Origin of the sequence: Aurantimonas sp. (genome assembly GCF_964217435.1) — a bacterium.
Taxonomy (GTDB): Bacteria; Pseudomonadota; Alphaproteobacteria; order Rhizobiales; family Rhizobiaceae; genus Aurantimonas; species Aurantimonas coralicida.
On sequence record NZ_CAXPJM010000038.1, the window covers coordinates 1 to 56,081 of the forward strand.

Here is a 56,081-nt window from a genome sequence, read left to right on the forward strand (position 1 = left end):
CGACCATGTTCCTGAACTACGACCTCCTGGCCAAGCGATGGGTGCGCTACGGCAAGATCTACCCGTTCGGCGAGACGCTGGCCGGCGTGCTGATGATCGCCGGCACCCTCACCTGGCTGTCGGCGCCGATCGCGCTGATCATCGGGACGATCGGTGCCGTGTCGGTCTTCTATGCGGTCTATGTGCAGAAGCGCGAACTCAAATGCGCCTGTGTCGGCGGCGGCTCGAACGTGCCCCTGGGCTTCGTGTCGCTGACCGAGAACCTCGTGATGATCGGCATGGGCCTGTGGATGCCCCTGCGCATGATGCTGTGGGGCTGAGCTCCGGGGCACTGCAATCGGAGGGCGACGAGGTCGAAACCTCGCCGCCCGGGATCTGATCGTTCAGGCGGCGTCGCTCACCATTGTTCCTGCGCGGCGCGCAGCATCAGCGTGTCGTAGCTGTAGTCGGAGATCCGCCACCACTGGTAGGTCCGGTCGCGATATTCCATCTGGTGGTCGAGCAGCTTCCTGAAGGCCGGGCTCTTCTCGCCGAGCTCCGCATAGACCTCCCTCGCCGCCGCGTAGCTCTTCTGCAGGACATCCTGCGGGAAGGCGCGGAGCTGCGTGCCCTCGGACAACAGACGGGCAAGCGCGATCGGGTTCTGGACGTCGTATTTCGCCGTCATCTCGGTGCCGGCGGCCATGGCCGCGGTCCGCACGATCGACTGGTAGCTGGCCGGCAGCGCCTTCCACTTCTCCAGATTGATGAAGAAGCTGAGCGATGCGGCGCCCTCCCAGAAGCCAGGGAAGTAATAGAAGGGCGCGATCTTCGACAGGCCGAGATTCTGGTCGTCCTGCGGCCCGACGAATTCGGCGGCATCGATCGTGCCGCGCTCCAGCGAGGGATAGATGTCGCCTGCCGCGATCTGCGTCGGCACGAGGCCGAGCCGCTGCAGGACATTGCCGGCGAGGCCGCCGATCCGCATCTTCAGCCCCTTCAGATCCTCGGCGCTGTTGATCTCCTTGCGGAACCAGCCGCCCATCTGGGTGCCGGTGTTGCCGCCCGGGAAATGCACCAGATCGTAGGTGGCGCAGAACTCGTTGAAGAGGTCGTTGCCGCCGCCCTCGTAGAACCAGCCATTCTGCTGGCGGGCATTCGGGCCGAACGGAATGCAGGTGCCGAAGGCGAAGGCCGGGTCCTGGCCGATATAGAAATAGGAGCCGGTCTGGCCCATCTCGACGGTGCCGCGCTGCACGCCGTCGACGATGCTCAGCGGCGGAATGATCTCGCCGGCGGCAAAGACCTGGATCTGGAAGCGACCGTCCGTCGCCTCGGTCACCGCCTTGGCGAAGGAATCGGCCGCGCCGTAGATCGTGTTCAGCGATTTCGGATAGCTCGATTGCAGGCGCCAGATCACCTCCGGCTGCGACTGCGCCAGCGCCGGTGCGGCCAGCGTACTGCCGACGGCGCCCAGTCCGGCCGTCGCCATGAAGTTTCTGCGGTCCATCACTCTTCCCCCGTTTCGGTGGCCCGGATGGGTCCGGGCGCCTCCCCCGGCGCGTGCGCTTGGCGCCGCGCCGCATGTTCACATCGCCGTCGTCAGGCCCCCGTCCACCACGAGGACATGCCCCGTGACGTAGGATGCCGCGGGCGAGGCCAGGAACACCGCCGCGCCGGCGATCTCCCGCGGCTGCCCCCAGCGCCCGACCAGCGACCGGCCGGCAAAATGCTCCGCGGCCTTCGGATCGGCGATCAGATCGGCATTGGCTTCCGTCGCGAAACCGCCCGGCGCGATCGCGTTGCTGGTGATGCCGTGCCGGCCGTATTCGGCCGCCAGCGCCCGCACCAGGCCGGTGAGCCCGTGCTTGGACGCCGTGTAGACCGCGTCGTAGGCGCGGGCGACATGGCCGGCGATCGACGTCATCATGATCAGCCGGCCATGGCCCTGCGGCACCATGAGCGCCGCCGCCTCGCGGGCAAGAACGATGCCGGCGGTCAGATTGGTGTCGATGAGCGCGCGGATGTCGTCATCGGAAAACTGCGCCAGCGGCTTGCGGTCGCGGGCCCCGGCATTGTGCACGAGAATGTCGAGCCGGCCGGCCTCTTCGTGGATTTGGCGCAGCGCCGCGCGCGTTGCATCGGGATCGGTGAAATCGAAATCGGCAATAACCGGCTCATGCGCGGTGCCCCGGATGCTGCCGGCCGCCGCTTCCAGGCGCGACCGGTCGCGGCCGGCCAGAACGACCCGGGCCCCCGCCTCGGCCATGGCCCGCGCGACCTCCAGCCCGAGCCCGCGGCTTGCGCCGGTGACCAGCGCCACCTGCCCCTCGAGCGAAAACAGGCCCGGCACAGGGATTGATCCGGCTTGCAGCGTCACGCGATCCGCCACGGCCCGGCATGTCCGACTGTCGCCCCGTTCGTCATCGCCCCCCCCGAACCGCCGCCGCATGCGCCGCCGGTCATGGCGCGCGTCGTGCCCCGCAGCGCAGCGCATACGATACGATTCGTCCCGGACTGTCATGCGGTATTACGACAGCGCTTGGAGGCGGAAGACACGCGCGCCATCCGCAAATAACGGCAAGTTTCGCGGCCCGGCGAAGATCGCACTGGTTTGTGCGCCGCACTCTGTGATTACCTTCCCGAGGCGCCGGTTCATCGGTGCTTTGCCGCATCGGGAGAGTGCGGCTGATCACCGTCTGGGAGGACAACATGACGAGGCTTCTGAAAGCTGCCGTATCGGCAGCCACCATCATGCTTGCGACCGGCGCCCATGCCGAGACCGCCGACAAGCGCATTGCACTGTCCAACAATTACGCCGGCAATTCCTGGCGCCAGGCCATGCTGGAAAGCTGGAAGACCGTGACCGACAAGGCCGTGGCCGACGGCATCGTCGCCGAAGCCGACGCCTTCACCACCGCCGAGAACCAGGCCACCGAGCAGGCCGCGCAGATCCAGAACATGATCCTGCAGGGCTACGACGCGATCGTCATCAATGCGGCGTCGCCGACGGCGCTGAACGGCGCCATCAAGGAAGCCTGCGATGCGGGCATTACGGTCGTCTCCTTCGACGGCATCGTCGAGGAGCCCTGCGCCTGGCGGATCGCCGTCGATTTCAAGCAGATGGGCGCCGACCAGATCGACTATCTGAAGGGCCGCCTGCCCGACGGCGGCAATCTGCTCGAGATCCGCGGACTGGCCGGCGTCTTCGTCGACGACGCCATCTCGTCCGGCATCCATGCCGGCGTCGAGGCCAATCCGCAGTTCAAGATCGTCGGCTCGGTGCATGGCGACTGGGCCCAGGACGTGGCGCAGAAGGCCGTCGCCGGCGTGCTGCCGTCCCTGCCGGAAGTGGTCGGTGTCGCGACCCAGGGCGGTGACGGCTACGGCGCGGCCCAGGCCTTCGAGGCCGCGGGCCGGCCGACGCCGATCATCGTCATGGGCAACCGCCAGGACGAGCTGACCTGGTGGGCCGAGCAGCGCGACGCCAATGGCTACGAGACCATGTCGGTCTCGATCGCGCCGGGCGTGTCCACCCTCGCCTTCTGGGTCGCCCAGCAGATCCTCGACGGCAAGGAGGTGCCGAAGGATCTGACCGTGCCGTTCCTGCGGATCGACCAGGACGGGCTCGACGAGGCCCTGAAGACGACGCCCGAGGGCGGCGTCGCCAATGTCGAGTACACGCTGGAAGACGCCCAGGGCGTGATCGCCGGCACCAACTGAGTTCGGACCCGATGACGACAGGCAGTGACGCTCCGGGGGCAGCCGGCCCCCGGGGGAACATTCTGGTCGCGCTGGAGAACGCGCGCAAATCCTTCGGGCCAGTCCGGGCTCTCGATACGGTCGACCTGACGGTGACGGGCGGCGAATGCCTCGCCCTCGTCGGCCATAACGGCGCCGGCAAGTCGACCTTGGTCAATCTGATCAACGGCAATCTGGAGCCGAGCGAAGGCGCGGTCCGATACGGCCTGGCCGACGGCACCGACGGTTCGGGCCAGATCGCGCGGCGCCGGGCCGGCGTGCGCGCCGTGCATCAGGAACTGTCGCTTTGCCCCAATCTGACCGTCGCCGAGAATGTCCGCATCTCCCAGCGCGACCTCACCGGGCGCGGCTGGCGCGGCCGGGCGGCACGCCGCGTCATGGCGGCGCTCGACGAGATCTTTGCCGGCCACCACATTCAGCCCGAGGCGATCGTCGGCGACCTGACGCTGACCGAGCGCCAGATGGTCGAGGTGGCGATCGGCTTTGCCGACAGCGCCGAGCCGGCGCGGCTGGTCATTCTGGATGAACCGACCTCGTCGCTGGATGGCTCGATCGCCGGGCAGCTCCTCGCCCATGTCCGCCGCTTCTGCGCCGGGGGCGGCTCTGTCATCTTCATCTCCCACATGCTGGGCGAGGTCTTCGACGTGGCGACCCGGATCGCCGTGATGAAGGACGGCCGCGTCATCGCCGATCGCGAGGCCTCCCACTTCACCCGGCAATCGCTGGTGTCGGCGATGGGCCATGTCGCTTCGGAGAAGGCCGCGCAGCGTGTCCGGCCGCAGGGCGCGGACATCCTGTCGACAGCCGAAGGGCTGAAGGCGCGGCGCGGCGAGATCGTGGGCCTTGCCGGGCTGGCCGGCCACGGCCAGGCCGAAGCGCTGGCCGCCTTCTACCTGTCGCAGACCTCGAACTGGCGGGCCCTGGCCCCGCAGGCGGTCTTCGTCGCCGGTGACCGCGGCCGCGACGGCATCTTCCCGCTGTGGTCGATCCTGCGCAATGCCACGCTGGCCGCCCTGCCGCGACTGACGTGCCGGGGCATGGTCGACCGCGAGGGCGAACGGACCCTCGCCGAGGACTGGCGCGAGAAGATCGGCATTCGCACCGACGACATCGACAACCCGATCCTGTCCCTGTCCGGCGGCAACCAGCAGAAGGTGCTGTTCGCCCGGGCGCTGGCGACCGAGGCCCCGATCGTCGTCATGGACGACCCGATGCGCGGCGTCGACATCGGCACCAAGACCCAGGTCTACGAGATGATCCGCCACGAGGCCGACGCCGGCCGCACCTTCCTCTGGTATTCGACCGAGATCGACGAGACGTGCCTGTGCGACCGCGTCTTCGTCTATCGCAACGGTGCCATCGCCTCCGAGCTGACCGGCGCGGCGATCACCGAGGAGCAGATCCTGTCGAACAGCTTCGAGATGCAGGGTCAGGCTGCATGAAGCCGAATCTGCGCATTCTCCTGCCGGTGCTTTCGCTGGCGCTCCTGCTCGGCGCGGTCTTCGTCATCCAGCCCCGCACCATGAGCTATCTCGGGCTGAACCTGCTGTTCAACCTGGCGGTCCCCATCGCGCTCGCCACCGTCGCCCAGATGATCATCATCATGGTCAACGACATCGACCTGTCGGTCGGCACCTTCGTCAGCTTCGTGGCCTGCGTCACCGCCACATGGCTGAACGACGCGCCGCTGATCGGCGCCGCCATTCTGGCGGCCTCGGTTCTGGCCTATGCCGGGCTGGGCGCGCTCATCCAGGCGCGCGGCCTGCCGGCCATCGTCGTCACCCTCGGCATGTCCTTCGTCTGGGCCGGGCTGGCGCTGATGATCCTGCCCTCGCCGGGCGGTGCCTCGCCGGGCTGGCTGCGCTGGCTGATGACGGCCAAGCCGCCGGTCGCACCGATGGCGATCGTCGCCAGCGTGCTGATTGCCGGCCTCGCCCATCTCCTGATCATGCGCTCCTCCTTCGGCACCGTGCTGCGCGGCTTCGGCGGCAACGAACGGACGCTGGCCCGGGCTGGCTGGTCGCTGATCCGCCTGCGCGCCAGCGCCTATGCCCTGTCGGCGGTCTTCGGCATTCTGTCGGGCATGACCCTCGTCGGCCTGTCGACTGCCGCGGACGCCAATATCGCGCTGCGCTACACGCTGCTGTCGATCGCCGGCGTGATCCTGGGCGGCGGCGAGTTCACCGGCGGCCGCATCTCGCCGGTCGGCGCGGTGATCGGCGCCCTGACGCTGGCCCTCGCCGGCAGCTTCCTGTCCTTCATCCGCCTGTCGCCCGACTGGCAGATCGGCGCCCAGGGGTTCATCCTGATCATCGTGCTCGCGGCGCGGCTGCTCCTGTCGGTCCGGCGGCGCAACCGGGGCGTGGCGGCATGATCGCGACGCTCTTCTCGCGCGCCTGGATCTGGGCCTTCGTCGCGGCGGGCATCACCTTCGCCTTCACCGCAGCCATCGGGCAGACCGCCGGCGGCACCGGCCTTCTGGTTGCGGCACTCACCTTCTCGGCCTTTTCGGTCATTGTCGGTCTCGGCCAAATGTTCGTCATCACGCTGGGCCCGGGCAATGTCGACCTGTCGATCCCGGCGACCATGACCCTCGCCGGCACCGTGTCGCTGAAATATATGGGCGGCGCGGCCGGGGCCGATGTCGCGCTTGTCGGGCTCCTGGTGGCGCTGGGCATCGGCCTTGGTGCCGGCATCGCCAATTTCGCCCTGATCAAGCTTCTGCGAATCCCGCCGATCATCGCAACCCTCGCCTCGTCCTTCGTCTATCTGTCGCTGGCGATCTGGTCGAACCGCGGCATCCGCATCAAGCCGCCCGAGGCGCTGTCCGATTTCGCCATCGGGCGCAGCCTCGGCCTGCCCAACGTCGCCTGGCTGGCGCTCGTCATCGCGGTCCTCGCCTGGGTGGCGCTCAATCGCGCCGCCTATGGGCGCAATCTGTCCGCTAGCGGCCAGAACCCGCGCGCAGCGCGGCTCGCCGGCGTTCCGGTCGATGCGGTGCGGGCCATCACCTACGTCCTCTGCGCCGGGCTCGCCGGGCTCACCGGCTTCCTGCTCTCATGCTTTTCCGGCGGGGCCGCGCTCAACATGGGCACGGAATATCTCCTGACCTCGATCGCCGTCGTGGTCATCGGCGGCTCCTCCATCGGCGGGGGCCGCTCCAACGTCCCCGGCATCTGGGCCGGCGCGCTGTTCCTGTTCCTCATCGTCTCGATGCTGAATTCCTACGGCCTCGGCGCCGGCGTCCGCCTGTTGATGACCGGCCTCATCATCATCGCCATCGTCGCCGCCGGCAGCCGGCCGGTCAGGGGCTGAGGAGGGCAAAGCCCGGGAGTCCGGGATCGAGGCCGGCCGGAATAGCCCGGCGGGCGCGCACAGTCGGCGGGCTGACGGGCACGGCGCCATCTCTCCGTCGCCGCAGTTCCCGCTTCTTGTGATGGACACGATCCGCGGCGAGATGGGCTGCCCTGCTCCGATGGCGGCCCTTGCGGATGGCCTCGACCTAATCCGCAGAAGGCACCGCACCAGCGATCGCTTGCAGACGACACGCTCTGTATAATACGCCTGCATACAGACGAATACGAATGCAGGAAATCGCTAGGGGAGCGGGACGATGCCAGGGACGGAACGGATCATCCAGATGGAGGCGCTGACCGGCGTCGCGGCGGCCATTCTCGCGGCGAACGGCCTGCCGCCGGAGGATGCGCGCTATTGCGCCGAATGTCTGGTCGAGGCGGATCTGCGCGGTGTGTCCTCCCACGGCGTCGCCCGCCTGCCGGTCTACGCCCGCCGCCTGAAGGAGGGCGTCCTCAACCCCGCCCCGACGCTCACCGTGACCGAGCGCATGCCGATCGCCGCGCATGTCGATGGCGACAACGGCATCGGCTTCGTCGTCGCGCGCAGGGCGATGGACATCGCCATCGAGAAGGCCGCGATCTATGGCGTCGGCCTCGCCGCCGCCTCCCGCTCCAACCATTACGGCATGTCATCGCTCTACGTGAACCGAGCGCTCGAGGCCGGACTGGCCTCCTTCGTCTTCACCAATGCGGCGCCGACCATGCCGGTGTGGGGCGGGCGCGACCCGTTTCTCGGCACCAATCCGCTGGCCATGGGCGCGCCGGGCCCCACCCCCTTCGTCCTCGACATGGCAACCTCGGTGGCCGCCAAGGGCAAGGTGCGCCGCGCACTCGCGAAGGGCGAGAGTATCCCCGAGGGCTGGGCGCTGGATGGCGAGGGCCGGCCGACCACCGATCCGGCCGCCGCACTCGAGGGCGTGGTGCTGCCGCTGGGCGGTCCGAAGGGCTCGGGCGTCGCGGTGATGATCGATGTCCTGGCCGGCATCATGTCGGGTGCCGCCTCCGGCGACGGCGTTATCAACCAGAATGACGACTTCACCCGCGGTCAGGATGTCGGCCATTTCTTCCTGGCGATGCGGCCGGATCTGTTCATGCCGGCAGACGCCTATGCCGAGCGCGCACGCGATTACGCCGAGCGGCTGAAGGCCGGCCGGAAAGCCGCGGGCTTCGGGGAGATCCTGCTACCCGGCGAGCCGGAAGCTCGCCGCGCCGAACAGGTCCGCCGGACGGGCCTGCGCCTCTCCGCCGATGACATCGCGGCGATCGATGCGGCGGCCAGGGACGCCGGCGTTCCGGGCCTCGCCTGAGCACGCCGCACGCCCGGCCCCGCCCGTCGGCCGATGCCGGAATTCAGGCCCGGTCGACGAAGCGATCCGGGCCTTTCCGATCAGGCCTGTTCCGTCTCGGCCAGGGGTGCCAGGGCAAATTTGGCGGCGATGGCGTTGAGGTCGGCGACGACATTGTCTGGCAGGTCGATGCCCTCGGCGCTGTTGCTGCGTGCGCGCTCCATCTCGACTTCTCCGGGCATCTTGATCTCGGAGAAGCCTTCGGCGGTGGCGCTGTCCTTCAGTTCGAGGACGAGATCGCGCACCCGGGCCGCATAGCCGCTCGACGCATGAATGCGCGAGACGTCGATCAGCAGCATGAAATGGCCGATATCCTGCGGCGTCTCGAAATCGCTGTAGAGATTGCCGAGCGAGCCGGCGAAGCGGCCGCCCGACAGAACGCCGCACAGCACCTCCACCATGATCGCCAGAGCCGAACCCTTCGGGCCGGACAGCGGCAGGACAACGCCGCGTTCGGCCGCACGACCGTCGCAGGTCGGCTTGCCGTCGGCGTCGAGCGCCCAGCCTTCCGGGATCGCCTCGCCGCGCTTGGCCGCCTCGACCACCTTGCCGCGCGCGACCACCGAGGTCGCCATGTCCATCATGATCGGCGTGCCGCCATCCACCGGCGTGCCGAAGGTCACCGGATTGGTGCCGATCACCGCCTGCCGGCCCCCGAATACCGCCATGGAGGGCGGCGCGTTGGTCATCGCCAGCGCGATGCAGCCCGCAGCCACCGCCTTTTCGACATAGAAGGAACCGGAGCCGTTGTGGTTGCTGCGGGCGACGGCCGCCACGCAGACGCCCTGCTCCTTCGCCGTGGCGATGGCCGCCTCGACGGCCGCGTCGCTGACCACCGGCCCGGGCCCGTTGTCGCCATCGACCTGCAGGAAGGCCGGCGCCGGCCGCTCAAAGCGGATGTCGGGCCTGGCGTTGACGGCGCCGGCGGCAATCCGCTCGGCATAGATCGGAATGCGCGTCAGGCCGTGCGAGCCATGGCCGCGCAGATCGGCATGGATCAGGACGTCGGTGACCAGCGCCGCATGCTCCGGGCTCAGTCCACTCGCCTCGAAGAGCGCGTTGGAGAACGGCCGGAGCGTCGCAAGGGAAAAGCGGGTCATCGGGTCGGCCTTTCGTCGTCGGTGCCGTTCATCTGATCGTAGAGGAGCCCCAGGGCAGCGCTGTCGAGCTTGGCGAAGCCGCTGTTGCAGGCCGCGACCAGCAACTGATGGGCAAGGCCCGTCGCCGGCTGGGCGCGCTTGTAGTGAGCCCCGACGGCCGCTGCGATGCCGAGATCCTTGCGCATCAACTCGGCCCGGAAGCCGGGCTCCAGATTGCCCTCGATGTAGCGCAGGGCATGGGCCTCGAGGACGCCGCTGCGGGCCGCGCCCGAGGACAGCACCTCGCGCATCACCTTCGGATCGACACCCGCGGCGCGGGCGAGCGCCACCGCCTCGAAGGCGCCCATCATGTTGACCGCGACCATCAGCTGGTTGCAGGCCTTCACCGCCTGTCCGGCGCCGAGCGGGCCGACATGGTGGATGTTGGTGCCCATGGCGTCGAGAACCGGACGGGCGCGCGCGACATCGGCGTCGCTGCCGCCGCACATGATCGTCAGCTTGCCCTCTTCGGCGCCCTTGCGACCGCCGCTGACCGGCGCATCGACCAGGCCGGCGCCGACATTCGCCAGGACGGCCCCCATTTCCTCGGCCTCGAAGGGGGCAATGGTGGAGCAGTCGACGAGCAGCCCGCCCTCCCACGACGCCGAGGCGAGGCCGTTGTCGCCGGTCAGCGTCTGGCGCAAAGCCGCCGCATCCGGCACGCAGGTGACGATCAGTGTCGTGCGGCCTGCGATCACGGCGGGGCTGTCGACGATCTCGGCCCCGAGCGCCCGGAAGGCATCGGCCTTCTCGGCCGACGAGGTCGTCGCCACCAGCTTGAAGCCGGCCTTGAGGATGTTCTTCGCCATGCCGGCGCCCATCACGCCGAGCCCGATGAATCCGATGGTGTCCGTCATGGGGTCTGTGTCCTTTCGACTGGCTGCGCCCTGCCCTGCCGCCGGCTGCGGTGGGCGGCGAGGACGAACAGGGCAAGCGCCGCCACGCCGAGGGTCAGCGAGACGGGATTGGTCAGGAACGGCTCGAACGATCCCTGGGACCGGGTGAGCGCCTGTCGCAGGGCCTGTTCGAAGGGCGGCGTGATGATGAAGGTGATGAGCAGCGGTGCGACGGGTATGTCGGTCCGGTTGAAGATGAAGCCGAGCACGCCCGCGCCCAGCATCACGTAGATGTCCATGACATTGTTGCGGGTGACGTAGCTGCCGGCGACGCACACCAGCGCGACGCAGGGCATCAGGTAGATCTTCGGGATGCGCAGCGTCATCGCCAGCGGCCGTACGGCGAAATAGCCGATCGCGACCATCAGGAGCGTGGCGAACAGCAGCGCGAAATAGATCGTGTAGACGATGTCCGGCGAGGTGATGAAGATCAGCGGCCCCGGGGTCACCCCCTGCAGGACGAGCGCGCCGAGCAGGATCGCGGTGACCGCGTCGCCGGGCACGCCCAGCGCCAGGGTCGGGATGAAGGTCGCACCGACGACGGCATTGTTGGCGCTTTCCGAGACGGCGACACCGCGCGGGTCGCCCTTGCCGAAGGTGTCGTTCCTGTTGAGCGACCGCTTGGCGTCGGCATAGGACATGAACGACGCGATCGTCGCGCCGATGCCGGGCATGATGCCGATGGCCGAGCCGATCGCCGAGGCGCGGGTCATCGGCATGAGCATGCCCTTGATCTCGCTCCAGCGCAGGCGATTGGCCGCAAGGTCCTCGTCGCCGAGATCGAACTTGCGTTCGCCCTGGGAGAAGCGGCGTGTGGCTTCCTCGATGATTTCCGCGACGGCGAACAGGCCGACCAGCAGCGGCACATAGGTCAGCCCGTCCATCAGCGCCGTCGAGCCGAAGGTGAAGCGCGGGGTGCCGACCATGGGATCGGTGCCGACGGTAGCGAGCAGCATGCCGATCGCGCCGGACAACAGCCCCTTCATCAGCGAGTTGCCGGACAGGATGCCGATGATCAGGAAGGTGAAGAACAGCAGCGAGGCGATCTCGACCGGCCCGAAGCGCAGGGCGAAATTCGCCAGTTGCGGGGCCAGGAGGACGAGCAGGACGATGCTGAAGATCGAGCCGAAGGCCGAGGCGATCAGCGAGATCCGCAGCGCCTTGGTCGCCAGCCCCTGCTGGGCCATTGGATAGCCGTCGAAGATGGTCGCCGCGGACGCCGGGGTGCCCGGCGCATTGAGCAGGATCGCCGAGATCGAGCCGCCGAAGATGCCGGCGCCGTAAAGGCCGATCAGCGTCACCAGCGCCTGGTCCGTGGGCATGAAGATGGTCAGCGGCACGGCCAGCGCCACCGCGATATTCACCGAGAGGCCGGGAATGGCGCCGATGATCAGCCCCACCGCCACCGAGACGAACAGGGTGAGCAGGGTGACCGGCTCCATCAAGCCCCAGAAGGCCTGCAACAACGGGTCCATTGATACCCCTTCGGGTGGTTAGAACCACGCCCCGGACGGCAGCGGGATCAGGAAGAGCTTGCGCAGCACCTGGTCCACCAGCACCGGAACGGCGAGCGTCAGGATCAGGGCGATGAGCCAGCTGGCGGGGCGGTAGACGAGGAACACCGCGACCATGAACAGCACCGAGGCGGCGAGGAAGCCGATCGACGGCATGGCGAGGGCGTAGATCACCAGCATGACGGTGAAGACGAGGCCTGCGCCGAGCCCGCGGCCGAAGCGGCGGTCGCCGTCGACCGCGGCCGGGCCGCTGGTGGCGAAGACGCCGACGCTAAGAAGCAGCGTCACCGCCCCGGCGAAGTTCGGCAGGGCCGTCGGCCCCACCGAGTAGAAATCGCCGGTGCCCATCGCCGCCGCGCTGGCTCCCACTTCCGGGACGAGGATCGCCAGGAAATAGACCGAGGCCAGGCCGCAGACGATGGCGACAACCCGCGTGGCTGTCATTGCGCGGTCTTCGGGGTGTCGCCCATGGCGTTGGCGATGGAATCCGACATGTCGCGCATCGCCTTTTCGAAATCGGCGCCGCTGAGATAGCCCGGCGTGATGTTGCCGCGCTCGGCCAAGGTCCTGAAGGTGTCGGACTCGATGGCCTTGGTGAAGCGGTCCTGCAGATACTCGGCCACCTCGTCCGGAATGCCGGCCGGTGCAACGAGCCCCTTCATGTTCTCCAGGTCGACGTCGTAGCCAAGCTCGGTCAGCGACGGCACGTCGGGCAGCTGCTCGGCCCGGTCCGAGGTCGTGGCGATGGCGTTGACATTGCCGGCCTCGACCTGCGCCGCGGCATCGCCCGGCGTGATGATCGCCATGTCGACATGACCGCCGAGCAGGGCCGCAAGGGCCGGTGCGCCGCCCTGATAGGGCACGTGCTGGATCTGGATGCCGGCTTCCTTCTCGAACACCAGGAAGGCCGAATGCAGGATGCCGGCCGGACCGGAGGAGGCATAGGCGAGCTTGCCCGGATCGGCCTTGGCCGCCTCGACCACCGCCTCGACGCTGTCGAGGCCGCTGCCCTGCTTGGTGACGATCACCATGTGCTCGCGATTGACCCGCAGGATGCCGCGGAAATCATCGAGGCTGTAGGAAATCTCGCGATGGTTGGGCACCGAGGTGCTCTCGCTGCCGCCGGCGACGAGCAGCGTGTAGCCGTCGGGCTCGGCCTTGGCGACGGTCTCGGCGGCCAGCGTGCCGGATGCGCCCGGACGGTTCACCACCACCAGCGGCACGGGGAAGAACTCCTGCGCGGCCGAGGCGATCAGGCGGGCGGTCTGGTCGGTACCACCGCCGGGCGCGAAGCCGACGATGATCTCGATCGGGCGCTCCGGCTTCCATTCCGCGCTGGCCGGCGACGCCACCGCGGCGGCGACGAGCCCCATGGTGACGGCAATCGTCTTGACGAATTTCATGATGTCCTCCCTCTTGTGTTGATTGGTCTTCCGACGGGCCGCCGTGGGCGCCCCATCCCTCCTCACACGCCTTCGCAGCCCTTGGCCTTCAGGATCTCGTCCACCCAGGCGCGATCCCATCCGGCGCCCGCAATGGCCGCCTGAATGCCGGCTTCCTTTTCCTGCTGCGCCCGCGACGCCGCCAGCACGCTCTCCGCCTCCTCGCGGGGAATGCACACGACGCCGTCGAGATCGCCGATGACGATGTCGCCCGGCGCGATCACCATGCCGTCCAGCGCGATCGGCACGTTCACCTCGCCCGGGCCGTCCTTGTAGGGACCGCGATGGCTGACGCCAGCGCCATAGACCGGATAGTCGTCGACTGCGATCACGTCCATGTCGCGCACCGCGCCGTTGACGACGAAGCCGACGACCCCGCGCGAGCGGGCATGGCTGATGATCAGCTCGCCGATCAGCGCGTTGGTGAGGTCGCCGCCCGCATCGACGACGATCACGTCGCCGGGCTGCGCGATGTCGGCCGCCTTGTGGATCATCAGATTGTCGCCGGGCCGGGTCTTCACGGTCAGCGCCGTGCCGGCCAGCGTGCCCTCCTTGTGCATCGGACGCACCGACGGTCCGGCCGCGACCATGCGGTTCAGATTGTCGCTGATGATCGCGGACGGAATCTTCGCGAACGCCTCCACCAGCGATCGGTCACTGCGTACGTGCCCGTCCAGCACACGAAATCCTGCTGCCACTCCGGCCTCCCTGCCGCTCTTCATCACAGGGAGCTTGACCGAGGCCGGTCATTCCGTCCAATACATTGTTGGCACTTCAATGATAGCGACAGGGCATCACTGATGGTCGAGACGCGCCTGCTCCGATCCTTCGTCTGTGTCGCCGAGGAGCTGCATTTCGGCCGCGCCGCCCGTCGCCTGCATATCGCCCAGCCGGCCCTGACCCGGCAGATCCAGCAGCTCGAGGAGCGGCTGCAGGCAACACTGCTCAATCGCAATCAGCGCATCGTGACCCTCACCCCGGCCGGCCGGATGTTCCTGGAGCGCTCCTACCGGATCCTCGCGGATCTCGAACAGGCGGCCAAGGAAGTGCGGCGGGTCGAGGCGGGGCAGGAAGGCCGTCTGTCGGTGGGGTTCATCCACTCCTCCACCTACGGCGTCACGCCGCTCGTTCTGCGCCGGTTCCGCCTGGCGTTCCCCCGGGTGGACCTCGAACTCTTCGAGATGACCATCCAGGAGCAGCTGGCGGCGCTGCGCGACGGCCAGATCGACGTCGGCATCCTGCGTCCGCCGATCTCGGATCCCAGCCTGCGCGCCCGGCCCTTGCGCGAGGAGCGCTTCGTGGTGGCCCTGCCGCACGACCATCGCCTCGCCTCCACCGACCGCCTGCATCTGCGCGACCTGTCCGAGGACGGATTCATTCTCTTTACCCAGCGCAAGAGCCCGCTCTTCTACGCCCGGATCATCGGCATGTGCGAAAAGGCCGGCTTCGTCCCGCGGGTCGAACAATATGCCACCCAGATCCACACGATGATCGGCCTCGTCAGCGCCGGCATGGGCGCGGCGATCGTGCCGGAGGTCGCGCGCAGCCTGAACATTCCGGGCGTCGCTTACGTGGAGATCGCCGATACACCGCCCACCGTGCAGGTCTGCCTCGGCTGGCGGGCCACCGACACCTCCCCCATCCTCGCCGCCTTCTGCGATCACGCCGAAACCAGCGCCCGCCTCGCCGCCGAAACCGCTGGTGGATGAAAAGCTGCGTTGGGCTCTTCCGGCCAAAACACGCATCGCGACCGCGCTACTAACCGCGGGGTCTCCTGAGCAGAGCCGCGCGACCTGAGCTACCGAGTTTGTTCTGCAACGAAATCTCGACGCTGATGCCGCAGAACGATCCCACCACTCGATACACGGCTCATTGCGCCACCTGGCTGGGCGCGCTGGCGGTCAGAATGCCGGAAAACAGGGGTTTGGAATTTGGCGGAGTGTGATGTCCGAATGGCGGAGAGGGGGGGACTCCACCTTCACACCCGCTTACTCATTGAAATATCTGAGCACGCGATCGCACGATCAATAGCCATGTGTACCAGTGTGGTGCTCTCCTTTCAAGCAAGCCGGAACGACAGAAGTCGGGTTGCCAATCTCGATTTCGAGGACTTAAGCACCCTTCCCCCGACCAAGCCGAACGCTCTGCCCCGCTCAGCCTCAAGGCGAGAGCAAGAACCATTTGCGGTGACGTGGATTCACGTCGACGGAACCGACGGTACGTCTCGCGAGATCATCCTGACCGCGATTGGCGGAACCTGCGTGACTTGGCATTGGTCGGGGCGCTGCTCGCCGGGAGTTTACTCTTCCATGTGACAATTCTGCGCGAAGAGCCGCGCCGGACGACCGAGCCACGCACCGCAGCAGGAACGAGGTGACAGCGTGCACCCCCCGCCGGCCTCCCTCCGCTTCTTGTAGTCATAGGTGCCTAGCGGTGCACTATGGGCTTTGGCAGCGGAGAAACATCTTCTCTGAAGGGGCCGCGACGGTCTATCCACCGACTCGTCGGTGCTCGTTTGTCTGAAGAAAGCACGTCAATGGGCCATCAGGACTGGCACATCGGTACGCGCTATGATGCTGCTCGTTGCCCCGCCGAAGATCATCTGGCGCAGCCGGCTCTGGGTGTAGGCCCCTTTCACCACAAGATCGGCGCCGAGTTCCCGCACTTCCGCCAAAATGGCTTCGCCGCCGCGGATGTTCGCCGCGCTCATCACCCGCACCTCGCTTGCAATGCCGTTCATCGCCAGATGGCGCTGCACCTGCCGCCCCGAGGGGCCGGGCCGCTCGTCGTCGCCGACGAGGATCGTCACGCGGCTGGCCCTGCGCAACACCGATCGCGAGAAGGCGAGTGTGCGAGCGGTTTCGGGGCTGCCGTTCCAAGCGATCACCACGTTCGTTCCTAGCGCCGCGGGCGCCTGCGGCGGTGCGATAAGAACCAGACGACCGCTCTCAAAGAGTACGGTCTCGAGCGTGGCCATACGCGGGCCGCCTGAACGATCGGCTGGCCGGCCCACCACGGTCAGGTCGAAGGCCCGACCGTAACTACCTACTAGTGAGTCATCGATTGTCTGCTCCCCATTCCACACACCGCCGGGTCCGGGTTCGTCCAGGCTTGCCAGGGTTAGCAGTCCGTTTGTCAGGAGCTCTGCCGCAAAACGTTCACTTGCTGCCTGACGGGCCTCGACATCGTCGAACGGAACATCCGGCACCATGATCGCGCTTGCCACCTCGACGCCAAGCGGCTGGGCAAAGGCCGGGCGCAAAAAAACTCCTTCCAAGAGGCTCTCGAAGCGCTTCGCAAACAGGCACGCCGTCGCCATGGTCGCCGACGTCTGGGCATGAAGCTCCAGCGGGATCAGGACCGATTTCATCGCAGTTCCTCGCTCGCCAAGAGATCCGGTTCGATCCTTGTGTCCGGCGTGCACGGGCATATGCGCGGGGCCGGCAAGTTCGGTTGCGATTGTCGGCCGGTTGCGATGACCAGACAAGTGGGCGATGTTGGACCTGTTATACGCGGCCGTTCACCGGTGTTCGGTCCGTGGTTATCTAAAGCCTGATCGGCTCCACATGACTGTGCCTACCCAGTCGCCGTTAACCACCGGCGGCTTCTTCACGATCTTCCCCTCAATTATGCTGCCGATGTTCCTGGCGGTGGTAGACCAAACCATTGTGGCGACGGCGCTTCCGGCCATAGCCGGATCGCTCGGCAGCGTCGAGCGGGTGTCTTGGGTGGTTATCGCCTATCTCGTCTCAACGACGATCGCCGCGCCCGTCTATGGTCGCCTTGGCGACCTCTTAGGACGTAAGGCGCTGATGCTCGTGGCGCTGGCGATCTTCATGTGTGCGTCCCTAGCCTGCTCGCTGGCGACCAGCATGGAATTGCTGACCGCGTTTCGAGTCCTCCAGGGGCTGGGCGGCGGGGGGCTGATGACACTGTCACAGGCGCTCGTCGGCGAGGCGATCGCGCCGCGCGAACGGGCCCGGTATCAAGGATACCTCGCCGCCGTAGCCGTGTCATCGAGCGCCTTCGGTCCGGTGGCGGGTGGCTTCCTGACCGAGCATTTCGGTTGGCAGTCGGTCTTCCTTGTCAACATCCCTGTGGGTCTGGCCGCGGTCGTCCTGACTCTCCGCCTACCTTTACGGGTGGGAAGCGGGGAGCCGTTCCGCTTCGATTTTGCCGGCCTCTTCCTGTTCGCGACCTTCGTCGTCTCTGTGTTGGTCATGCTGGAGGAGGTCCGCGCCTTCGACGAAAGCCTGATCCTGACCATCGCCGCGCTCGCCGCGCTCGCGGTGCTGTCGTTGGTTCTGCTCATCTGGCGAGAGAAGCGCGCCGGCTCGCCGCTCCTCCCGATCCCGCTCCTCAGCAACCCCTCGATATGGCGCGCCGACGCACTCGCCGCCTGCCATGGCGCGACACTCGTCTCGCTCCTCACCTTCCTGCCCATCTACCTTCTTGTCGTGCATCGGGCGTCGCCGGCCGAGACCGGACTCCTGTTGTTGCCCTTCACCATCGGCATCGGCGTTGGATCGCTAGTGACCGGACGCATCGTCAGCAGGACGGGCCGTTCGGCGGTGTTCCCCTCCTGGGGCCTGATACTGGTCTGCTCGTTGCTGCTCGTCGTGGCGTTCTGGGCGCCCGACATAGGGACGCGCACGCTGTCGGCACTGCTAGGCGTCATGGCGATCTTCCTGGGCACAGTAATGGGGGTGGTCCAGGTCACCGTGCAGACGGCTGCGGGCGCACGCATGCTAGGCGCGGGCGCTGCGTCCGTGCAATTCTCGCGCTCACTGGGCGCAGCGGTCGGTACGGCGCTTATCGGCACCGTCCTTTTCTCAACCCTTTCGACGAGCGACGCGCAGGCTGCCCGACTTTTCCAAATGGTCATGGAACAGGGGCCGCAGGCGCTGGATCATCTGGGTCCGGGCGATCGGATGCTCGTTCAGGCCGCGCTCTCGAACGCGTTCCAGGCAGCATTTTTCGGCGTTGCGACCTTCGCTGCCCTCGCAGCGTTCCTCGCTTGGACGATCCCGATGCGTAGAATCTAACGTTGAGCCGTTGACCAGCGAAGATGCAACTGCTGTACCAATTAGTTATGCCTGTAGCGATGACTCGACACTGTTGTTTTCTAGGATGTGTGTCGCTATTACCAACATCGCGCCCATCGAGGACCCGTACGTTCCCGCCAGCTGGCCGGACAGCTTTCCATCGCCCCGTCCAAAAGGTTTAGGCACTACGGCCGTCCGATCCGTGCCCTTATTTCGGTAGTGCCCATGGCATGATCTTTGTAGATTCCAGGGAGGCGCAACATGCTCATGAGAAGCGGACACTGACGTCCTTGCCAAGTTCCTTAAGGAAGTACTGGAAGCGCGTGATGAAGCCGAGGCATTTTCGCGGGCTGATGTTGAGAGTCCGTCCGAAAAGGTCATGCGGCGCGGCCAAGGTGGCGTATGAGGATCATGACGGAGGCGGCGTAGAGGAAGGCAGTCGCGGAGGCTATTATGGCCCCTGGGTCGTTCCAGAGCCGGCGGTTCCCTCAAGCGATGATCCCTTCATTAGCCTGCCTTCTCTCGACCGCTGATCAACCCGCACGGCCGGGAACCGCAGTAAAGAGCTTTCCGCACCACGCCACAGGACACGATTCCCAAGAAGACGTAGTCGGCTTCGCTTTACTACTCTGAATTTTACGCCTCTCGGTTCTCGAGCATGATGCATTCGGTCCTCATTTTCCTGCCCTAATTTTTGTAGCGACTTCGCGCAGATAGCGAAGAAGAATCTCAGCCTGAGGCGAAAGCGATACGTCAGCCTTCAGCGTAATCCCGACTGGGCCACGCGTATCGCCTGTCGGAATGGCGAGCGGCTCAAGGACTTTGTTCCTCAAATCGGCCAAGACTACACCCTCCGAAATTACCCAGACGGCGTCGGTCGACAGGACATAGGAGCGGGAAAAGGCCAGCGAGACGGTCTCGATGACCCGAAGCGGCCGGGGTAGGTTCTCCGCCGTGAACAGCCGGTCGACGACCGGGCGGATCACCGAACCAGGTGGCGGCAGCAAGCATTCGATCCCGGCCATAGCGCTCGACGATAGGTTCTTGCCGACAAGCGGATGACCAGCGCGAACCACGAAGACGATCGGCTCGGAATAGAGATGCTCGAAGAGGAGACCCGCCATTTCGTCGGGCTGGCCCATCCGCCCGATGACGATGTCGAGACCGCCTTCGCGAAGCTGTGCCGTCAAGTACGCCGTCGGGCCGGTGACGACGCGGGGGATCGCACGAGGGCCATTGGCGACGTAGCCTCGGATCGCCTCGGGCAGGAGGCGGGCCGAGACGGTCGGCAAGGCCCCCACGCGCACTGGCTGGGCTTGCGGGGAGGCTGCGTCCGACAACGCCTCGAAGCCGTGGTGAAGCGACGCCAGCGCCGTCTCGGCATGACGGAGGAAGATTTCGCCGTTTGGGGATAGAAAACTGCGCTGGCGGTTGCGCGATAGGAGTGGTGTGCCGAGAATCGTCTCAAGTTCCTTAATAGTCTTGGACACCGCCGGCTGCGTCACAGCGAGATCATCCGCAGCCCGCACGACGCTTTCGCGTCTGGCGACGGCGACAAAGGACCGCAGATGACGCAAGCGAATAGCCGGCGGTAGCATAGACTATAACCCCCGAGTTATAACGCCCGCACAAAACATCATTTCCCATGAGTGATCAAGCGCCGTATTCAGCTTGCTACGCACAGGGAGGGGGCGATGATGTTCGCAGTCGCGAATAAAGTGACAATTCATTATCGTCGTATCGGACGTGCAGATGCGCCTCGCCTCGTCTTTTTGAACTCGCTCGGGTCGGACCTCCGGATTTGGGACGAGGTCACCGAAGAGCTCAGGGATCGCTTTGACGTTCTCCTCATAGATATGCGTGGCCATGGGCTGACGGAAGTGGAGCCTGGCCCTGTAACCATCCCGCAGCTTGCGGACGATCTCCTGGCACTTCTTGACCATGTCGGCTGGCGCAAAGCCTCGATCGTCGGCCTGTCAATCGGTGGCCTGATCGCCCTTCATGCGGCTATCCACGCCCCTCAACGGGTCGAGCGCCTCGTCCTTATGGATACTGCGGCGAAAATTGGGGATAGCGCCGGCTGGACGAAACGCATCGCCGCAGTCGAGGACGGCGGTGTCGAGTCGATCGCGGATGCCGTCACCACGCGCTGGTTCTCGGACGGATTTGCCGAGCGGGAGCCCGGCCGCTTTGCCGCCTGGCGTCGCATGTTCGCGGCAACATCGGCGACTGGCTACCGGAGCGCCTGCGAGGCCATCCTTGCGGCCGATTACACTGATGAAGTTCACCGGATTACGGCACCGACCCTGGCGCTTGCAGGTGACGGTGACGTGCCAACCCCGCCAGCCCTGGTCCGGGGGACTGCCGAGAGCATTCCGGGCGCGAGATTCGAGGCGATCTGTGGCGCGGGACATCTACCCTGTTTGGAGCGTCCCATAGAGGTTGCGCGAGCGATCGCAGATCACCTCCACACGGTCGAGTCTGTTTTTGATGCAGGGACCGACCGCTTTCGCACCGGTATGGCAACACGGCGGGGCGTCCTCGGCGATACCCATGTCGACCGCGCGAATGCCGCGATCACGCCTTTCGACGCGGCCTTCCAGCGTTTCATTACCGAAGGCGCTTGGGGCACGGTCTGGTCGAGCCCTCGTCTGACGCGTCGCGAACGCTCCATGTTGACGATCGCGCTGCTCGCGGCGCTCGGTCAGGACGATGAGGTGGCGATGCATGTGAGGGCGACTGCCAGTACCGGCGCGAGCGCGACCGACATCGCCGAGGCCCTGATGCATGTCGCCGTCTATGCCGGCGTGCCGGCGGCGAACCACGCGATCAAGATCGCGAAGAAGACCCTTGCCGAGATGGAGGCAGCGTCACAATGAGCCAATCCTACTTCCAGCGCGACCGAGACTGGCATCCGGCGCCCTTCACGCCGTCCTACAAGACCTCCGTCCTGCGGTCGCCGCGACACGCGCTCCTCTCAATGCCGACGACCCTGTCAGAAGAAACCGGTCCGGTCTTCGGTCATGACATGCTTGGCCCTCTCGACAACGATCTCATCCGCAATTTCTCGCAAGACGGCGGCGACGCGATCGGGCAGCGTATTGTGGTCTATGGCCGCGTCCTCGATGAGAACGGGCGGCCCGTTCCCGGCGCGTTGGTCGAGGTCTGGCAGGCCAATGCGGGCGGACGCTACCGCCACAAGAAGGAAGGCTATATCGCCGCGCTAGACACGAATTTTGGCGGCTGCGGCCGCGCCATCACCGACGCGGACGGGCGATACGAATTTCGCACGATCAAGCCAGGCGCCTATCCTTGGCCGAACGGCGTCAACGACTGGCGGCCAGCCCACATACACTTCTCGGTTTTCGGCCATGCGTTCGCGCAGAGACTGATCACCCAGATGTACTTTGAGGGCGATCCGATGATCTGGCAGTGCCCGATCGTGAGGACCATCCCTGACGACAAGGCCATCGAGCAGCTCGTCGCCGCCCTCGACCGCGCCGAGACCATTCCGATGGACAGCCTCGCCTACAAGTTCGACATCGTTTTGCGCGGCCGCCGCTCAACGATGTTCGAGAACCGGATGGAGGGCAACTGATGACCCAGCGCCTCGACCGCTTAAAGGAAAGCCCCTCCCAGACCGCCGGGCCTTACGTCCATATCGGCGCGACGCCGAACTGGGTGGAGATCACCGGTGTCTGGAAGGAGGACCTCGGCCTCGTTATCGCTGGCCCGGACACGAAGGGCGAAAGTATCCTGATCAAGGGACGGATCCTAGACGGGTCCGGCGAGTCGGTCCGCGACGCGCTCGTTGAGATCTGGCAGGCGGACGCGGACGGGCTTCATCCCTCGCCCGCCGAGATGCGCGGCAATGCCGATCCGGCCTTTACTGGCTGGGCGCGCCAACCGGTTTCGGACGCCGACGGCAGCTTCAGCTTCAAGACGATCCGCCCCGGCCGTGTGCCCTACCCGGACGGTCGCCTGCAGGCTCCGCATGTCACGGTATGGATCGTCGCGCGCGGCATCAATCTCGGCCTACACACGCGGGTCTACTTCAGCGACGAGGTGGAGGCGAACGCAACTGACCCGGTTCTGTCGCGCATTCCCGATCCGGCTCGCCGCAGCACGCTCGTCGCGCCGAAGTCGATGTGCGGCGACATCCCTGGCTTCACCTTCGACATCCGCCTTCAGGGCGAAGGCGAAACCGTCTTTCTGGACATGTGACGAACACGATGGACAAAACCATTTCTAACCTTTCCGAGGCGGTCGCCGGCATATTCGACGGTGCCGTGGTGATGATCGGCGGCTTCGGCGGCTCCGGTGCACCAATCGAACTGATCCATGCACTCATCGATCGCTATCTAGCGACGGGAGCCCCCAAGAACCTCACTGTCGTTAACAATAATGCCGGCAACGGGCATGTGGGCCTTGCCGCGCTCATTGAGCAGGGCATGGTCAAGAAGCTGATTTGCTCCTTTCCGCGATCCGCCGATCCGAGCGTCTTCACTAAGCGCTATCTCGCCGGCGAGATCGAGTTGGAACTCGTGCCCCAGGGAACGCTCGCCGAGCGCATCCGTGCGGGCGGCGCTGGTATTCCAGCCTTCTACACGCCGAGCAGCTATGGCACCGATCTGGGTGCGCACAAGCCGGTCGAGACATTCGAGGGAAAGCCCTACGTGCGTGAGGCCTGGCTCAAGGCGGACTTCGCCCTAGTCAAGGCATTGAACGGCGACCGTCTCGGCAATCTCGTCTTCAACAAGGCGGCCCGCAACTTCGGGCCGGCAATGTGCATGGCCGCAAAGACAGCGCTCGTCCAGGTCTCCGAGATCGTCGAGCCGGGGGTGATTGATCCTGAACATGTCGTCACTCCCGGCATCTTCGTTCAAGGCTTGGTCGAGGTTGCAAATCCGGCCCAGGAAGAGTTCTTGAACCGCGCCAACGCCGTCTATCCGGAGCCTGCCGCAGAATGACCACCAGCCTTTCCTCCACTCAGATTGCCTGGCGCGCGGCCCAGGACATTGCCGACGGTGCCTATGTCAATCTCGGCATTGGCTTTCCCGAGATGGTGGCCCGATTCCAACCACCCGGCCGGTCGGCGATCTTCCACACCGAGAATGGGATTCTCGGCTTCGGCGAAGCGCCAACCGCCGGCGAGGAGGACTGGGACCTGATCAATGCGGGCAAGAAGGCGGTTACGTTGAGGCCTGGCACCGCCTTCTTCGACCATGTGGATTCCTTTGCGATGATCCGGGGGGGCCATCTCGACGTCGCGATCCTAGGCGCCTACGAGGTCGCAGAGACCGGCGATCTCGCCAACTGGTCGACGGGGCCGAAGGGCGTTCCGGCTGTCGGCGGGGCAATGGATCTCGTGCACGGGGCCAAGCGCGTCGCCATAATCACCGATCACGTGACCAAACACGGCAAGCCGAAGCTCGTGAAGACCTGCTTGCTGCCGCTGACCGGCATTGGATGTGTCACCCGCGTCTATACGAGCCTTGCGGTCATCGACATCGAGAACGCCCGCTTTGTCCTCCGGGAAAAACTGCCCTCACTCTCCCTCGACGAGTTGCAGGCGATGACCGGCGCCGAGCTCGTCGTCCCCGAGACCGTCGCCGACCTCGCCACGCCGGAGCTTTAAGATGCCCGAAGCCTTTCTCTGCGCTTATGTCCGCACGCCGATTGGCCGTTTCGGCGGCGCGCTCGCGACCGTACGCGCCGACGATCTCGGTGCCGTTCCACTGAAGGCGCTGATCGAGCGGCAACCTTCCGTTGACTGGGAGGCGTTGGACGATGTCGTTCTTGGTTGCGCCAACCAGGCTGGCGAGGACAATCGCAACGTCGCGCGAATGAGCCTCCTTCTTGCCGGTCTGCCGGAGAACGTCTCGGGAACGACCATCAACCGGCTCTGCGGGTCGGGCATGGACGCGGTGATGACAGCCGCGCGCGCCATTAAGGCCGGCGAGGCGGAGCTGATGATCGCCGGCGGCGTCGAATCAATGAGCCGGGCGCCCTTCGTCATGCCGAAGGCCGAAAGCGCATTTTCGCGCCATGCCGAAATCCACGACACGACCATTGGCTGGCGCTTCGTCAACCCGGTGATGAAGGCCCAATATGGCGTCGATTCCATGCCGGAGACTGGCGAGAACGTCGCAGAAGACTACAGCGTCGGCCGCGCCGACCAGGACGCTTTCGCCCTGCGCTCGCAGGAGAAGGCAGCCGCCGCACAGACGAGTGGGCGCCTCGCCCGCGAGATCGTTCCTGTTTCGGTCCCGCAGCGGAAAGGCGATCCCAAGATCTTTGCAATTGACGAGCATCTCCGCGCGACGAGCCTCGAAGCCTTGGCCATGCTCCCGACTCCCTTCCGAAAGGGTGGTTCGGTGACGGCGGGCAACGCCTCGGGGGTTAATGATGGGGCAGCGGCGCTGATCGTGGCGAGCGAAGCGGCAGCGAAACGCCATGGCCTGACGCCGATCGCACGCGTTCTTGGTGGTGCGGCGGCGGGAGTTCCGCCGCGTGTCATGGGCATCGGGCCGGCGCCGGCCTCGAAGAAGCTAATGGCACGGCTCGGCCTCGGACAGCACGACTTCGACGTGATCGAACTCAACGAAGCCTTTGCAAGCCAAGGAATCGCAACTTTACGTGATCTCGGGCTCTCGGATGACGACCGCCGCGTAAATCCAAATGGCGGAGCCATTGCCCTCGGCCACCCCCTCGGCATGTCAGGCGCGCGCATCACCGGAACGGCGGCGCTCGAACTCTCGCTGTCCGGCGCCCGCCGAGCGCTTGCCGCCATGTGCGTCGGCGTCGGTCAAGGCATCGCCATCGCTCTCGAACGGGTCTAGGTAAGGCCGAATGGCGCCGCTTCTCGCATCACTTGTCGGCGATTCGGACGTCGCAGCGCTCTTCGAGCCGGCCGCAGAGATTGGGGCGCTCCTGCGCTTCGAGGCCACGCTTGCCGCTGCGCAGGCGACCTGCGGCGTGATCGCGGACGGCGTGGCCGAGCGTATTGCGCTCGCTTGCGAGAAGCTCACGTTAGACGAGACCGTGCTGCAAGCTGGCCTTGCACAGGACGGTGTCGTGATCCCGGCCCTTCTGCGCGAACTCCGCAAGACCACCGGAGACGCAAGCGACAAGGTTCATCTCGGCGCCACCAGCCAAGACGTCATTGATAGCGGCCTCATCCTGCGGATGAGAGCCGTTCTGACGCTTTTGGATGAGCGTATCGCTTTGGTGCTTGACGAGATCGAGCGACACGAGGGACAAGCCGGCGCCTATCCGCTGATGGCGCAGACCCGCATGCAGGCTGCCCTCCCCTTTACCGTCGCCAGTAAGCTTGGGACGTGGAAACGCCCATTGGAAAGCCATCGCGAAAGAATCGCCGCGTTGTCCAGTACACTTCCGATTCAGCTCGGCGGCCCCGTCGGTGACGGAACGAGCTTCGGCCCAAAATATGAGCTGATCCGCGCTGAGACTGCGCGGCGTCTCGACCTTCGCGACACGTCGCCGTGGCATTCGGACCGCAGCATCATTCTCGACATCGGCCAAGTGCTGGCGCTTCTTGCCGGCACGCTCGGCAAGCTCGGTCAGGATGTGGCCTTAATGGCCCAAAGTAAGGTGAGAGCGGTCGAACTGACGAGCGGAGGCGGCTCCTCGGCAATGACCCACAAGACCAATCCAGTCGGCGCCGAGATTCTGGTCGCGCTCGGCCGCTTCGCAGCGGGTCTCATGGGAACGCTGTCGCAGGCGATGATCCACGAGAACGAGCGTTCGGGCGCCGCGTGGACCCTCGAATGGATGGTCCTGCCACAATTGGCGGAAGCGACCGGAGCAGCGACGAGCCATGCGGCGGCACTCTTAGCGCAGATGCGCTTTGGAACGCACGACGGTTGAACTGCGTCGAGTCCGGCAGATTAATTGTCTGAATAACGGACGGTCCGGGGTTCGATCAGCTTACCATTCCTGCATGTGATGCGCGCGGCCGGATCGCTTTGAGAGGGGGCGTAGCGCCTCGCCAGCAAAACCCGTTCGGTCGATGCCCAGGCCTATTCGCCCTACGGCCGATTGAGGTCAGTCAGGGATGACGGCTACGGGCGTGATCTCAACCAAGATGTCGGGGTGAGCGAAAGCGGCGGTGGTCAGAAGGGTGCTCGCCGGGAAATCCTTCCCATATATGTCTTTGCGAATTTCGGTGAAGACCTGCGAGTAGCGGCCGTCGGAGATCGAGACGTTCATCCAAACAACATCCGTTAGACTGCCGCCGACGCGGCCAAGGGTCGCTTCGAGATTCTTGAAGGTCTGGCGGACTTGGTGCTCGAATTGGCCAGCGAGCGACTGACCGTCATCATCCATGAAACCTACATGGCCGGCTAACCAGACTATCTTGCCGCCTTTGGTCACGACGGCCGGGGAGTAGGCGTATTTAGCCTCCCAGGTGGGCTCTAGGGTGGTTTTCGTGAATGCCATGGATCGCTTCCTTAGGTTTTTTGGGAGAGTGCATCTGCACGTTTCCGCTCGACACACGGCGCACGCGTGACGACAGCTTGTACTGCAAGGGTCGGACATTTGGATTGTGCGGGATTAGGTGAATGGCTGTTGACGCAGCTCAATCTGGTGGGAGTTCATTGAGGTCGCAGTTGTGCGGGCAGATCGGCGGGACGCGCGCCATTGGCAAGATCAAGGGCGGCCATCCAGACGTCGCGGGCGCGCAGGAGTGGCGTCGCGCGAACCGCGAGCGTCTCACCGTCGAATACGATCTCTTCGCCGTCCCAATGCTCCGGCTGGAGATCGCGGAACTCGACGTTCAGGTGAACGTCGCTGTGATAATTCAAATGACGGATTGCACGTACCGGTAGCGTCGCGGCGAGCGCTGCGTCAGGCCGCCATGCGGCCTCTTCCTCGGTCAACCCTTCCCGTATACCTTTTACCGCCAGAGCTAGCGACCGCGCCCGGTAGCTGACATTGGCGACGAGGTGTGCCCGGCTCATGCCTTCGCGCCTTGAGGGCACAGCAAAGTCTCTGTCATCGAGCTCATTAACCTTTCGGGCGAAGAAGGCGGCTCCTCGCCGGGCGAGCAGGAGTTCATCCACCGGGGCATTGTGAGCATCGTAGCGCGCGCCTTGGCCCTGCCTTGCCCTTAGGCCCTCACGCGCCGCCTGATAGATATCGGACGATGGCATCAATCTTGTCCTTTCATCCTCGTGCGCGAGAAGTGCAGCCGCTCCATGATCGGCGCATCGGAAAAGGCGAAGAGATCGAACTGCGTCTCGGCCTGTAAGGAGAATGGGATCCAGGACGGAACCACAAACATGTCCCCCTTCTCGAGCTGGTACGTCTTGCCGCCCAAGACCACCGCCCCCTTTCCGGAGAACACTTGAAAGACACTCGATCCGACATCCTGACGCGAGGGCGTTTCGGTGCCGTCCCTCAGACGGTGAAACTCGCAACGGATCGTTGGCATGACATCGCCGCCCGTCGTCGGATTAACGTATCGGATCGCCGCATGTCCCTGCCCGACCGTAGCCGGCTGGCCCTCATCTTCAAGAAGCAGCTGCTCAGTCAGCGCCCGGTCGGTGTATTCCCACCGATAGGCGCCAATCGGCGAGGAGACCGCGTCCTGAAGCTGCGACAGCGGCCTCAGACCCGGATTGCACCAGAGCCGCTCGCCACGCGAGAAGTTGGGCGTGGCGTAATCCGTGACGCGATCCGAGCCAAATTCAAAGAAGCCCACATCCATTTGCTGACTAAAGGGAATGTCGAGCCCGTCGATCCAGGCCATGGGCGCGTCGCGATCGTTGTGATGACCGTGGAAGTTCCAGCCTGGGGTCAGCAGGAGATCGCCACGCGACATGCGCACCGGATCGCCGTTGACAACGGTCCACACCCCCTCACCCTCGACCACAAAGCGGAAGGCGTTCTGCGAGTGGCGGTGCTCGGGCGCGGTCTCGCGGGGGCCGAGATACTGGATGGCGGCCCAAAGCGTCGGAGAAATATAGGCATTTGGCGCAAGGCCCGGATTGGCGAGACCGATCGCTCGACGCTCGCCACCTCGCCCTACCGGTACGAGTTCGCCGGATTTCTCGGCAAGCGGCAGAAGATCGGCCCACTTCCAGACGAAGGGGACCGCTTTCGATTTCGGATGGACCGGCATCAGATCGCCAAGCTGTGTCCAGAGCGGGATCAGATGGTTGTCGGCAAAGCCCTTGTAGAGCGCGCGCAGTTCCGGCGTATCCTCGGGCTGCATGGCGTGGTTGACGCTTTCGTGGGTCACGGCCTCGTTCATGACAATCCTCCGTTTCGTTGTCTCATTGCCGCCCGGGCGGGCTCAGGCAGTATCGGGTTGATTGGGGGGCGCGGCGTCGCGGAAAGCCGGCAGGGCGTCGAGCCGGGCAAAAATGCCAGCGATCACGGGCCAAGTGGCAATGTCGACCTCGAACCGCTTGTTGTTCCAGACCTGCGCATAGAGGCAGAGATCGGCGAGGCCCGGGGTGTCGCCATGGCAGAATTGGCCGGTCTCGGCATCTCGGGCGAGCATGGTTTCCAGCGCGTCGAAAGTGGTCCTCACCCAATGGGCGAACCAGGCTTGCAGGGCAGCCTCGTCCGCGCCGAGATGCTCGGCAAGATAGCTGAGGACCCTGAGGTTGTTGAGCGGGTGAATTTCGAGCGCGATCATCTGGGCGAGCGCCCTGACTCGAGCGCGTCCATCTGCGTCCTTCGGCAGCAGGGCGGGCTCGGGGTGGGTCTCCTCCAGCCATTCGATGATGGCGAGCGACTGGGTGAGAACCTTCCCGTCCTCCCGTTCTAGGGACGGCACGAGCCCCTGTGGATTGATCTTCAGATAATCCGGCGTCCGCGTCTCACCCTTGCGCAGGACGTAAGCGATCTGATCATATTCCAGGCCCTTGAGGTTCAACGCGGCCCTGAGCCGCGTTGACGTCGAGGACCGGAAGAAATTGTGCAGCGTCAGCGTCAGCGTCAGCGCCATCGTCACGCCTCGCGGGGTCCGATGGTGGAGGTGATCTCGCCCAGACCTGCGATCGAGACGACGCAAGTGTCGCCCGGTTTCAGCGGCCCGACGCCCGCCGGCGTGCCGGTCATAATCAGGTCGCCGGGGCGCAGTTCGACCGACTGCGAGAGGATAGAGACGATCTCGTCGACGCCCCAGATCAGCTCGGCAAGATCAGCATCCTGTTTCACCTCGCCATTGACGGTGAGGCGGATCGAGCCTTCCTGCGGGTGACCCGTGTCCGCTACTGGATGGACAGGGCCGATGACGGCTGAGCGGTCGAAGCTCTTGCCCATGTCCCAAGGCCGGCCCTTGTCGCGGGCGGCGAGCTGGAGGTCGCGGCGCGTCAGGTCGTTTCCAACCGCGTAGCCCCAGATATGGGACAGCGCGTCGGCGTCGGGGATGTTCTTCCCCGCTGTGCCGACGACGGCGACGAGTTCGGCCTCGTAGTGAAAATTCTCAGTCTCGGGCGGATAGGCGATCGTCTCGCCGTCCATCACCACGGCGTCCGCGGGCTTAGTGAAGAAGAAGGGCAGCTCACGGTCCGGATCCTTGCCCATCTCGCGCGCATGAGCGGCATAGTTTCGCCCGACGCAGAAGATGCGGCGCACCGGCAGGCGATCCTCACTGTTTGCGACAGCGGTGGTCGGGACGGGAGCCGGCGAGAAAACATAAGCCATTCAATCTTCCTTCATTGCAGAGGTACGCATTCCAGCGGGCGAAGCGGCGGCGGTCAGCTCCGCACCGTCTCGGTCCGCTTGTCGTTTGAGGTTTCGCGCCCGAGACCCCAGGCTACGGCCAGACCGAGCAGACCTACGCCATTGATCCAGAGCGTCAGCTCGCCGCCGATGCCCGGCGGCAGGAGCAGGGCGGCACCAGCGATACCGATGAGGATGCGCCTGACGATGCCCGCCGACCCGTGCAGCCAGCCAATGAAGGCGGCCGAGATCGCATAGACGCCGAGGACGGCAGTGACCACCGCGATCAGGCTGTCGAGCGGGCTGCCGATGAGAAGAAGCCCCGGCGAGAAGACGAAGAGGAAGGGCACGATATAGGCCGTCCAGCCGAAGCGCATGGACTCGAAGGCCGTGTCCATGGGCGAAGCCTTGGCGATCGAGGCGGCGAAGAAGGCCCCGATTGCGATCGGCGGCGTCACCATGGACATCATGCCGAGATAGAAGATGAAGAGATGGGCGGCGATCGGCTCCACCCCTGTCTCGACCAGCGAGGGCGCGACGAGGACGGCGAGCAGCAGATAGACACCGACCGTCGGCATGCCCATTCCGAGGACGAGGCAGACGGCGGCCGCGATGAGGAGAAGCAGGAAGAGATTGCTCTGCCCGAGATCGACCAGCGCGAAGGTGACTGCGAAGCCGAGACCGGTGACGTTGAGAACGCCGATGATGAAGCCGGCAGCGGCCGAGATCATGATGATGTCGGTGATCGAGGCACCGGTCTCGACGAAGCAGCCCCAGAGATGGCGGAGTGCCATGCGGGTCTCGCCGTAGCCGACCGTAAGCCCGATCGCGAGCGCCGCGCCGGCACCCCAGAGCGCCGCCGCTTCCGGCCGTTGGTTGAACCAGAAGAGCGCGATCACAATTGCTGCGAACGGCAGTATGAACACCCAGCCCCGCGACATCACCTGGCCGATTGGCGGCATGTCCTCGCAATCAACCGGCTTGATATCCTGCTTGGCGGCGAGAAGATCGGCCTGTGCGAAGAGCGAGACGTAATAAAGAAGCGCTGGCACGATCGCCGCCACGACGATCTCGGCGTAGGGCTTCTGCAGGATATCGGCCATTAGGAAGGCGACGGCACCCATGACAGGCGGCGCAATCTGCCCGCCGGTGGAGGCTACGGCCTCGACGGCGGCGGCGGTGGTGCGGCGGAAGCCGGAATTGATCATCAGGCGGATCGTCACGACGCCGGTCGCGACGATATTGGAGACGACGACGCCGGAGATCGAGCCGAAGAGGCCGGACGCGACAATCGAGATTTTCGCCGCCCCGCCCCGCCGGCGGCCCATCGTGGCCGAGGCGATGTCGTTGAAGAAGTCGGCTCCGCCGGAATGGAGGAGAAGTTGGCCAAAGAAGACGAAGGCGATGACGACGGTCGCCGCGACGTTGAGCGTCAGGCCGAGAAGCCCGTTTGGATCGAAGGCGAGATAGACCGCCATGCGGGCAGGTGCGACCTCGCGCGTCTGCAGTATGCCCGGCACCAGATGGCCGATCAGGCCGTATCCGGCGATCACTAGGACGACGATGACGAGCACCCAGCCGACACAGCGGCGCAGCGCTTCGAGCACGAGAAGAAAGAGCAGGATGCCGGCGATCAGCGCATCCCAGGGCAGCATCAACGCCCGGCCGACCAGCGAGGGATAGAACCAGGCGACGTAAAGGGAAAGCCCGAACCCGATCGCGGCGAGCAGGATGTCGAGGGCGCCGGGGCCCCGGCGCGCAGAGGTCCCGCCCTGCATGTCGTTCTGGCCAAGGAAGACGAGGGCGAGGCTGAGGCCCAAGACGACGGCGAGGAACTGTTCAGTGTAATAAGAATAGCCGAGGCGCGAGCCGGTATCGGCCGCCTGCGCGAGCGACAGAAGCGTGAGGAGGCCGGCAAGCGCGGCCTTCACCGCGCCGGCCCAGCGCGGTCCGGCCTCCGCGACCAATGGCCCGCCGGTCTCGTCTGATAGCTCGGATCGTTCGTCGATCGCCATTCGTTTGCCTTGAGCGAAGGATTGGCGAGAGACCCGCATGGCCTCCCGCCTTGAGGTCAGGGACGGCCGATCAGTCGGCCGCGCCCTGCGCGACGCCGCGTCCCTCGAAGAATGCGACGGCCGCCGGGTGGTATTCGACGCCCGGATAAGCCTTGTAGGCGGTCTCCAGATTGAGCGCGCGCAGCGGAGGATAGGCTTCGCCAATCGCCGCCGCCTCGTCGAATAGGACGGTCAGAAGCGTCTTCACCTGTTCATCGGAGACGTGGGTTCCGGCGACGAGGATGTTGTCCCAAGTCACGAAGGCCATCGACTCCTTGACGCCGACGCGAGGCGGCGCTGGCGTCACTTCGGAAAAGTAGAATGCCGGGCGCACCTTCTGGATCTCGGCGAGGTTCTCGTCGCTCGGATCGACCGTCAGGAAGCGGACGCCACCAACCGAGGCGTCGACCTCGGCTACCTTCGGCCCGCCGACGGCGAAGAAGGCGCTGTCGACGCGGCCCGAGGCCATGTCGTCTGAACCGCGAATAAGCTCCGGGACGGGCACCTGATCGACGTCATCCCAGGTGAGACCGCCAGCGGCGAGGATTGCTGTGATGTGCGGGCGGGCGATCGGGAAGGCGTCCCAGCCGGACGGAACGCTCTTGCCCTGAAGGTCCGCGACCGCCGTCATTCCGGAGTTTTCCTTGACGTAGAGCCCGATCGGAAACGGGTTGATTCGCGCGACGACGCGCAGGTTCGTAAGTGCGGCCTCGTATTCGCCGCTGCCTTCCACCGCCGTGATCACGTCGTTGACGTCGTTCAGCGAGAACTCGGCCAGCCCCTCGTTGACCGACTGCATCATCTGGGCATTGCCGCCATAGGGCTGGACGACCATGCGAATGCCGCCGCTCTCGCGCGCCTTCCCGGCGATCACGGTCGCCATCGTGTTCCAGACCGAGCCCTGCGGCGGCGTCGAAATCGACGACACCTGCGCATGGGCCGTGCCCGCAAGGCCGATCGCAAATCCCACGGCGATCACCGTTTTCATGAATTTCATCTGTTTCCTCCCATTGGCGTCGACGTTCTCCGTCGGCTCGATTGCAGCCCTCAGCGGGACCATGAACGACGGCCACTCCCCCCGTGTTCGTTCGTGCCGCCCTTCAGCCGCCCTTCACCAGCGCCTGACGGTCGATCTTGCCGGTGCCGGTCTTCGGCAGTTCGTCGACGAATTCGAAGAGGCGCGGAGACTTGTAAGGGGTGAGCTTCGTCTTGACGTAGTCGCGCAGCTTCGCGGTCAGCACCTCGTCGGCTTCGACACCGGCCTTCAGTGCGACGATCGCCCTCAGCGCCATGCGCCGGTCTTCCAGCTGATGGGCGAGGACTGCGCATTCATGGACCTCCGAGTGATCGTTGAGGCAGCGCTCGACTTCGAGCGGCCACACCCATTGGCCCGACACCTTGATGAGGTCATCGGCGCGGCCCTGAAAGTAGTAGAAGCCGTCCCGCTCCAGAAAGCGGTCGCCGGTATAGAGCCAGTCGCCGCGCATGGTGTCAGCGGTCTTGTCCGGCCGGTTCCAGTAGAGCGGCGCATTGGAATGGCCACGCACCAGCATGACGCCTTCCTCGCCGGGTTTCGCCGGCTCTCCCTCGGGCGTTTCCAGCCGCACCTCGTAACCCGGAACGCGGGCGCCGGCAGCGCCGATCCGGTGATCGTCGAGCCGGTTCGAGAGATAGACGTGGAGCACCTCGGTCGAGCCGAGGCCCTCCGTCGGCCCGTGTCCGACGAGCTTTTGCCAAGAGTTGTAGACGTCCTCCGACAGGATCTCGGCAGCCGACATCGACTGACGAACCGAGGAAAGATCGCGAGCCGCGACGCCCTCGGCGCGACAGAGCGCGGTGAAAAGCGTCGGCAGGCCGAAGAAGACGGTCGGCCTGAAGGTCTCGATCGAATCGAGCACCGTATCCGCCTTCGGCTGGCCAGGCACGAGCAGCGCCGTCGCTCCGACGGAAAACGGGAACACGATCGAATTGCCGAAGCCATAGGCGAAATACTGCTTCGGTACCGAATAGCAGATGTCCTCGGGCTTCAGCTTCAGGACATGTGCCCCAAAGCTTTCCTGGATATAGGCCATGTCGTGATGGAGATGGACGATGCCCTTCGGACGGCCGGTCGTGCCCGAAGAATACATCCAGAAGGCCATGTCGTCCGGCCCGGTATCGGCGCAGGGAAGATCGCCGGGACGGCCCGCAATGAAATCCGCCGCCGGAATGCGGTCGGGGCCCAGGGCCTCGCCATTGGCGACGATCGTCTTCTCGAGCGCGGTTCCCTTCACCGTCTCGCCGTCGAAGATCTTCGAAAAGCTTGCATCGACCAGCGCGAGCCGCGCGCCGGAATCGGCGAGGAAGAAGTTCAACGTATCCGGCGGCGTTAAGATGTTGAGGAGAACCGGCACGAAGCCGGCACGGACGGCCCCGAAGAAGGCGGCCGGAAAGACCGGCGTGTCGTCGAGGAAAAAGGCGATGCGCTCGCCCCGCTTCAGCCCAAAGTCTTGAAACGCATGGCCCCAGCGCGAGGCCTCGTCCACGAGCTCGGCATAGGTGAAGGTGCGGCCGGGCCCTATGATGGCGGACTTTTCCCGATTCAGCGTCAGGTTCTGCCAGAGAATCTCCGAACAGTTACGATGCGCCGCGCGATCGAAGCCGATCTCTGCGATGGCCGGAGCATCGTCGCCGACCGGATCGCTGATCGCATTCACTTCCGTGTGCCCGCTGTCCGAAGGCCGCATATGCGCCAGACCCGACATGTCTTCTCCTTCTCCCGTATGCCTCGGCGCCTATGGGTCACCGGCGCATCTCCCTATCTGTCGGAAATCACCGCGCTTCCGCTGTTCCGGAACGCGGCGCCTTCAGTTCGCAAGGGCTCGTTGCTTTTCGTATTCGGCGGCAAATCCGGGCGCTATCTTGCGCAGGCGTTCTTCGCTCATGCGGCCGGAGCGCATCAGGTAGTCGTAGGCGAAGTCGAGCGGCGACTTGCCCATCTTTTCGCCAAAGCTCTCGTACCAGGTCGCCGAGGTGTTGGCGGCGGCGACGATCTTGCGGGCGATCGGCTGACGCTGTTCCTGATAGGTCTTCAGCGCCTCGTCGACATCGTCGTGGGCCGCAAGCGACTTCACGAGCGCGATGGCGTCTTCCATCGCAAGCCGCGTTCCCGAGCCGATCGAGAAATGCGCCGTGTGGACCGAGTCGCCGAGAAGCACCTTGCGGCCCGAAACCCAATTCGGGCACCATAGGCGCGGGAACTGGCGCCACATCGATTTGTTCGTGACCAGCGCCGTGCCCCTCAAAACATCTTCGAAGAGCTCGCTGCAGAGCTTCGCGCTCTCCCCCTCGCCCATCTCGCCGAAGCCGAAGGCCCTGTAGGTCGCGTCCTCACATTCCACGATGAAGGTGCTGCGATCAGGCGAGAAGCGATAATGATGGGCGTTGAGCGGGCCTTTGTCGGTCTCGATGAAGGTCTGGGTCAGCGTATCGAAGGGGATGGTCGCGCCGAACCAGGCGAAGTGATTGTCGAAATAGTCGACGCTCGGCGCGAAGTCCCGCTCGAAGGACCGACGCACCAGCGAATTCAGCCCGTCCGCGCCGATCACGAGATCGGCCTTCAAATCGTCCAGGGATTCGACGACCGTGTCGAAGCGGATGTCCACGCCGAGGGAGCGGGCGCGCTCCTTCAACAATTCGATCAGCTCGAGGCGGCCGATCGCCGTGAAGCCGACGCCATCGAGCGTGACCTGCCCGTCCGGCAGGTTCAGCGTCATGTCCTGCCAGCGCTCCATGTGCGGGGCGATCAGTTCATGCGTCTCCGGGTCGTCGGCCTTCAGGAAGCCGAGCGCCTGATCGGAAAACACAACGCCAAAGCCGAAGGTCGCCCCTTCCGGGTTCTGTTCGGTCACGCGGATGCTGACATTCGGCATGAGCTTGCGAAAAAGAATGGCGGTGTAAAGTCCGCCCGGGCCACCGCCCAAAATCTCGACGCTCGACAGGTTGGACATCGTTTCTCCCAAGTGTCCCTGACAAACGGAAAGCTAGACACGTTTATCATGATATGCAATCCATCCCGCATTATCAAAATCTTCCCTCCCTCAGAAAGCGGCAAGGAACCGAGCGGAATGGCGGTATCGAGCCTTTGTTCTCACAACCGTTTCCGCAATCTTCCGATCGCCTTAAAGGCCCTGCCGAAAGGGGGTGCACATCATGGCTGAAGAACACGCGAGTGGTCTGAAGTCGCTTCAGGCGGCCTTGAGCGTCCTGACCTTCATTGCACGACAGAACGGGCCGATGACCCTGTCTGAGATCGCCCGCAATTGCGGAATGCCAGTCAGCAAGGTGCATCGCTATCTCGCCTCCTTTATGCAGGCGGGTCTCGCCCGCCAGGAAGGACGCTCGGGACGCTACGATCTCGGTCCGGCCGCGATGCAGCTTGGGCTCGCGGCGCTCGCCCGCAACGATTTCGTCAACCGCACGGCTGACGGCCTGCCGGATCTCGCCCTCGAAACCTCGATGACGGCACTCCTCTCGGTCTGGGCGAACGAGGGCGCGACGGTCGTGCGCTGGGAGCGCAGCGTCTCGCCCGTCGTCACCTCGATGGGCCTCGGGACGACATTGCCGCTCCTTACTTCCGCAACGGGTCGCGTCTTTCTCGCCTGGGCGCCGCGAGCGCCGATCCAGGCGACGCTCGACAGCGAGCTGCGGCGCGCGGCCCGCAATCCCGCGCTTTTCCCGGATGTCGCGCCGACGAGAGCCGGCATCGCCCAGCTGACCGGCGACATCCGCGAACGGGGATACGCGACCGTCGACGGCCAGTTCATTCCCGGCCTCGTCGCGGCGGGGGCGCCAATCCTCGACTGGCAGGGCGAGGTGCAGGCCGCTGTCACCCTCGTCGGCGTCGATCCGGCGAGCGTCCTGCCCGACGCGCTGCCGGTTCAGACGCTGCTCGCCTTCTGCCGCAGCCGCTCCGTAATGCGGGAAATCGCCTGATCGCCCGCCTCGGCCGAATCCAAACAGGGACATGAGAATGAGCCAAGCACGCCAGAGCGCCGCATCGACCGAAGCCGCCACCGAAAGCGTGCTCGAAGACACCCGCAGGGCCAATCTCGCGCGTCTCTTCAAGCCGCAGTCGATTGCCGTGGTGGGCGCTTCGGCCGATTCCGCGAAAGCCGGGTCGCAGGCGCTGAAGACTCTGTCGCGCTTCCCCGGCAAACTTGTCTGCGTCCATCCGCGCGAGACGGAAATCCAGGGCTTTACCTGCTATCCGAGCTTTGCCGACCTACCGGAGCCGGTCGACCTCGCCGTGCTCGCCATTCCCGCCCAGCACTGCGTCAAGGCGGCGGCCGAAGCGGCCGAGCGCGGCGTAGGCGGCGTCTTCATCGTCTCGGGCGGCTTCGGCGAGACCGGCGCCGAGGGCGCGAAGCTTCAGGACGCGCTCGGCGAGATCTGCGCGCGGACCGGGCTGCGGCTGCTCGGCCCCAACACGTCGGGTTTCGTCAATCCCGCCGCCGGCTGCATCGCGAGCTTCGTGCCGGGCGTCGACACGATAGGGACCGGCCATGTCTCCGTGGTTGCCCAATCGGGCGGCGTCAATCTCAGCCTCGGCTATCTGCTCGATCGTCTCGGCGAAGGCGTCTCGATCGCGGCCGGTCTCGGCAATGCGGTCGATGTTGGCACGCGCGACATGCTCGACCTCCTCGCGGAGGACGAGAACACCCGCGCCATCGCGCTGCATCTGGAAGGCGTCACAGATGGCCGCGCCCTCTTTGAAACGCTGAAGCGGGTCACGCCGAGGAAGCCGGTCGCCGCCGTGGTGGCGGGCCGCGCCGATATCGGTGAATTTGCGGTCTCCCACACCGGCAATCTCATGGGTTCGCGCGAGCGCACCGTCGCGGCCCTGACGCAGGCCGGCGCCGTCGTCGTCGACACACTCGACGAACTCGCTCAGGCGGCCGCCGTATTCTCGCGCCGTCGCTTGCAGCCCAAGGCTTCGAACGCGATGGCGCTGATTACCGGCCAGGCGGGGCCGGGCCTTCTTATCACCGACGCACTGAAGGCGTCCGGCATCGCGCTGCCGGAACTCGGCCCCACGACAATGGAGAAGATCGAGGCCCTGTTGCCGCCGATGACCTTCATCAAGAATCCAGTCGACACCGGGCGTCCGGGGCCGGGATTTCCCGAAATCGTGCGGGCCGTCGCCGAGGACGAGGCTATCGACGCCGTCCTCGTCTTCGGGATCAGCGAACCCTCGGTGCTCGATCCGGCCACAGCCCTTCGTCCGGCCGAACAGGCGACCGGCAAGCCGATAGTCTTTGGCACGCTCGGCCCCGCGAAAGACCTCGAAAAGGCCCACGACGATCTCGCTGTCCTCGGGACGCCGATGGCGATCGGGCCCGACCGGCTGGCCCTTGCCGGCGTCGCGCTCGACGCCGATGCGCGCCACCAATGGCGGCTGTCGCATGCGGCCCGGACCACCCTCTCGCCCGTTCGCGAACAGCTGACGGGCCCGTTCGACGAAAGTGCCGCCAAGCAACTGATGCGAAGCTACGGTATCGCGGCACCGAGAAGCGTCCTTTGTAAAACCCGCGAGGCCGCGCTCGCCGCCTTCGGTGATCTGCAGAAGCCATTGGTCGTCAAGATCGCCGCCGAGGACGTTCCCCACAAGACCGAGGTTGGCGGCGTCATTCTCAATGTTCGCGACGAGCCAAGTTTCTCGGCTGCGCTCGACCGGATCGCCGCGATCCCGACTAAGACGCCAAACCGTGTTCTAATCGAGGAAATGGCGCCCGAAGGCGTCGAGCTGATCGTCGGCGCGGTCCGCGATCCATCATGGGGCCCCTGCGTCGTCATCGGCCTCGGCGGCGTGCAGGCCGAAGCCGTCTCCGATTCTGTCGTCGGCCTCGCGCCCTTGAGCGAGACGGATGCCGCCGTGATGCTCGAGGCCTTGCGCGGCAAGAAGCTTCTCGACGGCTTCCGCGGCTTGCCGAAATGCGACCGCACGGCCATCGCCTCCGTCGCGATCGCCGTAGGCCAGCTCCTCCTCGACCACCCCGAGATCACGGAAGTCGAGATCAACCCGTTGCGGGTGAACGAGACAAGCGCCGTCGCCCTCGACGCCCTCGTGGTGTTCGGCGAGAAATCTTAGCCCAATCAGCATGAGATTTCGGCGCGAACTCGGTAGTCCCCTTCATCCTGAGGTGCCACCAAAGACGGTCTCGACGGGCGATGGTCGCTCGGACGGGTGAATTCATCCAACCAACGTAAGCGTAGTCCTCAGGCCACGGCCGCGAGCGCGTCAGCGGGCCTGAACTGGCACGGCATGAGGTCTTTGATGCGCTGTTGGGATGGCCCTGGATGATCAACGTGACGACGGCGGCCATGTAGGCCTGGGGATCGACGCCGTTGAGCTTGCAGGTTTCGATCAGCGGGGCGATGACGGCCCAGTGGCCGGCGCCGCCGTCCGAGCCGGCGAACAGGGCGTTCTTCCGCGTCAGCGCCAGTGAACATGGCCCGCTCGACGGTGTTGTTGTCGATTTCGATGCGGCCGTCGCCGGCGAAGCAGATAAGGCCCTCCCAGCGTGAGAGCGCGTAGCGGATCGCCTCGGCGAGTTTGGTCTTCTAGCTGATGAGCTGAAGCTTCTCGCGCAGGAACGGCTCCAGCGCGTCGAGGATCGGCAGGCTTCCCTCTTGGCGTGCGAGTCGGCGGACCTCGGCAGGTCGCCCTTGGATCTCCGCCTCGATCTTGTAGAGCGCGGCAATGCGCTCCAGCACCTCCGAGGCGATCGGCGCGGGACCGGCAGCGGCCAGTCCGTAGAAGCGTCGACGGACGTGCGCCCAGAAAAAAGGCGAGTTGGACGCCACCCTTCTCAGCTAGCACCCTGTAGCCGCCATAGCCGTCGACCTGGAGAACGCCGGCAAATCCCTGGAGATGGGCGATGGGCCGCTCGGCCTTGCGGTCGGGCGCGTAGACATAGGCGACGGCAGGCGGATCATCGCCGTCGAAGGGACGATCGTCCCGGGCATAGGCGAAGAGTTGCCCCGTCTTCGTCCGCCCGCGTCCAGGATCGAGAACCGGCGCCGTGGTCGCGTCGGCAAACAGCTTGGTCGACGCCTTCAGGTGGCCCAGCAGCCGCTCGTGGACGGGTCGGAGCAGGAATGTCGCCCGGCCGACCCAGTCGGCCAAGGTCGAGCGGTCGAGATGGCCACCTTGGCGGGCGTAGATCTGCGCCTGGCGATAGAGCGGCAGATGGTCGGCATACTTGGACACGAGCACCTTTGCGACCCTCGCCTGGGTGGGAATGCCACCCTCGATCAACCGCGCCGGTGCCGGCGCCTGGACGACAGCGCCTTCGCAAGATCGGCAGCCGTAGCGAGGGCGGCGGGTGACGAGCACACGGAACTGGGCAGGAACGATGTCGAGGCGCTCGGCGTCCTCGCCTATGACATGCAGGGCATGCCGGCAGCATGGGCAGGCCTTGTCCTCGATGTCGACGACGGTCTCGATCCATGGGAGGAGCGCAAGCGTATGTCAAATCCATACACAGAACGATCTTCACATTGGATCGTCAGACTCAGCGCTCAGATCGAAAAACGGAAGGTGGGACCGGGACGACGCTTACCAACCAAGCATCACACCACTGAAGCTTTGGGTGGATTGGCGGCGGCGTTGGAGCGCCCTCGCCCCTCAGCTTTTTGCGCGGGCGAGCGCATCAGCTCAGGATGCTGGAAGCCTTGAGAGGATGGCTGCTGTTGACCTGCCGCTCAGAGCGGCATCTGATTGCGGATTTCCTTTTCCAGCATCGCCTCATACTCGGCGAATTCCCGGTCGTGGCGATTGCGCGGCCTCTCGAGATCGATGGGAAGATCCATCACCACGCCGCCCGGCGCACGGCCAAGCACGACGACCCGGTCAGAGAGGAACACCGCCTCGCGGATGTCGTGGGTGATGAACATTACCGTCTTGCGGGCCGTGGAGCAGATTTCCTCCAGCGCGTTCTGCATCGTCTCCCGCGTGAAGGCGTCGAGCGCCCCGAAGGGTTCGTCGAGAAGGAGGACCTCGGGGTCGATGGCGAGCGCCCGGCAGATGCCGACGCGCTGGCGCATTCCGCCCGACAAATGCGCCGGATAATAGGTCTCGTGCTCGGCGAGCCCGGTCATTCGCAGATATCTGCGCGCGATCTCGTAGCGCTCGTCCTTGGCCATGCCCAGGCTCTTCAGACCGAAGGACACGTTGTCGATGACGTTGAGCCAGGGAAACAGGGCATATTGCTGGAAGACGATGCCGCGATCGAGGCCCGGACCTCTGACTCGGCTCTCACCTACTAGGATATCGCCGCCGGTGATCGGCTCGAGACCGGCCGCCATGTTGAGGAGCGTGGACTTGCCGCAACCGGACGGGCCGATCACGCTGACGAAGGAAGCGTCCTTCAGCGTGATGTTGAGATCGTTGAAGATGACCGTCGAGTTCGAGGCGAACATGCGCCGGCTGCGATAGGCCTTGGAGACGTTGTTGACGTGAAGCTCGGCCATCAGTCGAGCTCCCTCAGCGTGCCCCAGCGCTGCACGGTCATCACTTCCAGAGGCCGCAGAAAGGCCCGTTCGATTAGAAGGCCGACAAGGCCGACGACGAACAGCCCGGCATAGAGCTGGCTCGAGAGGAACATCTCACGCGCCCAGTAAAGCCGATAGCCGAGACCGTTGCCGAGCGAGACCAGCATTTCCGCCACGATTAGAATGCGCCATGCGCGGGCGAATGCGAGGCGGAAGCCTGTGATGATCGAGGGCAGCGCCGCCGGTACGAGCACGCGGTAGAACAGCGAGAACCCGCTGGCGCCGAGCGAGCGGCCCGCATTGAGGATGGTCGGCTCGATCATCTTGACGCCGGACCATGTGCTGAGCGCCGTCGTCAGCACAACCTCGTAGACCAGGATGACGAGAATCGCTGTCTCGTTCAACCCGAACCACATCATGGTCAGGGGAAAGAAGGCCGTGCCGGGGATGGATAGAAGGAAACTCAGGCTTGGCGCGACGATCTTCTCGACGACACCGAAATAGCCCATGGCCGCTCCCAGAGCGACGCCGATGACGGAGCCAAAGACGACACTGATGGTGAGCCGGCGGAACGTCCCGGCGACATCCACCAGGAGGGTTCCGGTGACCGTCATGTCATAGAGCGAGGAGGCGACGGCGCTGATCGGTGGAAAGATGATCGGCGGGAAGATTTCCAACCGGGTCGTGATTTCCCAGAAGATCAGGATCCCGATAACCGGCAAGAGACCATAGGCCGCCGACTTGGCGAATCTCAGTCCCGAGCCCGGTAGGGCCGTCGCGCGGCGCATGTCTTCCATCGTCGAGATGGTCAATTTCGCCACCTTCATCCGACGTCCGCTTGAGCTTTCTCGGCGAATGACATGTCGAGAAGCCTCTCGATGTCGGGCTCGCTCTGGATGACGCTCTCGGCCTTCAGATAGGCCGAAATGTCGCGCATCTCGTCGATGCCCTGCTGAGGCAGGACGACCGTGTCGTAATAAGTCCCGCCATAAAGGACGGCGCGCACCGTCTCCTCGTCGAGGGCCCCGGCAATATCCCCGAGCTGGCTCTTCAGGATCTCGACCGTTTGATCCTGATTGGTCTCGACGAATTTTTGCGCCCTTCGCCACGCGGTCACATAGGTCTGGACCAGTTCGCGATCGCTTTCGACGAGTTCCGGCTTGGTCGCGAGGAGCAACGGATAATAGACGCCTGCCATCGTCTCGAAGTCCTGGGAGCTGATCGCCTCATATCCAAAACCGGCTGAAACGATGCGCGTCATCATCGGCTCCCAGCCAATCACGCCGTCAAAGGACCCGGACTGCATCGCCGTCGGCATGTCGCTGACTCGCAGATTGGTCAGCTCGAAATCGGACGCCCTCAAGCCGAGCTTCTGCAGGATGATCATGAAGGTCGTGTGCACCCCGGTCCCGAACTGGATGCCGATCTTCTTGCCCTTGAATGCCTCGAGCGTCTTTAGGTCCTTGTTCGCCTCGGAGGCGATCAGCTTACCGTAGTAGCCGTGGCTGTGGATGCCGATCACCTTGACCTCGGCTCCTTGTGCGACGGCCGGGATCAGTGCGGCGGGCGCGATTTCGGCGAATTCGATCTGTCCGGCGAGAAGGGCCTGGAGCGCTTCCGACCCGCGCTGAAGCGTCGTGATCTCGACGTCGAGCCCTGCATCCTCGTAGATGCCCTCGGCCTTGCCGACCGCGCTGATGATCGCGGTGAAGGCCGCGCTCGTCGCGTGGCTGGTCCGCCGGTTTGCGGCGCCGAAAGCAAGCCCCGGGGCGAGACCGGCTGCGCCGAGAGCGGCAGCGAGCGAAATGAATTCACGCCTTTGCATAAGATTTCCTCCCAAAAAATGGCCGCCCCGATCGTCCGGGGTCCGCCGGTCGTCCGATGATGGCCAAGGCCCGAGATCGGACTGCTCTCCTCCATCGCCAATCCTAGCAGAAAATTTCCAAGTTCGAAGATGAATTCCAAAATCCGGGCGATGACCAGTCCCAACCATCATTCCGTCATCGAAATTCTTGCAGCTTCCGGAGCGCGCTTCACCTGCGCTTCATGGTGCCCATCGGGAACGTGAAATTCGTCCCTTCTTTCGACGTGGAAGACGGCAAAGGTCTGGAATTGAGGGATCTCGACATCGTCGATCGAAGGCAGGCCGACGCGCCGATCGTCTCCCGAGGGCGCGAAACCATGCTCGTCCAGCTCGAGGATGGATCGTATCGGTTATGAGATTTCCTCATTCCGTATGGAATTTTTCGATATTCCAGAGCTTCCGTCGGAGGGATACTCCTTCAGGCCATGCGCAGGTGGTGGAGGACAGGACGATGGTGGACGACATTCGATCTCTCGAACGGACGACGACGGCCGAACAGGAGCGCCGCTGGGGTCTGATCCGCGAGATCATGCGGGCGCAAAGGCTCGATGCGGTCGTCTGCCAGTCGGCGAACAACATGACCGGCACGGGCGGATATCTGCGCTGGATGTCCGGGCATTCGGCCGCCGGTTCCTATCCGGTCTCGGCGATCCTGCCCGCCGATGGACCTCTGGTCTTCATCCGCCACGGCGCCTTCGGCGGCGTGGTCGAGCCGAACGCCGAACGTCTGCAAAGTGGCTTCGGGCAGATCATCCAGACCCCCACATTTCCGGCCGTCGAATATTCCATGGACTACGACGGCAGGCTGATCGCCGACGAGGTGAGGAAGCGCGGCTACCGGCGGATTGGTCTCCTCGGCGGCGCCGGCATGTATCACGCGATCGGTGCTGGGCTACGCGGCGAACTGGCCCGCTCGGTCGACATCGTCGACGTCACCCCCGAGATCGACCTCGTCAAGGCGATCAAGAGCCCGGAGGAAATGGACCTGATCCGCGCGGCGGCGCGGATGCAGGACGAGGTGATGGCAAAGCTCGTCGACTTCATCGAGCCGGGACGGCGCGACTACGAGGTTACGGCATTCGCCCAGTATACCGGGCAGCTCCTCGGCAGCGAGACCGGCTTCTTCCTCGGCTCCTCCTTCGCCTTCCCCGACGGATCGCTGCCGCTTCGCCAGCGCTCCGAACAGGGCCGGGAAATCCGCGAGGGCGATCTCGTCTTCATCCTCCTCGAAAATTCGGGCGCCGGCGGCATGTTCACCCATATGTCGCGGCTGATCTCGGTCGGCGGGCCCGCGCATGCGGAGTTGGAGGACACGTTCCAGAAGGTGCTGGACGTGCGCCGGTTCAATCTCGCGCAGATGGTGCCGGGCCGCGACTGCGCCGACATCTTCGCCGAATACAACGCCCATATGCGGGCGAACGGCTATCCGGAGGAGCGCCGCCTCCACGCCCATGGCCAGGGCCTCGACGTGGTGGAGCGGCCGCTGATCCGCTCCGACGAGACCATGGCGCTCGCCGGCAACATGAATCTCGGCGTCCATCCCTTCATCTTCGACGATCAGAAATTCGTCTCCTGCTGCGACAACTATCTCCTGCACGGCGACGGGATGATGGAGCGCGTGCATGCCTGCCCGGAGGACATCCTCGTCGCCTGAAGCTCTGGCCATGGCTAGGACTGCCCCGTCAGCCGTGGAGATCGAGGGAAAACAGCCACTCCTCGAACCGGGTGAGAATCTTCCGACCGCTGCGGTCGCCGGGATAGACGAGATAGCATTTATGCGGGCTTTGAAGGTCGAGGGGAAAGGGTTTGACGAGTTCGCCGCTCGCCAGTTCCTTTTCCATGAGCGCGGCCGGGGCGATCGCGACGCCGAGCCCGACGACCGCTGCCTGGAAGACCATCGGATAGGTCTCGAAGACGACCGTCTTGAAGGACGCGCCCCGCGCGGTCATCCGCGCCGACCATTCGCTCCAGAGCGGCACGTCGGAGGAATGCATCAGGATCGAGACCCGCGACAGGTGCTCGGGCGCCTCGATCCTGAAGCCCTCGATCAGATCCTTCGAGGCGACGGCCGTCACGGTCCAGGGCATGAGCTGGCGCCAGACATGGGGCGTGTCCGGCTCGCGGGCGAATTCGATCGAGGCATCGAGATTGCCGAAATTCGACTCCAGCCGCGTGTTCATGCGCGTCGCGAATTCGATGGTGATGTCCGGCTCGCTCTCGAAGAGGCGGGAGATGCGCGGGATCAGCCAACGGCTGCCGAAGCTCGCCGGCACGCCGAGGCGCAGGCTGCGCATGTCGTCGTTGAAGGCGATGAGGGAGGCGGTCGTCGCGCTGAGATCGGCGAGGATACGGCGGATGCTCTCGAAATACTGGGCGCCGGCGGGCGTCAGGCCGATGCCATGGGTGCGGCCGCTTTCGAAGAGCCTCAGGCCGAGCTGCTGCTCCAGCGCTGCAATCTGCTTGCTGACGGCGCTCTGGCTGAGCGAGAGCTCGCTCGCCGCCCGCGTGAAGCTCTTCAGGCGCGCCACCGCCTCGAAGGCGGCAAGCGCCTTCGTCGAGGGCAGGAGGCGACGCGATTGCGGGAACTGGAGCGAACTCGGCATCGGGCGATCAATATCGTGGAGCAGGCATCAAGGACAACGGCCGGACGCCTTCGCCAGTCGCAGAGCCATCTGTGCCGCTTCCGGCGGGAGTCGTGAAAAGCCCTCGGCCAGGAGACTGGACCATTTGAAAGGATTGGGAGCGATGAAAATCTGCATTTTCGGGGCCGGCGCCGTCGGCGGCCACATGGCGGTGCGGCTCGCGCAAGGCGGCGCGGACGTCTCCGCCATCATGCGCGGCGAAAATCTTCGGGCGGTTCGAGAAAACGGTCTTGAACTTCGCGCCGAGGGGGCCGTTCCTATCCGTGTCCGCCTGCCGGTCACGGATGCGCCGGCTGAGCTCGGCCCGCAGGACGTCGTCGTGCTCTCGGTCAAATATCGCGCGCTCGCCGCCGCCCTCGAAGCGATCGGGCTGCTGGTCGGGCCCGATACGCGGATCGTCAGCGCCATGAACGGCATGCCCTGGTGGTTTGCCGAGGGTCTGCCGATAGCGGGCGAGGCGGCATTGTCCGACCTCCTCGACCCCGGCCGTGCCTTCAGCCGGACGGTTCCGGCCGATCGCTGGAATGCCTGCGTCGTCACCTCCGGCAATCTTGTGAGCGAGCCCAGCGTGATCACCAACACGACGCCCCGGCGCAACAAGCTGCGGCTCGGCAATTCGGCGGGAACGATCGATCCCGTCGTCGCCGAATTCGCCGAATTGGCGACGGCCGGGGGCTACGACGCACGGGTCGTCGGCGACATTCGCCATGACATCTGGTCGAAGCTCCTGATCAATGCCGGCATCTCCTCGGTTGCGACGATCTGCGAGCAGACGGTCGCGGAAATCTGCCGAGATCCGCGAACGCGCACCCTCTCCATCGGTGCGATCACGGACATCATGGCACTCGGCCGCAAGATCGGCCTTGCCGTCGAGGCCGATCCGGCGGCGATGACGGATCCCGAAGCCGCGCCGCCCCATGTCACGTCCTTCCTGCAGGATCTGAAGGCCGGCCAGCGCCCGCTGGAGATCGACAACGGTATCCTCGCCGTCGCGGCAATCGCGCGATCCGTCGGCTTGGCCGCCCCGCATCTCCAAGCAGTCGCGGCGGTGATGGGCGCACGCTCGCGCGGCAGCGTGCTCGACTGAGCGCCATCTCCCCGGCCTGCCCGACTGAGATAGAAAATCGCGCCGCGGACCCCGGTCCACGGCGCAGATGGAGACGGTGGCGCCCGACCGCCTACTCCTTCTGGCTGCTCGGGGCGGTGCTGATATATTCGCCCTCGATCGGCCCGATGATCTCCTCGAAACGTGCCCGCAGCTCCCTCACCTTCTCGCCGTCGGAGATGAAGTCGATGAAGCCGTCGGCGACATCGTAGCTCTCCAGCGGCTCATAGCCTTCCGGCGGGCCGACGTCCTGGCGGGCCGACCAGATATTGCGGCTCACATAGCGCTCCTGCTGTTCCTTGGTGAGCGCGAAGCTCAGGAAGAGTTTCGCGGCATTGGGATGCTTCGCCCCAGCGAAGGCCGCGATCCCGTAGGGAAACGCCACGAGGGGAATATCGCTCGGCACGACGAATTCGGACGAGTTGAAGGTCGTGATCTGGTCGAACGAAGCGGTGCTCGTTCCCTGCTTCAGCGCATCGGCGACGAGGACGTGGCTGCGGACGAAAGTCGGCTCCAGCTCCATGAACTTCGTGAAGAACTTCCAGCCGTATTTTTCGCGGATTCTGTCGTAGAGATAGAGCGTCACGTCGTCGTCATGGGGATAGGTCGAGATCAGCTGGCCCCCAAACTCCGGCTTCAGGAGCTCCTCGACCGTCTTCGGCGCCTCGCCCTCGGCGAGCTTCTCCGCATTGTAGGCGCTGCCGATGAGGTAGATGGAGAGCGGGAAGAATCCGTCGCGCTTCAGATGCTCCGGAACGGTCTCGATGCCATCCGGCTGAAACGAGAGAAGCTGCCCGGCCTCCTGCCATTCGACGAGATCCTGCATGGTCTGGGCGGTGACGATGTCGGCATCGAGATCGCCGCCCGCTTCGAGCTGCTCGTTGATCCTTTCGATCACATCGTAGCGGCCGGGCACGATGCGCACTGTCACCTTGGGATAGGCCGCCTCGAACTGTGCGACGAGATCCTCGTAAACCTGCCGAGGCCCCTGCGCATAATAGACGAGCTCGCCCTCCTCGGCCGCCCGTTCGTAAAGGTCGTCGCTCTGGGCGCGGACGCTGGTACCCCAGACACTCGTGGCGAATGCGGCGCATGCGATAAAGGTCAGACCGGTGCGCATCGAACAGTTTCTCCCGCGTCGTATTCGCTTCTGAATGAAGTTCGGCGCCGTCCAGTCAGGATCGTCGACGGAACGGGCCGTTGCGGGCACCGGACGGTGAATCTCGGCCTTCTTGCCGCGTCGCCACCCGGTTTCCCTTGGCCTCACGGCCTCTCGCACACGAAGTTCTCCGCCATCTCGATGCTGCCGACGCCGGTATAACGGGCCTGTTCGGGATAGACGCAGAAGGGCCGCGTCCGGCCCGGCCAGGGCACGTCCTCGGCCTCGAGGGCTTCGCCGACGATGCGCTCGGGCGCCTTGCCGTGCTCGACCCATTCGACCAGCGGGGTCAGGAAATCCGCCTTCTCCATCGCCGGGCCGCCGGTGCAGTGATTGAGGCCGGGCACGATGAAGAGCCGGGCGAAATCGCGCACGGCTGGGTCCTTCTCCTCGACGCCCTTGTACCAGCGCATCGTGTCGTTGAGGGACCAGGACGGGTCGCTACCGCCGTGATAGACGATCATCTTGTGGCCGAGATCCTTAAAGGCCGAAAGATCGGTCTTGTCGGCGACGTCCCACGAGACCGGCGATTCCGGAAACTCGTCATTGGTCGCCCGCAGCGCGGCGGGTTCGGTGTCGAAGTCGTAATTGAAGACATAGTCCTGCATCGCCGCCCGCGCGCCGGCGGCATTGCCGGCCTTGGCCTCTTCCAGACCCGGCGTCTTTGGCGGGGTCGAGAAGAGATAGGCCTGCGCCGCACCGCCGAGATAGAGCGCCGAGGCATTGTTGATCTTCTCCTCGCTCGGGAAGCCGAGCGGCCGGTCGCGCCAGCCAGGAGCCGAGATGCCCGCATCCCACGGCCAGTCGACCGCGAGCCGCTTACCGCTGGAATCCGTTGGTCCGGCGAACATCTTCTCGAGCGCCGTCACCTGTTCCGGCCGCAGGCACTGATCGGTCTTCTCGCCCGTGCACTGGAGAACCGCCGGATCGAAGTCGCAGCCGGGAACGTCGTCGACCACGCCGTCGACGAGACCGTCCCGCGCATCGCAGCGTTCGAGGACCGCATCGGCAACCGTCTGCTGCTCGGCCGCCGTCAGCGCGGTCGCTAGATAGGGATAACCCTCGGCGTCCTTCTCGGTCGCGGCCTCGGCCCAGGCCTTCAGGTACCACATCTGGTTCACGACGGCGTCCGGTGCATTGAAGCCCGGCGCGCCGGCGACGACGCCGTCGAACATCTCCGGAAAGCGCTGGGAGGCCTGAAACGCCTGCCGTCCCCCGTTCGAACAGCCGATGAAGTAGGAATGGCGCGGCGCGGCGCCGTAATGGTCGGCGATGATTTCCTTGATGATCGGCGTGATCATTTCGAGCGCCTCATAGCCGTATTCGACGCGCGCGGTCTGTTCGAGACCGAAGGTCACCGCACCGACCACCGGGATGTTCCGCTCGATCTTGTGGCCGGAATCGGTCGTCGCCACCGCATAGCCGTGGCTGAGCGGATTGTCGTCCTCGCGCTCCGGCCCGAAGGTGCCTTCGGCGCGGCGGATCACGCCGTCGACGCCGCCGCCGCCCTGAAACAGGAAGCGGCCGTTCCAATCCTCCGCCATCAGGAGATTGAAGCCGATCGCATAGAGCTTGCCGTCGCTGCCCGTCCGTTCATTGATGGCGCCGACGACCTTGCAATGCGCCGGCTGCTTCGGGCTTTCCGAGGCCGGCATCGCCGTCGCCTCGACGATCCGCGTATTCGGCAGCTGCGCCTCGGCAAGCGCCGCGCAATCGCCCGGCGTCATCGGCGCCATAATTTGCGGCTGCGCATCCTGCGCGAGAGCCTCCGCCCCCGTCAGCGCTGCGGATGCGGAAAGAGCCGCCGCGAGGCAGGCAAGAGGGAGTGTCGCGCGAGGCGGTGATCGCCTCACGCTCACCCGGTGGTCCTGGCTTGGATACATCGTCTCCTCCCTGCCGACGAATTCCCCAAATCTGGAAATTGGAATATTTTACCTAATTTCCAAATTGAGCGTCTCTCAGCAAGCCGGGACTGTCAAGGCGTTTTCGGTGAGGGCAGCGGATGCGATCCCGCACGAAACCTCGCCCTGCGGGAACAGGCGGCGGCAGTATGATGATCGCTAGACCGGCGCGACAGGGCCGACCTCAGCCACGCGACCTTCCGGCACGCGGAGGCCGCATATTCCCCGTCTTTCGAATAAGGCGAAGTCAGCCGAGCGCGCTCGTTCGGTCGGAGAGGTCGATATTGAGCGAAATCCGACCTTCGTTGACGACCCATCGATGGATCTTCGGTTCGCGGAAGCCGGCCTTGACGAAGGGGTCCCGGTTGGCGATCGCGGTGGCATCCTTGAAGGAGGCGGCGCGGATGACGGTCATGCCGTTGCCGGTCATCGCGCCGCTATCGTCGTGGAGCGGGCCGGAGAGGAAGAGGATGCCGGATTTTTCGAGGTCGATCATGTAGAGAAGATGCTCCCTGATCTTCTCCTTCAGGTCCTCCGGCTTCGTCAGGAGCCGGTTTTCGATCAGGAAGAATTCGGCCTTCATCATCCGACCGAGCAGTTCGGGGACGCTCAGTGCGTCATCGTCGGTCCCGGTCATTGGGCGGCCTCCTCGGCGGACGGCGCGAGGGCTTCGAGCGCCATTTCCATGGTCACGCGGTAATGGCTACGCAGGGCCGCGACTGAGCGCTCCACATCGCGGTCGAGCACCGCGTCGACGATCTCCTGATGCTCCTTCGCCGGGTCGCGGCGCTTGCCGGCGGCGGCGGTCTTCACCGCGCGAAGAATGCGGAAGCGCTCGGCCTGGTCGAAGAGAAGATCGGCGAGATGGATCTGCCATTCGGAATGGCAGGCGGAGAGGAGCGCCATATGGAAGGCCTTGTGCCGGCGCGTCCAAACTTCGGCGTCGGCGCCCTGGCTCGTCGGAAAGGGCACCCGGGACAGGGCGTGATGCGTCGCGACGACGCGCGTTTCCCAGGCGACGTCGCCTTCCGCGATCGAGCGCTCCAACGCCGCGCATTCGATCACCAGACGCGTCTGGGTGATGTCGACGACCGCAGCGTCGCCGATCGGCGAGACGCGAAAGCCGCGCTGGCCGGAGGAAATCACCAGCCGCTCGCTGGCAAGTCGCGACAGAGCCTCGCGCAGCGGGCTGATGCCGACATCGTAGTTCCGGCGCAACTCGTCGGAACGCAGCGGCGCGCCCGGGGCGAGAATCCCCCAGATGATATCGGACCTGAGCTTCCGGTAGATCGCCTCGGACACCGTCCGCGGCTCTTCCAGCACCCCGTATTCCGGCTCGGACATCCTCGGCGTCATGGTCTTCTCCTCGGGCCGAACTCTTCGCACGGCGTGCATCCCGTTTCCATTCCCATCTTCACAGCTTCGCGAACGCTTCGAACAGTCCCGACCCTGCATTGACATGTCATTGAACAGGGTGATAGCTTAAATTTGGAAATTGCAAAATAATTTCCAATGGGGGGACTGAAATGCGTGAAGACGACTTCGGAGCGATTGTCGAATCGATGGGTGGCGTCCGGCACCCTGCCTCCGGTCGCGACTGAGGACGGCGGCCGATGGTCTTCTTCCTCGAACAGCTCCTGAACGGCCTGAATTACGGTCTTCTCCTGTTCCTGATTGCCGCTGGGCTGTCGCTCGTCTTCGGCGTCATGCATCTCATCAATCTCGCCCATGGCTCGCTCTTCATGGTCGGCGCCTTCGTCACGGTGGCCGTCGCGGGCTCAACGGGCAGCTTCTGGCTTGGCGCTGCCGCCGGCATCGTCTCGACCTTCCTGATCGGCCTCGTGATCGAGCGGCTGATCGTCTCCTCGCTCTACGCGCGCAGCCATCTCGACCAGGTGCTCGCGACCTTCGGCCTCATCCTGTTCTTCAACGAGTTCCTGCGCTGGCTTTCGGGCGGAACGCCGCTCTTCGCTCCGACGCCGGACGGTTTCGGCGGCGCGATCGAAATTGTCGACGGCTTCTTCTACTCCCGCTACCGCCTCGCCGTGACCATCGCCGCGCTCACCGTGGCCGCCGGTCTCTGGTTCATGCTCGCGAGGACCAAGGCCGGCATGCTGGTGCGCGCCTCCGCGAGCGATCCGGCGATGGTCCGCCATATCGGCTTCGACGTCCGCCTCGTCGGCGCGATGGTCTTCGCCGTCGGCGCGGCGCTCGCCGGGCTTGCCGGCGTGATGAGCGGCCCGCTCGTCTCCGTCGAGGTCGGAATGGGCGAACAGGTCCTCATCATCGCCTTCGTCATCGTCGTCGTCGGTGGCATGGGCTCGATCAAGGGCACCTTCTGGGCTTCGCTAGCGATCGGCCTCGTCGATACGCTCGGCCGCGCCTACACGCCGGTCCTGATGGGTGGCCTCTTCGAGCCGCGCACGGTCGCGAGCATCGCGCCCTCGCTGTCCGCCGTCCTCATCTACGTGCTGATGGCCGCCGTGCTGATCGCCCGTCCGCAGGGGCTGTTCGCACGATGACGTCTCCTTCCGACGAAAGAACCATGCCTGCCTCGACCCTTCGGCCCGGCCTGCCGTCCCTCGGCGGCGACAGAGCCATGCTGCTGCTCCTCGCCCTCTTCGCGCTCGCCCCGCTCGTCCTCGAAGCCTATCTCGTCGGCGAGCTGACGCGGGTGATGATCTACGGCATGGCCGCCTGCGCGGTGGGCTTTGCGATCCGCCATGGCGGGCTCGTCAGCTTCGGCCATGCGGCCTTCTTCGGCATGGGGGCCTATTGCGTGCTGATGGCGCGCAATGCCGGCTATCAGGACGCGCTTCTCGTCTGGCCGCTGGCGCTTCTCGCGGTGGCGCTCCTCGCTCTCGTCATCGGCCTTCTCTCGCTGCGCACCGGCGGCGTTGCCTTCATCATGATCACGCTCGGCTTTGCCCAGATGGTCTATTTCGTCATCTCCGGCAGCCAGAGTCTCGGCGCCGCCGACGGCCTGCCGCTCTTCGGCCGCGACATGCTGGCGGGCATCTCGCTCGATGCGACGGAGGCCTTCCACTATCTCGTCCTAGTCGCGCTCGGCCTCGTCCTCCTCGTCATGACGCGCCTGTCGCGCTCGCCGGCGGGTCTCGCGCTGCGTGGGATCGCTCATGACGAGAGGCGCATGAAGGCGCTCGGCTACGCGCCGAAGCGGCTGCAGCTCACCTCCTTCGTCTTTTCCGCCGTCGTCGCCGGATTTGCCGGGGTGCTCGCCGCGAACTTCTATCAGTTCGTCGGCCCGGCCTATCTCCACTGGCTCGTTTCGGGCGAGCTTCTGGTGATGGTGGCGCTCGGCGGCATCGCCTCGCTCTCGGGCGGCCTCTTCGGCGCCCTGATCCTCGTCCTCTTCGAGGCGGTCTTTTCCGAATACACGACCTATTGGCGGATCTTCCTCGGCCCCGCCGTCATCCTCTCGGTGCTCTATCTCCACAAGGGCGTTCATCCGGCGCTCGAACGACTGCTCGGAGGGCGCGATGACTGAGACGCCACTCGTCGTCCGCGAACTGACGAAGTCGTTCGGCGGGCTGAACGTCACCCGGTCGGTCGGCCTCGACCTTCGGCCCGGCGAGATCCATGCGCTGATCGGCCCGAACGGCGCCGGCAAGTCGACATTGATCAATCTCATCGCCGGCGAACTCCGGCCCGATTCCGGTTCGATCCGGCTCGACGGCCGGGACGTTACCGGGCTCCATTCCGAACAGCGGGTGCGCGCCGGCCTTGCCCGCTCGTTCCAGGTCTCGAGCGTTCTGAAGGATTTCACGGTCCTCGAAAACGCCGTCCTCGCCGTCGTCGGCCGCCGCCAGCCGGCGCTCAACTGGTGGCGCTCGACGCTTTCCGACACGCAATTCATCGAGGAGGCGATGGCCGCCCTCGAAAAGGTCGGCCTCGTCCGCCGGGCCGATGCGAAGGTCTCAACGCTCTCCTATGGCGAGCGCCGCCATCTCGAACTCGCAATGGCCCTCGCGCTGAAGCCGCAGGTCCTCCTCCTCGACGAGCCGATGGCGGGCGTCGGCACGGAGGAAGGCCGCGAGCTGACCGACCTCGTCTCGAACCTTCGAAACGATTGCGCCCTCCTCCTCGTCGAGCACGACATGGATGTCGTTTTCGCGCTCGCCGACCGCGTTTCCGTGCTCGTCGAGGGCCAGCTGATCGCGACGGGAGCGCCGGGCGATGTCCGCGAGATGGAGAGCGTCCAGAAGGCCTATTTCGGAACGGAGGATGTCTGGTGAGTCTCCTTCAGGTCTCCAGTCTGACCGGTGGCTACGGGCCGATCCAGGTTCTCCACGGCGTCGACCTGACGGTTGAGGAAGGCGAGGTCGTCGCCCTCGTCGGGCGCAACGGCATGGGCAAAACGACGGTGATCAGGACGCTGACCGGCGAGCTTGCCGCGATGTCCGGCGACATCCGCTTCGACGGAACGGCGATCGCGGCTGTCTCGCCCAACCGGATTTCGAGGATGGGCGTCGGCCTCGTGCCCGAGGGGCGGCGCTGCTTTCCCAACCTCACCGTTGAGGAGCATTTGAAACTCGCCGAACGGTCCGGCCCCGGCGGCCGCCACTGGACGCGCGAGCGGATCTTCGAGATGTTTCCGAGGCTGAGGGAGCGGCGCTCGAACCTCGCCTACACGCTGTCCGGCGGCGAACAGCAGAAGCTCGCCATCAGCCGCGCGCTCGTCACCAATCCGAAACTCCTCATCCTCGACGAAGCGACCGAGGGCCTCGCGCCGCTCGTGCGCAAGGACATCTGGCTGTGCCTCGAAAGCATCGCGAAGGCCGGCCTCTCCGTCATCGTCGTCGACAAGAATCTCAGGGCGCTCGCGCGCATCGCGCAGCGGGTCGTCGTCATATCCAAGGGGCGCTCCGTCTGGGAGGGCGGCGCCCGAGCTTTTGCCGAAGATGAAAGCCTGCACCAGCAGCATCTCGGCGTCTAACAGGGAGGCGCATTCATGACTTCGAACATCAGACGGGCGGCGCAATACGCGGCCATTCTCGTGGGCCTGACCATGGCGGGCAGCGCGGTCGCGCAGGACGGCGACACGCTGAAGCTCGGCTATATCAATACGCTGTCGGGCCCGGCTGGCGCCTACGGCGTCGAGATGCTCAACGCCTATAATCTCGGCCTCGAACACACCGGCGGAAAGCTCGGCGGCAAGACCGTCGAGCTGATCACCGGCGACGATCAGGCCAAGCCCCAGATCGCCATCCAGATCGCACGGCAGATGCTCCAGCGCGACGATATCGACCTGATGTCGGGCCTTCTCTTCAGCCATGTCGGCGAGGCGGTAAACTCCGTCATCCTGCCGGCGGACCGCATGGTCGTCGCCTCGGTGGGCGGCTCCTCGAACCTTGCCGGCGCCGGCTGTGAGGCGAACTACTTCATCGCTTCCTGGAACACCGACACGATGTTCGAGGCGATCGGCGCCTATCTGAAGAAGGAGGGCGTCGAGCGCGTCGCCGCGATCGCGACCAATTACCAGGCGGGATGGGACGCGGTATCGGGCCTGAAGCTCGGCTACGAGGGCGAGCTCGTGAGCGAGATCCTCGTCCAGCTCAACCAGTCTGATTTCGGCGCCGAGCTCAGCCAGATCCGCGCCGCCGACCCGCAGGCCCTCGTGAT

General features: G+C 65.2%; 51 protein-coding genes and 2 pseudogenes (1 of these 53 running past the window's edge). 24 read left to right on the top strand and 29 right to left on the bottom strand.

Annotated elements, in window-relative coordinates:
• Positions 1-320: MauE/DoxX family redox-associated membrane protein (locus tag ACEQX1_RS15310; RefSeq protein WP_370197005.1), on the top strand; the 320-nt coding region annotated here is incomplete at its 5' end.
• Between the two features lie 77 nt (positions 321-397).
• On the opposite strand, the gene ACEQX1_RS15315 is transcribed toward ACEQX1_RS15310, so the two are convergent.
• Both ACEQX1_RS15315 and ACEQX1_RS15320 read right to left on the bottom strand, forming a co-directional pair.
• A complete protein-coding gene (locus ACEQX1_RS15315) occupies positions 398-1,489 on the bottom strand; it encodes a TRAP transporter substrate-binding protein (protein ID WP_370193984.1) in 1,092 nt (363 codons plus the stop codon).
• 78 nt (positions 1,490-1,567) lie between these two features.
• Positions 1,568-2,359, bottom strand: a complete 792-nt coding sequence (locus ACEQX1_RS15320; protein WP_370197006.1) for an SDR family oxidoreductase — start codon at positions 2,357-2,359, stop codon at positions 1,568-1,570.
• A 332-nt stretch (positions 2,360-2,691) separates the two neighbouring features.
• Here ACEQX1_RS15320 and ACEQX1_RS15325 point away from each other — a divergent pair, with 332 nt between their 5' ends.
• The 5 genes from ACEQX1_RS15325 to ACEQX1_RS15345 all read left to right on the top strand — a co-directional run bounded on the left by ACEQX1_RS15325 (position 2,692) and on the right by ACEQX1_RS15345 (position 8,404).
• The gene (locus ACEQX1_RS15325) at positions 2,692-3,702 is read left to right on the top strand and encodes an ABC transporter substrate-binding protein (RefSeq protein WP_009208008.1); all 1,011 of its coding nucleotides are present in this window, start codon (positions 2,692-2,694) and stop codon (positions 3,700-3,702) included.
• 11 nt (positions 3,703-3,713) lie between these two features.
• Positions 3,714-5,183: an ATP-binding cassette domain-containing protein gene (locus ACEQX1_RS15330; RefSeq protein WP_370193982.1), complete on the top strand. Its 1,470-nt coding sequence runs from the start codon at positions 3,714-3,716 to the stop codon at positions 5,181-5,183.
• Positions 5,180-6,115, top strand: a complete 936-nt coding sequence (locus ACEQX1_RS15335; protein ID WP_370193981.1) for an ABC transporter permease — start codon at positions 5,180-5,182, stop codon at positions 6,113-6,115. Before ACEQX1_RS15330 ends, ACEQX1_RS15335 begins: the two co-directional genes overlap by 4 nt.
• Positions 6,112-7,056 (top strand): ABC transporter permease, encoded by a 945-nt coding sequence (locus ACEQX1_RS15340; RefSeq protein WP_370193980.1) that lies wholly within the window; start codon positions 6,112-6,114, stop codon positions 7,054-7,056. Before ACEQX1_RS15335 ends, ACEQX1_RS15340 begins: the two co-directional genes overlap by 4 nt.
• Positions 7,057-7,354: 298 nt before the next feature.
• Positions 7,355-8,404 carry an Ldh family oxidoreductase gene (locus ACEQX1_RS15345; protein ID WP_370197007.1) on the top strand — a complete coding sequence of 350 codons (1,050 nt, stop codon included), beginning with the start codon at positions 7,355-7,357 and terminating at the stop codon, positions 8,402-8,404.
• An 80-nt stretch (positions 8,405-8,484) separates the two neighbouring features.
• Here ACEQX1_RS15345 and ACEQX1_RS15350 read toward each other — a convergent pair whose 3' ends face one another.
• From ACEQX1_RS15350 to ACEQX1_RS15375, 6 genes are all read right to left on the bottom strand, one after another.
• A complete protein-coding gene (locus ACEQX1_RS15350; protein WP_370193978.1) occupies positions 8,485-9,543 on the bottom strand; it encodes an Ldh family oxidoreductase in 1,059 nt (352 codons plus the stop codon).
• Complete coding sequence (locus tag ACEQX1_RS15355) at positions 9,540-10,439, bottom strand: NAD(P)-dependent oxidoreductase (RefSeq protein ID WP_370197008.1); 900 nt, start codon at positions 10,437-10,439, stop codon at positions 9,540-9,542. Before ACEQX1_RS15355 ends, ACEQX1_RS15350 begins: the two co-directional genes overlap by 4 nt.
• Complete coding sequence (locus tag ACEQX1_RS15360; RefSeq protein WP_370193976.1) at positions 10,436-11,953, bottom strand: tripartite tricarboxylate transporter permease; 1,518 nt, start codon at positions 11,951-11,953, stop codon at positions 10,436-10,438. Before ACEQX1_RS15360 ends, ACEQX1_RS15355 begins: the two co-directional genes overlap by 4 nt.
• An 18-nt stretch (positions 11,954-11,971) precedes the next feature.
• The gene (locus ACEQX1_RS15365; protein ID WP_370193975.1) at positions 11,972-12,436 is read right to left on the bottom strand and encodes a tripartite tricarboxylate transporter TctB family protein; all 465 of its coding nucleotides are present in this window, start codon (positions 12,434-12,436) and stop codon (positions 11,972-11,974) included.
• Positions 12,433-13,395: a Bug family tripartite tricarboxylate transporter substrate binding protein gene (locus ACEQX1_RS15370; RefSeq protein WP_370197009.1), complete on the bottom strand. Its 963-nt coding sequence runs from the start codon at positions 13,393-13,395 to the stop codon at positions 12,433-12,435. Before ACEQX1_RS15370 ends, ACEQX1_RS15365 begins: the two co-directional genes overlap by 4 nt.
• Positions 13,396-13,457: 62 nt before the next feature.
• Positions 13,458-14,132, bottom strand: a complete 675-nt coding sequence (locus tag ACEQX1_RS15375) for an RraA family protein (RefSeq protein ID WP_370193973.1) — start codon at positions 14,130-14,132, stop codon at positions 13,458-13,460.
• Between the two features lie 102 nt (positions 14,133-14,234).
• Here ACEQX1_RS15375 and ACEQX1_RS15380 point away from each other — a divergent pair, with 102 nt between their 5' ends.
• Positions 14,235-15,143 carry a LysR family transcriptional regulator gene (locus ACEQX1_RS15380; protein WP_370193972.1) on the top strand — a complete coding sequence of 303 codons (909 nt, stop codon included), beginning with the start codon at positions 14,235-14,237 and terminating at the stop codon, positions 15,141-15,143.
• Between the two features lie 824 nt (positions 15,144-15,967).
• Here ACEQX1_RS15380 and ACEQX1_RS15385 read toward each other — a convergent pair.
• Positions 15,968-16,804, bottom strand: coding sequence for a universal stress protein (locus ACEQX1_RS15385; protein WP_188076568.1), 837 nt, complete (start codon positions 16,802-16,804; stop codon positions 15,968-15,970).
• Positions 16,805-17,000: 196 nt separating this feature from the next.
• Here ACEQX1_RS15385 and ACEQX1_RS15390 point away from each other — a divergent pair, with 196 nt between their 5' ends.
• Positions 17,001-18,479, top strand: coding sequence for an MFS transporter (locus tag ACEQX1_RS15390; RefSeq protein ID WP_188076567.1), 1,479 nt, complete (start codon positions 17,001-17,003; stop codon positions 18,477-18,479).
• 377 nt (positions 18,480-18,856) lie between these two features.
• Here the strand turns inward: ACEQX1_RS15390 and ACEQX1_RS15395 are convergent.
• Positions 18,857-18,964, bottom strand: a pseudogene (locus ACEQX1_RS15395) (IS5/IS1182 family transposase); the annotation flags it as partial.
• 189 nt (positions 18,965-19,153) lie between these two features.
• A complete protein-coding gene (gene pcaQ / locus ACEQX1_RS15400) occupies positions 19,154-20,077 on the bottom strand; it encodes a pca operon transcription factor PcaQ (protein ID WP_370193969.1) in 924 nt (307 codons plus the stop codon).
• A gap of 96 nt (positions 20,078-20,173) precedes the next feature.
• Between pcaQ and pcaD the strand changes: the two genes are divergently transcribed.
• Genes pcaD through ACEQX1_RS15435 form a run of 7 tightly spaced genes read left to right on the top strand, consistent with a single transcriptional unit; the run spans position 20,174 to position 26,369 of the window.
• Positions 20,174-21,358, top strand: a complete 1,185-nt coding sequence (gene pcaD, locus ACEQX1_RS15405; RefSeq protein ID WP_370193968.1) for a 3-oxoadipate enol-lactonase — start codon at positions 20,174-20,176, stop codon at positions 21,356-21,358.
• Positions 21,355-22,077: a protocatechuate 3,4-dioxygenase subunit beta gene (pcaH, locus tag ACEQX1_RS15410; RefSeq protein WP_370193967.1), complete on the top strand. Its 723-nt coding sequence runs from the start codon at positions 21,355-21,357 to the stop codon at positions 22,075-22,077. Before pcaD ends, pcaH begins: the two co-directional genes overlap by 4 nt.
• A complete protein-coding gene (gene pcaG, locus ACEQX1_RS15415; RefSeq protein WP_188076563.1) occupies positions 22,077-22,703 on the top strand; it encodes a protocatechuate 3,4-dioxygenase subunit alpha in 627 nt (208 codons plus the stop codon). The genes pcaH and pcaG overlap by 1 nt, the downstream gene beginning before the upstream one ends.
• An 8-nt stretch (positions 22,704-22,711) precedes the next feature.
• The gene (locus ACEQX1_RS15420) at positions 22,712-23,449 is read left to right on the top strand and encodes a 3-oxoacid CoA-transferase subunit A (protein WP_188076562.1); all 738 of its coding nucleotides are present in this window, start codon (positions 22,712-22,714) and stop codon (positions 23,447-23,449) included.
• Positions 23,446-24,117 (top strand): 3-oxoacid CoA-transferase subunit B, encoded by a 672-nt coding sequence (locus ACEQX1_RS15425; RefSeq protein ID WP_188076561.1) that lies wholly within the window; start codon positions 23,446-23,448, stop codon positions 24,115-24,117. Before ACEQX1_RS15420 ends, ACEQX1_RS15425 begins: the two co-directional genes overlap by 4 nt.
• 1 nt (position 24,118) lies before the next feature.
• Entirely contained in the window at positions 24,119-25,321 is a 1,203-nt protein-coding gene (pcaF, locus tag ACEQX1_RS15430; RefSeq protein WP_370193966.1) for a 3-oxoadipyl-CoA thiolase, read from the top strand.
• Positions 25,322-25,331: 10 nt separating this feature from the next.
• The gene (locus tag ACEQX1_RS15435) at positions 25,332-26,369 is read left to right on the top strand and encodes a 3-carboxy-cis,cis-muconate cycloisomerase (protein WP_370197010.1); all 1,038 of its coding nucleotides are present in this window, start codon (positions 25,332-25,334) and stop codon (positions 26,367-26,369) included.
• A 177-nt stretch (positions 26,370-26,546) separates the two neighbouring features.
• On the opposite strand, the gene ACEQX1_RS15440 is transcribed toward ACEQX1_RS15435, so the two are convergent.
• The 9 genes from ACEQX1_RS15440 to ACEQX1_RS15480 all read right to left on the bottom strand — a co-directional run bounded on the left by ACEQX1_RS15440 (position 26,547) and on the right by ACEQX1_RS15480 (position 36,222).
• Positions 26,547-26,942: a RidA family protein gene (locus tag ACEQX1_RS15440; RefSeq protein ID WP_188076558.1), complete on the bottom strand. Its 396-nt coding sequence runs from the start codon at positions 26,940-26,942 to the stop codon at positions 26,547-26,549.
• A gap of 155 nt (positions 26,943-27,097) precedes the next feature.
• Complete coding sequence (locus ACEQX1_RS15445) at positions 27,098-27,655, bottom strand: maleylpyruvate isomerase N-terminal domain-containing protein (RefSeq protein WP_188076557.1); 558 nt, start codon at positions 27,653-27,655, stop codon at positions 27,098-27,100.
• Complete coding sequence (locus ACEQX1_RS15450) at positions 27,655-28,758, bottom strand: cupin domain-containing protein (RefSeq protein WP_188076556.1); 1,104 nt, start codon at positions 28,756-28,758, stop codon at positions 27,655-27,657. The genes ACEQX1_RS15445 and ACEQX1_RS15450 overlap by 1 nt, the downstream gene beginning before the upstream one ends.
• Positions 28,759-28,800: 42 nt before the next feature.
• Entirely contained in the window at positions 28,801-29,460 is a 660-nt protein-coding gene (gene maiA / locus ACEQX1_RS15455) for a maleylacetoacetate isomerase (RefSeq protein ID WP_370197011.1), read from the bottom strand.
• 2 nt (positions 29,461-29,462) lie between these two features.
• Positions 29,463-30,161, bottom strand: a complete 699-nt coding sequence (locus tag ACEQX1_RS15460; protein WP_188076554.1) for a fumarylacetoacetate hydrolase family protein — start codon at positions 30,159-30,161, stop codon at positions 29,463-29,465.
• Between the two features lie 53 nt (positions 30,162-30,214).
• Positions 30,215-32,194: a TRAP transporter fused permease subunit gene (locus ACEQX1_RS15465; protein WP_188076553.1), complete on the bottom strand. Its 1,980-nt coding sequence runs from the start codon at positions 32,192-32,194 to the stop codon at positions 30,215-30,217.
• 70 nt (positions 32,195-32,264) lie between these two features.
• Complete coding sequence (locus ACEQX1_RS15470) at positions 32,265-33,230, bottom strand: TAXI family TRAP transporter solute-binding subunit (protein WP_210310204.1); 966 nt, start codon at positions 33,228-33,230, stop codon at positions 32,265-32,267.
• A 103-nt stretch (positions 33,231-33,333) separates the two neighbouring features.
• The gene (locus ACEQX1_RS15475; protein ID WP_370197030.1) at positions 33,334-34,959 is read right to left on the bottom strand and encodes a benzoate-CoA ligase family protein; all 1,626 of its coding nucleotides are present in this window, start codon (positions 34,957-34,959) and stop codon (positions 33,334-33,336) included.
• Positions 34,960-35,079: 120 nt separating this feature from the next.
• On the bottom strand, positions 35,080-36,222 hold the full coding sequence (locus ACEQX1_RS15480; RefSeq protein WP_370197012.1) for an FAD-dependent monooxygenase: 1,143 nt from the start codon (positions 36,220-36,222) through the stop codon (positions 35,080-35,082).
• Positions 36,223-36,424: 202 nt separating this feature from the next.
• Here ACEQX1_RS15480 and ACEQX1_RS15485 point away from each other — a divergent pair, with 202 nt between their 5' ends.
• Positions 36,425-37,207, top strand: coding sequence for an IclR family transcriptional regulator (locus tag ACEQX1_RS15485; RefSeq protein ID WP_188076551.1), 783 nt, complete (start codon positions 36,425-36,427; stop codon positions 37,205-37,207).
• Between the two features lie 37 nt (positions 37,208-37,244).
• Complete coding sequence (locus ACEQX1_RS15490) at positions 37,245-39,362, top strand: acetate--CoA ligase family protein (protein WP_370197013.1); 2,118 nt, start codon at positions 37,245-37,247, stop codon at positions 39,360-39,362.
• Positions 39,363-39,490: 128 nt separating this feature from the next.
• On the opposite strand, the pseudogene ACEQX1_RS15495 reads toward ACEQX1_RS15490, so the two are convergent.
• From ACEQX1_RS15495 to ACEQX1_RS15510, 4 genes and pseudogenes are all read right to left on the bottom strand, one after another.
• Positions 39,491-40,736, bottom strand: a pseudogene (locus ACEQX1_RS15495) (IS66 family transposase); the annotation flags it as partial.
• Between the two features lie 242 nt (positions 40,737-40,978).
• Positions 40,979-41,746: an ABC transporter ATP-binding protein gene (locus tag ACEQX1_RS15500; RefSeq protein WP_188076549.1), complete on the bottom strand. Its 768-nt coding sequence runs from the start codon at positions 41,744-41,746 to the stop codon at positions 40,979-40,981.
• Positions 41,746-42,579 (bottom strand): ABC transporter permease, encoded by an 834-nt coding sequence (locus ACEQX1_RS15505; RefSeq protein WP_370197014.1) that lies wholly within the window; start codon positions 42,577-42,579, stop codon positions 41,746-41,748. Before ACEQX1_RS15505 ends, ACEQX1_RS15500 begins: the two co-directional genes overlap by 1 nt.
• Positions 42,580-42,590: 11 nt before the next feature.
• Positions 42,591-43,763 carry an ABC transporter substrate-binding protein gene (locus ACEQX1_RS15510; protein ID WP_370197015.1) on the bottom strand — a complete coding sequence of 391 codons (1,173 nt, stop codon included), beginning with the start codon at positions 43,761-43,763 and terminating at the stop codon, positions 42,591-42,593.
• A gap of 319 nt (positions 43,764-44,082) precedes the next feature.
• Between ACEQX1_RS15510 and ACEQX1_RS15515 the strand changes: the two genes are divergently transcribed.
• On the top strand, positions 44,083-45,285 hold the full coding sequence (locus tag ACEQX1_RS15515; RefSeq protein ID WP_370197017.1) for a M24 family metallopeptidase: 1,203 nt from the start codon (positions 44,083-44,085) through the stop codon (positions 45,283-45,285).
• Positions 45,286-45,313: 28 nt separating this feature from the next.
• On the opposite strand, the gene ACEQX1_RS15520 is transcribed toward ACEQX1_RS15515, so the two are convergent.
• Positions 45,314-46,234 (bottom strand): LysR substrate-binding domain-containing protein, encoded by a 921-nt coding sequence (locus ACEQX1_RS15520; protein ID WP_370197018.1) that lies wholly within the window; start codon positions 46,232-46,234, stop codon positions 45,314-45,316.
• Between the two features lie 142 nt (positions 46,235-46,376).
• Here ACEQX1_RS15520 and ACEQX1_RS15525 point away from each other — a divergent pair, with 142 nt between their 5' ends.
• Entirely contained in the window at positions 46,377-47,360 is a 984-nt protein-coding gene (locus tag ACEQX1_RS15525; RefSeq protein ID WP_370197019.1) for a ketopantoate reductase family protein, read from the top strand.
• Positions 47,361-47,451: 91 nt separating this feature from the next.
• Here the strand turns inward: ACEQX1_RS15525 and ACEQX1_RS15530 are convergent, their stop codons facing one another.
• From ACEQX1_RS15530 to ACEQX1_RS15545, 4 genes are all read right to left on the bottom strand, one after another.
• Complete coding sequence (locus ACEQX1_RS15530) at positions 47,452-48,498, bottom strand: ABC transporter substrate-binding protein (RefSeq protein WP_370197020.1); 1,047 nt, start codon at positions 48,496-48,498, stop codon at positions 47,452-47,454.
• A 143-nt stretch (positions 48,499-48,641) separates the two neighbouring features.
• Positions 48,642-50,273, bottom strand: a complete 1,632-nt coding sequence (locus ACEQX1_RS15535) for a tannase/feruloyl esterase family alpha/beta hydrolase (RefSeq protein WP_370197021.1) — start codon at positions 50,271-50,273, stop codon at positions 48,642-48,644.
• A 412-nt stretch (positions 50,274-50,685) separates the two neighbouring features.
• Positions 50,686-51,075, bottom strand: coding sequence for a YciI family protein (locus ACEQX1_RS15540; RefSeq protein WP_370197022.1), 390 nt, complete (start codon positions 51,073-51,075; stop codon positions 50,686-50,688).
• Entirely contained in the window at positions 51,072-51,794 is a 723-nt protein-coding gene (locus ACEQX1_RS15545; RefSeq protein ID WP_188076540.1) for an FCD domain-containing protein, read from the bottom strand. Before ACEQX1_RS15545 ends, ACEQX1_RS15540 begins: the two co-directional genes overlap by 4 nt.
• Before the next feature lie 257 nt (positions 51,795-52,051).
• Between ACEQX1_RS15545 and ACEQX1_RS15550 the strand changes: the two genes are divergently transcribed.
• The 5 genes in view from ACEQX1_RS15550 to ACEQX1_RS15570 are tightly spaced (at most 23 nt apart) and all read left to right on the top strand, a layout consistent with a single transcriptional unit that may run on beyond the window.
• Positions 52,052-52,960 (top strand): branched-chain amino acid ABC transporter permease, encoded by a 909-nt coding sequence (locus tag ACEQX1_RS15550; RefSeq protein ID WP_188076539.1) that lies wholly within the window; start codon positions 52,052-52,054, stop codon positions 52,958-52,960.
• Positions 52,961-52,983: 23 nt separating this feature from the next.
• On the top strand, positions 52,984-53,946 hold the full coding sequence (locus tag ACEQX1_RS15555; RefSeq protein ID WP_370197023.1) for a branched-chain amino acid ABC transporter permease: 963 nt from the start codon (positions 52,984-52,986) through the stop codon (positions 53,944-53,946).
• Positions 53,939-54,694, top strand: coding sequence for an ABC transporter ATP-binding protein (locus tag ACEQX1_RS15560; protein ID WP_188076537.1), 756 nt, complete (start codon positions 53,939-53,941; stop codon positions 54,692-54,694). Before ACEQX1_RS15555 ends, ACEQX1_RS15560 begins: the two co-directional genes overlap by 8 nt.
• On the top strand, positions 54,691-55,395 hold the full coding sequence (locus ACEQX1_RS15565; protein ID WP_370197024.1) for an ABC transporter ATP-binding protein: 705 nt from the start codon (positions 54,691-54,693) through the stop codon (positions 55,393-55,395). Before ACEQX1_RS15560 ends, ACEQX1_RS15565 begins: the two co-directional genes overlap by 4 nt.
• A gap of 15 nt (positions 55,396-55,410) precedes the next feature.
• Positions 55,411-56,081, top strand: partial view of an ABC transporter substrate-binding protein gene (locus tag ACEQX1_RS15570; RefSeq protein WP_188076535.1) — the 5' portion only. Its footprint extends 520 nt past the window's final position; the window shows 671 of its 1,191 coding nt (coding positions 1-671); it begins with the start codon at positions 55,411-55,413; its stop codon lies off the right edge, out of view.

Excerpts from the sequence above, each read along its gene's own strand:
- ACEQX1_RS15315 (WP_370193984.1), bottom strand. The coding sequence starts at position 1,489 with ATGGACCGCAGAAACTTCATGGCGACGGCCGGACTGGGCGCCGTCGGC.
- ACEQX1_RS15325 (WP_009208008.1), top strand. The coding sequence starts at position 2,692 with ATGACGAGGCTTCTGAAAGCTGCCGTATCGGCAGCCACCATCATGCTT.
- ACEQX1_RS15330 (WP_370193982.1), top strand. The coding sequence starts at position 3,714 with ATGACGACAGGCAGTGACGCTCCGGGGGCAGCCGGCCCCCGGGGGAAC.
- ACEQX1_RS15335 (WP_370193981.1), top strand. The coding sequence starts at position 5,180 with ATGAAGCCGAATCTGCGCATTCTCCTGCCGGTGCTTTCGCTGGCGCTC.
- ACEQX1_RS15340 (WP_370193980.1), top strand. The coding sequence starts at position 6,112 with ATGATCGCGACGCTCTTCTCGCGCGCCTGGATCTGGGCCTTCGTCGCG.
- ACEQX1_RS15345 (WP_370197007.1), top strand. The coding sequence starts at position 7,355 with ATGCCAGGGACGGAACGGATCATCCAGATGGAGGCGCTGACCGGCGTC.
- ACEQX1_RS15350 (WP_370193978.1), bottom strand. The coding sequence starts at position 9,543 with ATGACCCGCTTTTCCCTTGCGACGCTCCGGCCGTTCTCCAACGCGCTC.
- ACEQX1_RS15355 (WP_370197008.1), bottom strand. The coding sequence starts at position 10,439 with ATGACGGACACCATCGGATTCATCGGGCTCGGCGTGATGGGCGCCGGC.
- ACEQX1_RS15360 (WP_370193976.1), bottom strand. The coding sequence starts at position 11,953 with ATGGACCCGTTGTTGCAGGCCTTCTGGGGCTTGATGGAGCCGGTCACC.
- ACEQX1_RS15365 (WP_370193975.1), bottom strand. The coding sequence starts at position 12,436 with ATGACAGCCACGCGGGTTGTCGCCATCGTCTGCGGCCTGGCCTCGGTC.
- ACEQX1_RS15370 (WP_370197009.1), bottom strand. The coding sequence starts at position 13,395 with ATGAAATTCGTCAAGACGATTGCCGTCACCATGGGGCTCGTCGCCGCC.
- ACEQX1_RS15380 (WP_370193972.1), top strand. The coding sequence starts at position 14,235 with ATGGTCGAGACGCGCCTGCTCCGATCCTTCGTCTGTGTCGCCGAGGAG.
- ACEQX1_RS15385 (WP_188076568.1), bottom strand. The coding sequence starts at position 16,804 with ATGAAATCGGTCCTGATCCCGCTGGAGCTTCATGCCCAGACGTCGGCG.
- ACEQX1_RS15390 (WP_188076567.1), top strand. The coding sequence starts at position 17,001 with ATGACTGTGCCTACCCAGTCGCCGTTAACCACCGGCGGCTTCTTCACG.
- pcaQ (WP_370193969.1), bottom strand. The coding sequence starts at position 20,077 with ATGCTACCGCCGGCTATTCGCTTGCGTCATCTGCGGTCCTTTGTCGCC.
- pcaD (WP_370193968.1), top strand. The coding sequence starts at position 20,174 with ATGATGTTCGCAGTCGCGAATAAAGTGACAATTCATTATCGTCGTATC.
- pcaH (WP_370193967.1), top strand. The coding sequence starts at position 21,355 with ATGAGCCAATCCTACTTCCAGCGCGACCGAGACTGGCATCCGGCGCCC.
- pcaG (WP_188076563.1), top strand. The coding sequence starts at position 22,077 with ATGACCCAGCGCCTCGACCGCTTAAAGGAAAGCCCCTCCCAGACCGCC.
- ACEQX1_RS15420 (WP_188076562.1), top strand. The coding sequence starts at position 22,712 with ATGGACAAAACCATTTCTAACCTTTCCGAGGCGGTCGCCGGCATATTC.
- ACEQX1_RS15425 (WP_188076561.1), top strand. The coding sequence starts at position 23,446 with ATGACCACCAGCCTTTCCTCCACTCAGATTGCCTGGCGCGCGGCCCAG.
- pcaF (WP_370193966.1), top strand. The coding sequence starts at position 24,119 with ATGCCCGAAGCCTTTCTCTGCGCTTATGTCCGCACGCCGATTGGCCGT.
- ACEQX1_RS15435 (WP_370197010.1), top strand. The coding sequence starts at position 25,332 with ATGGCGCCGCTTCTCGCATCACTTGTCGGCGATTCGGACGTCGCAGCG.
- ACEQX1_RS15440 (WP_188076558.1), bottom strand. The coding sequence starts at position 26,942 with ATGGCATTCACGAAAACCACCCTAGAGCCCACCTGGGAGGCTAAATAC.
- ACEQX1_RS15445 (WP_188076557.1), bottom strand. The coding sequence starts at position 27,655 with ATGCCATCGTCCGATATCTATCAGGCGGCGCGTGAGGGCCTAAGGGCA.
- ACEQX1_RS15450 (WP_188076556.1), bottom strand. The coding sequence starts at position 28,758 with ATGAACGAGGCCGTGACCCACGAAAGCGTCAACCACGCCATGCAGCCC.
- maiA (WP_370197011.1), bottom strand. The coding sequence starts at position 29,460 with ATGGCGCTGACGCTGACGCTGACGCTGCACAATTTCTTCCGGTCCTCG.
- ACEQX1_RS15460 (WP_188076554.1), bottom strand. The coding sequence starts at position 30,161 with ATGGCTTATGTTTTCTCGCCGGCTCCCGTCCCGACCACCGCTGTCGCA.
- ACEQX1_RS15465 (WP_188076553.1), bottom strand. The coding sequence starts at position 32,194 with ATGGCGATCGACGAACGATCCGAGCTATCAGACGAGACCGGCGGGCCA.
- ACEQX1_RS15470 (WP_210310204.1), bottom strand. The coding sequence starts at position 33,230 with ATGAAATTCATGAAAACGGTGATCGCCGTGGGATTTGCGATCGGCCTT.
- ACEQX1_RS15475 (WP_370197030.1), bottom strand. The coding sequence starts at position 34,959 with ATGCGGCCTTCGGACAGCGGGCACACGGAAGTGAATGCGATCAGCGAT.
- ACEQX1_RS15480 (WP_370197012.1), bottom strand. The coding sequence starts at position 36,222 with ATGTCCAACCTGTCGAGCGTCGAGATTTTGGGCGGTGGCCCGGGCGGA.
- ACEQX1_RS15485 (WP_188076551.1), top strand. The coding sequence starts at position 36,425 with ATGGCTGAAGAACACGCGAGTGGTCTGAAGTCGCTTCAGGCGGCCTTG.
- ACEQX1_RS15490 (WP_370197013.1), top strand. The coding sequence starts at position 37,245 with ATGAGCCAAGCACGCCAGAGCGCCGCATCGACCGAAGCCGCCACCGAA.
- ACEQX1_RS15500 (WP_188076549.1), bottom strand. The coding sequence starts at position 41,746 with ATGGCCGAGCTTCACGTCAACAACGTCTCCAAGGCCTATCGCAGCCGG.
- ACEQX1_RS15510 (WP_370197015.1), bottom strand. The coding sequence starts at position 43,763 with ATGATGGTTGGGACTGGTCATCGCCCGGATTTTGGAATTCATCTTCGA.
- ACEQX1_RS15515 (WP_370197017.1), top strand. The coding sequence starts at position 44,083 with ATGGTGGACGACATTCGATCTCTCGAACGGACGACGACGGCCGAACAG.
- ACEQX1_RS15520 (WP_370197018.1), bottom strand. The coding sequence starts at position 46,234 with ATGCCGAGTTCGCTCCAGTTCCCGCAATCGCGTCGCCTCCTGCCCTCG.
- ACEQX1_RS15525 (WP_370197019.1), top strand. The coding sequence starts at position 46,377 with ATGAAAATCTGCATTTTCGGGGCCGGCGCCGTCGGCGGCCACATGGCG.
- ACEQX1_RS15530 (WP_370197020.1), bottom strand. The coding sequence starts at position 48,498 with ATGCGCACCGGTCTGACCTTTATCGCATGCGCCGCATTCGCCACGAGT.
- ACEQX1_RS15535 (WP_370197021.1), bottom strand. The coding sequence starts at position 50,273 with ATGGCGCCGATGACGCCGGGCGATTGCGCGGCGCTTGCCGAGGCGCAG.
- ACEQX1_RS15540 (WP_370197022.1), bottom strand. The coding sequence starts at position 51,075 with ATGACCGGGACCGACGATGACGCACTGAGCGTCCCCGAACTGCTCGGT.
- ACEQX1_RS15545 (WP_188076540.1), bottom strand. The coding sequence starts at position 51,794 with ATGACGCCGAGGATGTCCGAGCCGGAATACGGGGTGCTGGAAGAGCCG.
- ACEQX1_RS15550 (WP_188076539.1), top strand. The coding sequence starts at position 52,052 with ATGGTCTTCTTCCTCGAACAGCTCCTGAACGGCCTGAATTACGGTCTT.
- ACEQX1_RS15555 (WP_370197023.1), top strand. The coding sequence starts at position 52,984 with ATGCCTGCCTCGACCCTTCGGCCCGGCCTGCCGTCCCTCGGCGGCGAC.
- ACEQX1_RS15560 (WP_188076537.1), top strand. The coding sequence starts at position 53,939 with ATGACTGAGACGCCACTCGTCGTCCGCGAACTGACGAAGTCGTTCGGC.